Source organism: Acinetobacter pollinis (assembly GCF_015627175.1).
GTDB classification, from domain to species: Bacteria; Pseudomonadota; Gammaproteobacteria; order Pseudomonadales; family Moraxellaceae; genus Acinetobacter; species Acinetobacter pollinis.
In genome coordinates, this window is sequence record NZ_VTDQ01000022.1 from 1 (window position 1) to 40,704 (window position 40,704).

General features: G+C 36.9%; 52 protein-coding genes and 1 pseudogene. 10 read left to right on the plus strand and 43 right to left on the minus strand.

What is annotated here, in order from left to right; genetic code table 11:
- The 8 genes from I2F23_RS09045 to I2F23_RS09075 form a co-directional block, all read right to left on the minus strand.
- Positions 1-1,885 (minus strand): phage tail protein (locus tag I2F23_RS09045; RefSeq protein WP_195772277.1); only part of this gene is annotated, 1,885 nt, incomplete at its 3' end.
- 7 nt (positions 1,886-1,892) lie between these two features.
- On the minus strand, positions 1,893-2,423 hold the full coding sequence (locus tag I2F23_RS09050; protein ID WP_195772278.1) for a phage tail protein I: 531 nt from the start codon (positions 2,421-2,423) through the stop codon (positions 1,893-1,895).
- The gene (locus I2F23_RS09055; protein ID WP_195772279.1) at positions 2,420-3,313 is read right to left on the minus strand and encodes a baseplate J/gp47 family protein; all 894 of its coding nucleotides are present in this window, start codon (positions 3,311-3,313) and stop codon (positions 2,420-2,422) included. Before I2F23_RS09055 ends, I2F23_RS09050 begins: the two co-directional genes overlap by 4 nt.
- Positions 3,313-3,657 carry a GPW/gp25 family protein gene (locus tag I2F23_RS09060; RefSeq protein ID WP_195772325.1) on the minus strand — a complete coding sequence of 115 codons (345 nt, stop codon included), beginning with the start codon at positions 3,655-3,657 and terminating at the stop codon, positions 3,313-3,315. Before I2F23_RS09060 ends, I2F23_RS09055 begins: the two co-directional genes overlap by 1 nt.
- The gene (locus I2F23_RS09065) at positions 3,657-4,190 is read right to left on the minus strand and encodes a phage baseplate assembly protein V (protein WP_195772280.1); all 534 of its coding nucleotides are present in this window, start codon (positions 4,188-4,190) and stop codon (positions 3,657-3,659) included. The genes I2F23_RS09060 and I2F23_RS09065 overlap by 1 nt, the downstream gene beginning before the upstream one ends.
- Positions 4,191-4,316: 126 nt before the next feature.
- Positions 4,317-4,451 (minus strand): hypothetical protein, encoded by a 135-nt coding sequence (locus I2F23_RS14005; protein WP_266096419.1) that lies wholly within the window; start codon positions 4,449-4,451, stop codon positions 4,317-4,319.
- A 262-nt stretch (positions 4,452-4,713) separates the two neighbouring features.
- Positions 4,714-5,028, minus strand: a complete 315-nt coding sequence (locus I2F23_RS09070) for a helix-turn-helix domain-containing protein (RefSeq protein ID WP_195772281.1) — start codon at positions 5,026-5,028, stop codon at positions 4,714-4,716.
- The gene (locus I2F23_RS09075; RefSeq protein ID WP_195772282.1) at positions 5,021-5,368 is read right to left on the minus strand and encodes a type II toxin-antitoxin system RelE/ParE family toxin; all 348 of its coding nucleotides are present in this window, start codon (positions 5,366-5,368) and stop codon (positions 5,021-5,023) included. Before I2F23_RS09075 ends, I2F23_RS09070 begins: the two co-directional genes overlap by 8 nt.
- An 87-nt stretch (positions 5,369-5,455) precedes the next feature.
- Here I2F23_RS09075 and I2F23_RS09080 point away from each other — a divergent pair, with 87 nt between their 5' ends.
- Positions 5,456-5,662, plus strand: a complete 207-nt coding sequence (locus I2F23_RS09080; RefSeq protein ID WP_195772283.1) for a hypothetical protein — start codon at positions 5,456-5,458, stop codon at positions 5,660-5,662.
- Here the strand turns inward: I2F23_RS09080 and I2F23_RS09085 are convergent.
- From I2F23_RS09085 to I2F23_RS09140, 12 genes are all read right to left on the minus strand, one after another.
- Positions 5,646-6,284, minus strand: coding sequence for a phage virion morphogenesis protein (locus I2F23_RS09085; protein WP_195772284.1), 639 nt, complete (start codon positions 6,282-6,284; stop codon positions 5,646-5,648). The genes I2F23_RS09080 and I2F23_RS09085 overlap by 17 nt on opposite strands.
- Positions 6,277-6,801 carry a phage tail protein gene (locus tag I2F23_RS09090; protein WP_195772285.1) on the minus strand — a complete coding sequence of 175 codons (525 nt, stop codon included), beginning with the start codon at positions 6,799-6,801 and terminating at the stop codon, positions 6,277-6,279. The genes I2F23_RS09085 and I2F23_RS09090 overlap by 8 nt, the downstream gene beginning before the upstream one ends.
- The gene (gene lysC / locus I2F23_RS09095) at positions 6,801-7,025 is read right to left on the minus strand and encodes an Rz1-like lysis system protein LysC (RefSeq protein ID WP_195772286.1); all 225 of its coding nucleotides are present in this window, start codon (positions 7,023-7,025) and stop codon (positions 6,801-6,803) included. Before lysC ends, I2F23_RS09090 begins: the two co-directional genes overlap by 1 nt.
- Positions 6,937-7,323, minus strand: coding sequence for a hypothetical protein (locus I2F23_RS09100; protein ID WP_195772287.1), 387 nt, complete (start codon positions 7,321-7,323; stop codon positions 6,937-6,939). Before I2F23_RS09100 ends, lysC begins: the two co-directional genes overlap by 89 nt.
- On the minus strand, positions 7,320-8,156 hold the full coding sequence (locus I2F23_RS09105) for an N-acetylmuramidase domain-containing protein (RefSeq protein WP_195772288.1): 837 nt from the start codon (positions 8,154-8,156) through the stop codon (positions 7,320-7,322). The genes I2F23_RS09100 and I2F23_RS09105 overlap by 4 nt, the downstream gene beginning before the upstream one ends.
- On the minus strand, positions 8,153-8,425 hold the full coding sequence (locus tag I2F23_RS09110; protein ID WP_195772289.1) for a phage holin family protein: 273 nt from the start codon (positions 8,423-8,425) through the stop codon (positions 8,153-8,155). Before I2F23_RS09110 ends, I2F23_RS09105 begins: the two co-directional genes overlap by 4 nt.
- A gap of 1 nt (position 8,426) precedes the next feature.
- Positions 8,427-8,777, minus strand: a complete 351-nt coding sequence (locus I2F23_RS09115) for a putative holin (RefSeq protein WP_195772290.1) — start codon at positions 8,775-8,777, stop codon at positions 8,427-8,429.
- 2 nt (positions 8,778-8,779) lie between these two features.
- Complete coding sequence (locus tag I2F23_RS09120) at positions 8,780-8,992, minus strand: tail protein X (protein WP_195772291.1); 213 nt, start codon at positions 8,990-8,992, stop codon at positions 8,780-8,782.
- Entirely contained in the window at positions 8,989-9,438 is a 450-nt protein-coding gene (locus I2F23_RS09125) for a head completion/stabilization protein (protein WP_195772292.1), read from the minus strand. Before I2F23_RS09125 ends, I2F23_RS09120 begins: the two co-directional genes overlap by 4 nt.
- A gap of 98 nt (positions 9,439-9,536) precedes the next feature.
- Positions 9,537-10,280: a phage terminase small subunit gene (gene gpM / locus I2F23_RS09130; protein WP_195772293.1), complete on the minus strand. Its 744-nt coding sequence runs from the start codon at positions 10,278-10,280 to the stop codon at positions 9,537-9,539.
- Entirely contained in the window at positions 10,273-11,286 is a 1,014-nt protein-coding gene (locus I2F23_RS09135) for a phage major capsid protein, P2 family (protein ID WP_195772294.1), read from the minus strand. Before I2F23_RS09135 ends, gpM begins: the two co-directional genes overlap by 8 nt.
- A 28-nt stretch (positions 11,287-11,314) precedes the next feature.
- Positions 11,315-12,112 (minus strand): GPO family capsid scaffolding protein, encoded by a 798-nt coding sequence (locus tag I2F23_RS09140; protein WP_195772295.1) that lies wholly within the window; start codon positions 12,110-12,112, stop codon positions 11,315-11,317.
- A gap of 157 nt (positions 12,113-12,269) precedes the next feature.
- On the opposite strand from I2F23_RS09140, the gene I2F23_RS09145 reads away from it, so the two are divergent.
- Both I2F23_RS09145 and I2F23_RS09150 read left to right on the plus strand, forming a co-directional pair.
- Complete coding sequence (locus I2F23_RS09145) at positions 12,270-14,039, plus strand: terminase large subunit domain-containing protein (protein ID WP_195772296.1); 1,770 nt, start codon at positions 12,270-12,272, stop codon at positions 14,037-14,039.
- 11 nt (positions 14,040-14,050) lie between these two features.
- On the plus strand, positions 14,051-15,085 hold the full coding sequence (locus I2F23_RS09150; protein WP_228285392.1) for a phage portal protein: 1,035 nt from the start codon (positions 14,051-14,053) through the stop codon (positions 15,083-15,085).
- 228 nt (positions 15,086-15,313) lie between these two features.
- On the opposite strand, the gene I2F23_RS09155 is transcribed toward I2F23_RS09150, so the two are convergent.
- Both I2F23_RS09155 and I2F23_RS09160 read right to left on the minus strand, forming a co-directional pair.
- Entirely contained in the window at positions 15,314-15,628 is a 315-nt protein-coding gene (locus tag I2F23_RS09155; RefSeq protein ID WP_213014697.1) for a hypothetical protein, read from the minus strand.
- Positions 15,629-15,706: 78 nt separating this feature from the next.
- Positions 15,707-15,877 (minus strand): hypothetical protein, encoded by a 171-nt coding sequence (locus tag I2F23_RS09160; RefSeq protein WP_195772298.1) that lies wholly within the window; start codon positions 15,875-15,877, stop codon positions 15,707-15,709.
- Positions 15,878-16,066: 189 nt separating this feature from the next.
- Here I2F23_RS09160 and I2F23_RS09165 point away from each other — a divergent pair, with 189 nt between their 5' ends.
- Both I2F23_RS09165 and I2F23_RS09170 read left to right on the plus strand, forming a co-directional pair.
- Positions 16,067-16,246, plus strand: a complete 180-nt coding sequence (locus I2F23_RS09165; RefSeq protein WP_195772299.1) for a type II toxin-antitoxin system HicA family toxin — start codon at positions 16,067-16,069, stop codon at positions 16,244-16,246.
- 52 nt (positions 16,247-16,298) lie between these two features.
- Positions 16,299-16,718: a type II toxin-antitoxin system HicB family antitoxin gene (locus tag I2F23_RS09170; RefSeq protein WP_195772300.1), complete on the plus strand. Its 420-nt coding sequence runs from the start codon at positions 16,299-16,301 to the stop codon at positions 16,716-16,718.
- 242 nt (positions 16,719-16,960) lie between these two features.
- Here the strand turns inward: I2F23_RS09170 and I2F23_RS09175 are convergent, their stop codons facing one another.
- From I2F23_RS09175 to I2F23_RS09190, 4 genes are all read right to left on the minus strand, one after another.
- Positions 16,961-17,182, minus strand: coding sequence for an ogr/Delta-like zinc finger family protein (locus I2F23_RS09175; RefSeq protein ID WP_195772301.1), 222 nt, complete (start codon positions 17,180-17,182; stop codon positions 16,961-16,963).
- A gap of 10 nt (positions 17,183-17,192) precedes the next feature.
- Complete coding sequence (locus I2F23_RS09180) at positions 17,193-17,387, minus strand: TraR/DksA C4-type zinc finger protein (RefSeq protein ID WP_195772302.1); 195 nt, start codon at positions 17,385-17,387, stop codon at positions 17,193-17,195.
- Positions 17,388-17,464: 77 nt separating this feature from the next.
- Positions 17,465-18,340, minus strand: a complete 876-nt coding sequence (locus I2F23_RS09185) for a helix-turn-helix domain-containing protein (RefSeq protein WP_195772303.1) — start codon at positions 18,338-18,340, stop codon at positions 17,465-17,467.
- A 72-nt stretch (positions 18,341-18,412) separates the two neighbouring features.
- Positions 18,413-18,649 (minus strand): XRE family transcriptional regulator, encoded by a 237-nt coding sequence (locus I2F23_RS09190; RefSeq protein ID WP_195772304.1) that lies wholly within the window; start codon positions 18,647-18,649, stop codon positions 18,413-18,415.
- A gap of 155 nt (positions 18,650-18,804) precedes the next feature.
- On the opposite strand from I2F23_RS09190, the gene I2F23_RS09195 reads away from it, so the two are divergent.
- Positions 18,805-19,530: a S24 family peptidase gene (locus tag I2F23_RS09195; protein ID WP_195772305.1), complete on the plus strand. Its 726-nt coding sequence runs from the start codon at positions 18,805-18,807 to the stop codon at positions 19,528-19,530.
- A gap of 395 nt (positions 19,531-19,925) precedes the next feature.
- Here I2F23_RS09195 and I2F23_RS09200 read toward each other — a convergent pair whose 3' ends face one another.
- From I2F23_RS09200 to repM, 7 genes are all read right to left on the minus strand, one after another.
- On the minus strand, positions 19,926-20,990 hold the full coding sequence (locus tag I2F23_RS09200; RefSeq protein WP_195772306.1) for an RNA-guided endonuclease InsQ/TnpB family protein: 1,065 nt from the start codon (positions 20,988-20,990) through the stop codon (positions 19,926-19,928).
- A gap of 243 nt (positions 20,991-21,233) precedes the next feature.
- Positions 21,234-21,701: a hypothetical protein gene (locus tag I2F23_RS09205; protein ID WP_195772307.1), complete on the minus strand. Its 468-nt coding sequence runs from the start codon at positions 21,699-21,701 to the stop codon at positions 21,234-21,236.
- Positions 21,701-22,573, minus strand: a complete 873-nt coding sequence (locus I2F23_RS09210) for an endonuclease/exonuclease/phosphatase family protein (protein ID WP_195772308.1) — start codon at positions 22,571-22,573, stop codon at positions 21,701-21,703. Before I2F23_RS09210 ends, I2F23_RS09205 begins: the two co-directional genes overlap by 1 nt.
- Positions 22,570-23,184 carry a hypothetical protein gene (locus tag I2F23_RS09215; RefSeq protein WP_195772309.1) on the minus strand — a complete coding sequence of 205 codons (615 nt, stop codon included), beginning with the start codon at positions 23,182-23,184 and terminating at the stop codon, positions 22,570-22,572. The genes I2F23_RS09210 and I2F23_RS09215 overlap by 4 nt, the downstream gene beginning before the upstream one ends.
- A gap of 146 nt (positions 23,185-23,330) precedes the next feature.
- On the minus strand, positions 23,331-23,714 hold the full coding sequence (locus I2F23_RS09220) for a hypothetical protein (protein WP_195772310.1): 384 nt from the start codon (positions 23,712-23,714) through the stop codon (positions 23,331-23,333).
- Positions 23,711-24,367 (minus strand): nucleotide-binding protein, encoded by a 657-nt coding sequence (locus I2F23_RS09225; RefSeq protein ID WP_195772311.1) that lies wholly within the window; start codon positions 24,365-24,367, stop codon positions 23,711-23,713. Before I2F23_RS09225 ends, I2F23_RS09220 begins: the two co-directional genes overlap by 4 nt.
- Positions 24,368-24,534: 167 nt before the next feature.
- Entirely contained in the window at positions 24,535-25,473 is a 939-nt protein-coding gene (repM, locus tag I2F23_RS09230) for a replication initiation protein RepM (RefSeq protein ID WP_195772312.1), read from the minus strand.
- A gap of 516 nt (positions 25,474-25,989) precedes the next feature.
- On the opposite strand from repM, the gene I2F23_RS09235 reads away from it, so the two are divergent.
- From I2F23_RS09235 to I2F23_RS09250, 4 genes are read left to right on the plus strand one after another with little or no spacing between them, the layout of a single operon-like run.
- Positions 25,990-26,499 carry a PAAR domain-containing protein gene (locus I2F23_RS09235; RefSeq protein WP_195772313.1) on the plus strand — a complete coding sequence of 170 codons (510 nt, stop codon included), beginning with the start codon at positions 25,990-25,992 and terminating at the stop codon, positions 26,497-26,499.
- Positions 26,496-27,263 (plus strand): hypothetical protein, encoded by a 768-nt coding sequence (locus I2F23_RS09240; protein WP_195772314.1) that lies wholly within the window; start codon positions 26,496-26,498, stop codon positions 27,261-27,263. Before I2F23_RS09235 ends, I2F23_RS09240 begins: the two co-directional genes overlap by 4 nt.
- 7 nt (positions 27,264-27,270) lie before the next feature.
- Complete coding sequence (locus tag I2F23_RS09245) at positions 27,271-27,648, plus strand: hypothetical protein (protein WP_213014698.1); 378 nt, start codon at positions 27,271-27,273, stop codon at positions 27,646-27,648.
- Positions 27,649-27,666: 18 nt separating this feature from the next.
- The gene (locus I2F23_RS09250; protein ID WP_195772316.1) at positions 27,667-28,563 is read left to right on the plus strand and encodes a hypothetical protein; all 897 of its coding nucleotides are present in this window, start codon (positions 27,667-27,669) and stop codon (positions 28,561-28,563) included.
- A gap of 513 nt (positions 28,564-29,076) precedes the next feature.
- On the opposite strand, the gene I2F23_RS09255 is transcribed toward I2F23_RS09250, so the two are convergent.
- From I2F23_RS09255 to I2F23_RS09300, 10 genes and pseudogenes are all read right to left on the minus strand, one after another.
- Positions 29,077-30,381: a M20/M25/M40 family metallo-hydrolase gene (locus I2F23_RS09255; RefSeq protein ID WP_195772317.1), complete on the minus strand. Its 1,305-nt coding sequence runs from the start codon at positions 30,379-30,381 to the stop codon at positions 29,077-29,079.
- 145 nt (positions 30,382-30,526) lie between these two features.
- Complete coding sequence (locus tag I2F23_RS09260; protein ID WP_195772318.1) at positions 30,527-32,017, minus strand: contractile injection system protein, VgrG/Pvc8 family; 1,491 nt, start codon at positions 32,015-32,017, stop codon at positions 30,527-30,529.
- Complete coding sequence (locus I2F23_RS09265; RefSeq protein ID WP_195772319.1) at positions 32,014-32,436, minus strand: phage tail protein; 423 nt, start codon at positions 32,434-32,436, stop codon at positions 32,014-32,016. Before I2F23_RS09265 ends, I2F23_RS09260 begins: the two co-directional genes overlap by 4 nt.
- A 5-nt stretch (positions 32,437-32,441) precedes the next feature.
- The gene (locus I2F23_RS09270; RefSeq protein ID WP_195772320.1) at positions 32,442-36,017 is read right to left on the minus strand and encodes a phage tail protein; all 3,576 of its coding nucleotides are present in this window, start codon (positions 36,015-36,017) and stop codon (positions 32,442-32,444) included.
- On the minus strand, positions 36,014-36,178 hold the full coding sequence (locus I2F23_RS09275; protein ID WP_195772327.1) for a GpE family phage tail protein: 165 nt from the start codon (positions 36,176-36,178) through the stop codon (positions 36,014-36,016). The genes I2F23_RS09270 and I2F23_RS09275 overlap by 4 nt, the downstream gene beginning before the upstream one ends.
- Positions 36,145-36,480: a phage tail assembly protein gene (locus I2F23_RS09280; protein WP_195772321.1), complete on the minus strand. Its 336-nt coding sequence runs from the start codon at positions 36,478-36,480 to the stop codon at positions 36,145-36,147. The genes I2F23_RS09275 and I2F23_RS09280 overlap by 34 nt, the downstream gene beginning before the upstream one ends.
- Positions 36,481-36,508: 28 nt before the next feature.
- Positions 36,509-37,024: a phage major tail tube protein gene (locus I2F23_RS09285; RefSeq protein WP_195772322.1), complete on the minus strand. Its 516-nt coding sequence runs from the start codon at positions 37,022-37,024 to the stop codon at positions 36,509-36,511.
- A gap of 6 nt (positions 37,025-37,030) precedes the next feature.
- Positions 37,031-38,194 (minus strand): phage tail sheath protein, encoded by a 1,164-nt coding sequence (locus I2F23_RS09290; RefSeq protein WP_195772323.1) that lies wholly within the window; start codon positions 38,192-38,194, stop codon positions 37,031-37,033.
- A gap of 94 nt (positions 38,195-38,288) precedes the next feature.
- Positions 38,289-38,789 (minus strand): hypothetical protein, encoded by a 501-nt coding sequence (locus I2F23_RS09295; protein WP_195772324.1) that lies wholly within the window; start codon positions 38,787-38,789, stop codon positions 38,289-38,291.
- Positions 38,789-40,704 (minus strand): annotated as a pseudogene (locus I2F23_RS09300) (hypothetical protein); the annotation flags it as partial. The gene I2F23_RS09295 and the pseudogene I2F23_RS09300, both read right to left, overlap by 1 nt.

The window sequence follows — 40,704 nt, forward strand, 5'->3', positions numbered from 1 at the left end:
CATTGTCATTGAGAAAAGCAACGGTACTAAAATCTGTCCAGTCATTTGAAATGTCTCGTCTAGATCGATGGTAAATACGGTTATCACCTGACCAGCTATATACCAGTTGATTATGGCCACCAGCACCGATATGAATTAAATTACCGTAAACCGTTGGATAGCCACTGTTATAGACCTGATAAAGTCTAATTCCATCCTCACCGCCCCCAGAGGTAATGAGTGGCAGATTATTTGATGAATCAATCCTTTGAATACTGATATCTGATGAACCATCAAAGCTTACACCATTAATTTTGCGTGGGTTTTGTAAGCGTTGTGTCGTTTTTGCAATACCGCCATTTTCAGTGACGACACGTTCAAAAGGTTGTGTGAAACCTTTATCATCTACAGCAGCACGAAAAAATAAACCGCCATTACCATAAATTCCTGCAAGTTGCATTGCAGGGGTTGAGCCACCAGGTACAGAAAAGTGAGCGACTATACGACTGTCGACACCAGGTAAGTTTGCACGATAGATTCCTGATGGTGCTTTCCAATCGACACCAGTCATGTCGGTTACATCACCTAAAAAGCCAATCGGTAAAGTAACATCACTTGTCCCATCAAAGGCAACACTATTGATCTTACGTGCCGTTTGTAGCTTGGTTGCAGTCGATGCATTACCTAAGTAATTGCCGTTTTCGTCAATGATCGCAAGACTTCTAAAGTTATTATCTTTACCATTCCAGAACTCAAAACCGCCCTTGCCTAAACCTTGATGGTTTATAAGGTCGGTACGCCCAGCACCACCGACTTTGTTCCATGCCATATACACGCCTTGATTGGCTGGCATCGGGTTAATTTGTACTTTATTTTCTTGTAAATATTTGCCTTGCTCTGCTGATAAAGGTGTGGTTGTACCACCTGTCACCACATCGTTAATGACGGGTAAGTCTTTTTCTGAAATGCTGGTGATGAGTCCTTTGTTATTGACATTTATCACAGGGATTTTTAACCCAGCACCATAACTATTCGCCAATACACCACTATTGGCTAGTGTAAGCGTAATTTGAATATCGGATGTACCGTCAAAGTAGGCAGAGCCAGTACCAGCACCTGAGATATTAATATTGCGTTGGTTTTCGAGTTTAGTTGCTGAAGCTGCATTTTTAGAGTAGTTGCCGTTTTCATCAATGATTGCAAGACTTCTAAAATTATTATCTTTACCGTTCCAAAACTCAAAACCGCCTTTGCCTTCTCCTTGATGATTGACGAGATCCGAGCGTCCTAAGCCAACTACTTTGTTCCATGCCATGTATGCGCCTTGATTGGCTGGCATGGGTTCTAACTGAACTTTAGTCTTTTGTAGAGTTTTACCTTGTTCTGCTGATAGAGGTTTATCTGTTCCGCCTGAAGTTAAATCATTAATAATATCTGAACGTGGGATGTAATTATTTTTGACCCATTCTCTTGTCGCATAAATTAAAGAGTCATCTAAATAAACGGCTGTAACGTCTGCATTTTGAACGTTAACCACCAATTTAATATTTAGCTCACGTGCTGTCCCTTCATCGGCATTAGGCTTGTAAGTAGCTGGATAATTACTGTTGACCACTAAAACATTGTCAGCGTATAAGCCCAGCTCACGAATGGTGAAGCCCCCAATGTTTGAGGGGATGATCGCCTCACATATGACTTGATTGCCGTTATTTTTATTAATACTGACGACATTGAGTGCTACACGTGCTTTTTCGGCAACCAGTGCAGAGCGGTTTTCATCTGGGTCGGGAACTGAGCCATTTCCGTCCCCTAAAGCAATGTGTGAAAATTTAACTTTACTGTTAACGGAAGCATTTGCAAATAAGGCCTTGCCATTATTGGTAAGGATTCCTCTATAGTTGGCCATAATTTAATTATCCAGCATAAATGGTGACGGTTTCCGCACTATGTACGCCAACGGCATAACGTGGGACACAAAGGGGTAAGACATTAATAATGAGATTGGTCATGTGACGACTGGCTGGTTTTGCATCTTTTACCAGTCGATTGACCTCGATGTAGGTATCTTCGTTGAGTTCTGTGCCGTTAAGATCTAGCTCAAGCTTAAACGTACCCGGTTCCCCGATAGGGTTCATGTCGAACCACTCTGTAAACGTGCATGTATAGCCAAACTGTGCCAGTACATTGCGTACAGCTGCACGAGTGCCTTTGACTCGATGCTGACCAAACGATTTCTTAACACGCTCACGTTTTAAAGAGGGTTGCCAATTGTTATCCCATGAATCGACTGAATATTGCCAAGCCAAAAATGATAGGAACTGATCGGGAACATTATCGATACGACTAATTGATCGAATATTGATGGGCAAAGCCATATTTTTCGATGAAATATCGCTAAGGTTTCGTTCAAATAATGTGCTATTTGGTGGAAGTAAATTACTCATTCAACACCAGCCAATCGAAGTGTAATAGATTGACAAAAGCTGGCTTGTTCTGGGGTAAGAACGACATCATTTTTGGGGTTATTGAGTACCACGTGGCTCACCCCTGAAACGTGCAGTTGAGCATAGATTTCACTAAGATAGATTGAACGCCCTAACCGCTTTTGTTTGCTTGCGTAGGCTTGAGCATTGTTTTGTGCTTGCTGTAAAAGCGTTGCCCCTTCTGGGTCTTTGCCAATGTAAATATCTGCATCGATACCATATTCAACAATGGTAGCTGTTTGAACCGTGACTCGATCTCCGATTGGGCGTACATCTTCTGGATCAAGCGCCTTTGCAACAATTTGAACCAGTTCATTTGATGCGATGTTCTTCTCGGCATCCTTTTGTAAGATTGTGACTTTAACTGTGGCAGGGCTTGGAGAGGTTACTGAGACATCTGCAACACGGCCATCGGCTGAAAATGCATGATATTTGTATGAATTTTCTGGTCCTGCGGTACTAATGGAGTCAAACTTCATTTGTGTACGTGTGCGTAAATCTTCATCTGATTCATAAACGGCCACGCTGTTACGTGTGGCATCGGTCACAAGCAAACGTTTGACATCATAATTTGCAGCGACTGCATCTAAGTCTGTGCCTGTTGCATAGGCGAGTAAGGTTGCTAGTGATGCGTTGTTAATTCGATTTCTAAGCACTAATTCGCGATACGCATTTTCCTGAAGGTATTTAGTTAGGGGTTCACTTTCTCTATTGAGGATCTCACGAATATCATCTTGTTCAGTATTGTTATAACGTGCAATGAGCGCTTCTTTTCGCTCGGTTAAAATGGTTTCAAAGTCTAAGACTTCGATCATCTGGGGCGGTGTAAGTTGAGAGAAATCGACATTCATTAAGCAGCACCCATTTGAAGAGGGATATTGAGATTAATATGCTGATTTGTGAGCATATAAACGGCATCTAAATCCATGATGATTTGTCCCTGAGTAATCTGAGAAATATTTATTTTTTCTATACTGATGCGTGTTTCCCACTTTAAAATTGGGGTATAGATTGCGCTATAAAGCTGTAATATCAGGACATCATTCATAGGTTGATCGATAAGATCGGGAATTTTTGAGCCGTATTCACGCCTCATAATTCGTGTACCAATAGGCGTGGTCAAAATGTCAGTAATGGACTGGCGAATACTTTCAATTTCACTGGTGAGGCTTTTGCCTGTGGTACGAGATAGCATCATGCGCTTGGGACTCCAGCAGTATCGCTACCGCCTTTAACACCTTTTGTTTTATGGTTTCTTAGGCTAATGTCCTGTGCTTTTACATCTGCATCGGTTGTAATATCTTGTGTTGTATGAAGTTTCCCATCGATATATACGTCTGATTTAATTTTGGTTGTACCGCCTTCTGGCAAAATTGCTTCTAAGTGATGATTTTTTTTGTCGTATGAAATGACTGCACCATCTTCAAATAAACGAATAACAATATCGGGGTTCTGAGAAATCGTTGGAAACTCTGAATTATTTAAACCTACAATAACAACGCCTTGCGTCAATTCTCCGCTTGGACTAAGGACGATACACTCCTCACCAATATTGGGTAGGTCATGCGACTGGTCTTTGCCTGCTCTTAAACTAATGAGACGTAGTTTACCCGTTACGATGCCACCTAAATTGACAGTAACTGTATGGAATGGGGTTGAGAGTTCGATGCTATCGATTTGTCCTAAACGAACAATATTTTCTAAGCGTCTGAGGGTGTCTATATTCATACTGCAATCGTGTTGCAGTCTTTCATTTTTTGCATCTAGTTTTAGTTTTTAAAGTGATTTTAAAAACTAAAAGATTGGGGGTTCAAAAGAAGGTATGGTCAAAATGACCATACCTTATTCTGCCCATTAGTTACTAAGACGCTTTACCGCAGCATCAATAATATTAGGCAAAAGGTTTTTTTGAATTCTACTTTCATGAGCAATGATATTCGCTATTTCTTCTTCACGAATAGTTAAGGAGTCGTGTTCAACAAAGTTCATATCTATACCCTGCTGTAAGCTTTCTATACTGTGATTTCAAATCTAAAAATACCCTCAACAATTGGCAACTGTGGTGATTTCCGCAATAGTTGAGCTAAAACGATCTTTCAAAAAAGTTTTCTTACTGGCATACAAATATGGGAACGGACTGATTATTTCGCAATACCTGAATGGTGATTTCCACCATTCAGGTAGCAAGTCTCTCTTGAACGGTCGTTATCTGACATAAGTACCTCGTAGTAAGAATCTCAGTCTTAGAAAGCTAATCGTTTCTTAGGTCGTGAAGGATATCAACGCGAGAGCCATCTGGTAACGTGGCATAAATTTCAAGATCAGTTCCAAGTGCTTGTAGATACTGACGCAGAGTTGAGAGTTGAATATCTGCACGTTTTTCTAATTCAGCAACAGTTGGTTGCTTGATATGCATTGCACCTGCCACTTGCGCTTGTGTAAAACCGAGTTGTTTGCGCAATTTAGATAAACGTAATGCTGTGATCATCTCGACAGCTTTCGCTTCAACGGTAGCTTGGTCGCTTGTAGAAAGAGTATTCATTAATTCACTGATTGGTTTAGCCATTTTTCAACTCCTCAAGATATTGTTGATAGCTTTTTTCTGCGATTGGGATCATACGATCATAGAAACGCTTATCACTGGTTTTGTTGCCACCGCACAACAAGATCGCTTGTCGTAACGGGTCAAACACAAATAGAATACGGTAAGGGTCGCCTGCATGTTGTACACGCAACTCTTTCAAGTTCTTTAGCTTACTCCCCTTTAGCGTATCCACATGAGGGCGTGACAACTGCGGTCCATACTCCTCAAGCACTTTGATACTTGCAAGTATGTCGATTTTTTCCTCAGTTGATAGTTCTAAGAACCACGTTTCAAAAGGTTGTTCAAATAGAACCGTCCACATAATTCAATCCTTGCTATATAAGCTAAATATAGGTTAAAACCTATATTTAAGCAAGAGAAAAAAGACATTAGAAATTGGATTAATAGCATGAATGTAATGAACCAACCCGAAACAGTAGAGGATTATGAGGCACTTACTGAAGCTCTAGACAAACTAATAGATATTGTAGGGGATGACGAAAGTCATCCACTTGCGAGTGTAATGCACCAGTTAGGTACACTTGTATTGGAATATGAGAATGAACATATGCCAATGCCAGAAATTCATGATGTTTCTGCTATTCGAAGTGATTGAACTCTAAATAATCTAGGATCTCTTTTTCGATCATTTGTTTTTCTTCTGGACTAAATCCAAGTATTTCACGTTTTGCATATTTGACTTGTTTTCCTCCCTTTTCTACTTCGCCAATGAGACCGAACTGGTGAATGTTCAATATATTTGAGAGCTGAGGATTAAAGCCAATTTCTGCGCCTTGCATGGTTTTTTTAATTCTAAGATATTGAGCGTTTCGGATTTGTTTAAACATTTTATTGCGCGTGGTTGGGCGATCTGACGCTGTACTTTGATGGTTGGGCAAGTAACGCACGATACGAGTTTTGACAAATGTACGTGTACCATTAGCAACGGTATCATAACCAATTAAGCGCGTTGGGGTTGTGCGATAGCTCTTTAATTCAACTAAGCGTTTTTGGCCATTGGCTTTTTGGTAAATAAAACTGACGGGTTTCAGTGCCTTAACAGGCCGTTTTCTTTCTCTATAGCTTGAACCATCGGGGTTCTTTTGACTTGTAATCCGTTGCTTTTGGCTCTTGCGTAATTTTCTGGCAATTTCCATTGCCATTTTTTGTTTTTGTTGGCCACTAAGCTGTTGTAGTAGACCATTTAAATGCTCGGATAAAAAATCTAATTCAGCCATGTTCTGGCATTACCACATCAAGTGCATAGTAATCATCTGATTGAACAGAATTCCAACTTGCCAATGCTGTACCATTTTTGTCAAAGAGCGTCACTGGTTGTGAGGTACTGGCTTTTGTATATTGTGGCTCATCTGGATAGTTAATATCTAAACGACCATCTTGTCTTTTAACAATGACACGCTCTGTCAAAGGGAGTTCAATGACGAGATCCACTTTATTGTTATCGACCACCTCAACATTAAATTTAATCGCGTTTTCCATCTGCTGAAGGTTCACTAAAATTTCAGATTGGTTTATACGAAGCCATTCGAGCAGTGGAATACTAATCGCAGCTAGTTCACCAGCATAGTCTGTAAAGACTAAGGAAAGATTATATTTATATTCAAAAGAAAGCCCTTGTGCGAATGTAGAGCAAAGATTTCCACCTTCAACAAAGATAAGAAGCTGTTCAGGGTTTTGCGCTAATTCTGGAATTGCTTCGACTAAAAAGTTTCTAAGTTTTTGGGGTTTTTGCATTATTTGTTTCCAATGAATGCATCGACTTTAGCAGCACAAAGTGCAAAGTCGGCTTGCTGTTGTAAGTACGCCAAAATGAGATCTTGATTCGTTTCAAGTTTAATCGTTTGTAATGTACAAGGCGTAATCGCTAGATTATTGACTGGTTTGGGTGGAACTGTTGAGCAAGCGAATAAAGCTGTCAGGGATAGGCTGACTAGCCCATGTTTGAGCTGGATAATCATGGCTTACGATCTCTTTGACTGACTGTAATTTTTGCTGTGTATTTTTTTGGATCTGGGCTTGAGTGCTTTGAAGTTTTAAAACGATCGCTGTTTGCCGTTGCACCTGGTCTTCTGCTTCTGCAATTTTCTGTTGCTTTTCGCTAATCACGATATCTTTTTGCTGAATTGTTTGTTCTAGCTGTTTTACCTTTAGAACTTGTAATTTAAAGGCATACAATGAAAAGTAAATAATCACTAGACTCAAAGCAATTAAGATCGGCTTTAAATAGGTTTTGAGAATATAGAGGACTGCGATCATGCCACAGCCTCTTCACCATAAATGGGTTGTAAGTGATCCCATTGTTTTTGGAATTTCGCTTGATAGCCAAGTTTTTTATAGTTCGCTCCGTTATATAAGGTGAAAACTACATCCCAATTTTCAGCTTGAAGCGCATCTAATAGCTTGACTGGTTTTGCATTAATAATGCCTGTTTTGGTCTCGACAAAGCGTAAAAAGGCATCTAATTGTTTAGATTCACTGTCGTATTGCTGTTGCACAAAATCTTGAATAGATGAGTAACCCAATGCTTTGAAATTCTCGCCCATAATTTGGAATTGTCCCCAAGAGCAAGATTGAAGCGCACATTCTAGATCGATTTGTTTTGCTTGTTCTAAACGTGCATATTCGCCACTATTTCCCACATAGCCACCAGTAAGAGTATTAACAATATTGGGGGTTTTAACGGCTTGTTGTTTTGCATAGTCTTCACCATATTTTTGTTTTAGGTAGAAATACATGCGGTGACGTTCGTATAGTATTTTTGGTCGACCATCATCTAAGAAACCACAGCCTAAGCCTTCAACCGCACCAAAGGTTCGAATAATCAGTTCTGGTACATTTAAACGTTTTGCTGCATCTTTATAGTCTTGATCTTTTAAGTATTTGCTTGTATCTGCACCCGATAAAGCCAGTCTGGTTTTATCACCAACTTTACCATCGGCCACTAGACCAACTTTAAGTTGAAATGCAATCACTGCTTTTTCTGTTTCTGCTTTAAACTCGCCTACCATCGGGCAAGAAAAACCTAAACGATTAAGCGATTTTTGAAGTGACAACACTTCTAGTCCCAATGAACCATATTTTAAAATCATGCACTTTTCTTCCTAAATAACTGTGCCACGTTCCCTTCTGATTTCCAGATAACAACAAATAAGATAAGACCAAAAAACGCATCCCATACGGTAACTGGGTCTTTTAGAAAAATGATATTTACGGCTTGTCCCATAAATGATGCGATGAGCATTACGGCTAATATTTCATGTTTTCTTTTATGCGTGTTGCTATGGTTTTCATAGCTTAAAATTCGAATTGCAGACAGTAAGTAACTCATTACTGCGATACTAGAAAAGAGTAATTCCATGTTATTTCCCCTTGCCTCTTAACGCATTGAGAATGTCTGTAATGGATGCACTCTCAAGCCATGTAATTATTTTTTGTAATAAGACAATCGCAACAACCGCAACAATAAAAGAGGCAGTAGAGTGACTGTCAATGATGGTACGATTAACAACTTCAGGAGCAAGCAGATAACCGATTGCTGTTGAAAAAATGAATGCTGTAATACGTTTTTTATACGTGAGATCCTGTGTATAAAATGCGATGAATGCTGCACCGATGACAGCACCAAAAAGCGAGTCGCCATTTACAAATGGCAAAAGAGAAACAAGACTCGCACTGGTTGCAATCGCAATTGGAGCGGTGGGTTCTGGCATAATTAATCCCATAAATTTATTGTTTGTTGTATTTGCTCTGGTGTATTTATATCGGGCAAAGTGACTTGCGTTCCCATTGGTAAAAAAACATCGAGCTGGGCAAGTTGTGGATTGGCCTCTAAGACCTTTTCAACCACTCCAGCACTTCGTCCGTAATATCGCCAGCAGATTGCATCGATGGTGTCGTTTTGAATCGCAACGATGTTTTGACTCATATCAACTCAATTGTGGTCTGGTTCTGCTTTAAAAGCTGTTGAATTGCCCAGTGTTTATTTCGTCTATATTCATCAATCGTAAGTGTCAGATCGTCAGCGCGTTTGTTGCCTGTATTGGTACTGTCATAACCTCGATACTTTTCACAAACTTTCGCAGCGACACCATTGCTTACGGCTGAAAAGTAAAGAATTTCTGTATCCGTTTTTTCATTTACTTTGTTTTTAGACAATTGGATTAAGTTTGTATCGGGTTGAATCAGTGAAACAAGTAAGCGATTCACATCAATGATTTCTTCAAAGATGGCTTGTTTTAATCTCGCATCTGTTACTGATCCATCAATTTTTACGATATCCCGAATATCATTGATTGATACATCTGGGAAAAAAGCATTCGTGCTAATTTTTTCGTGTTGTGGGGTTGGATTACCATTGGCAACAAAGCCCATATCAAACTCCTAAATGCACGGGTGGGAATAAGGATTAAAGAAAAAACTTGATTGGGTTTTTCTTAATATTTATTCGCCCGTGCGGTGCAGGGCACTTGTTAGAATGTAGGTACATTCGTTGTTTGTTCTAAATCTGCGATCATTTTCGTCACAGCTTTATGATCATTTTTTCCTCGGCATCGGTCATCTAATTTAATGGCCGTTTCGAGGTGACTTTGTGCTTTTTTGGCAAGGGCAAGATCTTGTTCAGGAATACCAGACATGCTCTTCATTTCTGCTTTGCCCAGCGCGACATAAAGACGAGCTTTAACTTGCTCAGGCATATCAAATGCATGCTCTGGAAAATCGGCAGAAGTATGTAAAAGTTCTTCAAGTTTGATTAATACATTCAGATTGAAAGGCTCGTCTTCATCTTCGGCACTCAGTAATTTAAGCTGTGTTTCTGCGACTTGCTCATAAACAAAAGTGGCCACTGTTCGTTCAAACTGATCAGGCGTATTTAATTGTGCTTTTAACATATATTTCATGATGTTAATGGCATAGTCATAGTCGCCAGTATCTACCGTCCACACCAGCATATTACTGATGATTTCATCGGGTACATTTGGGCAACTTTCTAAGATGCCATCGACATATGATTTGTATTGATCAAAAAGCGCTTTCTTTTTTTCAATCTTTGAACTGGTGGCTTGAATCTGCTTGAGTAAACTCTGATCACGTTTAAGCTGTGAAAAAAGTTGCTCGTATACACTGGTTTGACGCATTTCGCCAAACATGGCTGCATCTGCTGCAGCCTGTTTTGCTTGATGCTTTAAAAAATGCTCTCGAGCAAAATTACGCATCTTTCACCTCAATATTTTCGGCCATAACTGCGAGGCCTAAATCTTCGATGAAATAGTCTTCATTTGAGGATTCGTAGTTTTCAATTTGGTCGCGTTTTGGGTTATCAATGACTGCACGTCTGCGCGAACCCTCTTGAACATAGATTGAAAGATTGTCAAAAGTTGTCACAAGGATTGTACCTTCAGGAAAGAAAGGCACTGAGTAAACAGGAAGGTTACCCATTCTTTTTTGGCTGATGATAATATCTGCAGCTAATTTTTCAGAGTTATTCTGATCTTTATTGACCAGTGGAAAGTATTTATCTGCTTGAAGTTTTCGGTTACATAGCACCACTAAATCGGGATTATCTTGATGAACTTCGTCAATCATTTCATCAACAATATTCATTACCAATGCATCGAGATTTTTGTAATCCCCTGTTGAGCCAATGATAATTTTTCCTTGAGTCGCTTTACCTGTACTTAATACACGTTGTGGATTTTCTTCACGTTGCTTTTGTAACCAGCCTTTATTTACATCTTGTAATTTTGGATTAGCAACAATATCCGTATTAGCAGCATAAGATGTACCATTAAAGCCGATCATAATACGATCTAATGCTTGGCGAATTTGAATCTGTGCGCTAAAGCGTTTATAGAAATCATTAAATTTTGCCCATTGATCTAACTTTTGGTATTTGATCGCTGTATCAAAATCTGTTTTTCGGCAAAAGTATGTACGCTCATCTAAACTTGATGGGTCACTCGCTTGGCGATCTGTTGAGTCTGTATTGGTACGAGAAGCGATTGGGCGACTGATCCCAAGTCCTATTGCAGAAGCAGATTGTTCATTGACTAGAAATACATTAATTCTACTTAAAAATGCAGATGATAGTTGAATTTTGCTTTCAAGTTTTTGTTGCACGGATGGTGTAACAGTAAATTTACTTTCAACTGAAGATGTTTGGTTTAATTCAGCCAATTGCACCATACATTTATTAAATTTTGTACGAGTATCTATACGCATTTTGTTCTCTTGTATTTATTAAATAAGATTAGCAGTCCACAACATCATCTTTGTCCGTAGCATTGAAGCCACTGGTCGTTTGAGGACGTGATGGGTTGGCTGGCTCTTTTGATAATTGATCTTTAAGCGAGTTGTATTCTGTTTCTAAACGATTGAACTTGGTCGATAGTTCTTCTAAATCGTTTCCAACTTTTTGAGTTTGCTGTGCAACTTCGATAATCGCTTCTTCATGTTGACTAAAGTCATGGGCTTGTTTTTTATTTTGCTTGCTAAACATCGACTTAATGGTGTCGATAACAGAAGTTTTTTCTTCTTCGACTTCAATATTTGCTTCTGTGGTTGCCGTAAATAAATTGTTTGGATCTGTCTTTTTGTGGGCAAATGGATTGACTTGCGCCCCTGCAGCAAATTGCAACATTTCAGTGCCTAAAGAGGCAGGATTGTCTGTGACAGCCAACCCAACTAAATAAGCTTGATCTGTATCTGAAAACTTAGGGCTGACTTCCATTGAAGTAAATAATTTTTGCCCAGCTTTCGTCAGCTTCACTAAATTGGCATTGGGTTTGATTTGAGCATATAGCGCGGGTTTTTCTTCACCGTTAATGGTTACATTTTCGACTTTTAGGGCTAAAACCGTACCATATGATCCGAAAGAACTTTCTGGGTGAGCGCCCTTGATATGTTCAACATTAACAACGGCTGTATATACTTTGGGGTCATAACTAGCAGCCATTTGCTTAATCCAACTTGCATCAATCGCACGGCCGTCTGTTGTTGCACCAGCTACTCCAATACAGAACCAGTTTGTTTTTGCTTTATCACTCATTGTGAAAACCTAAAGTTTAATTAGGTGCAGAATGAAGAATAAGGGGCACTCTGTGCAATGAGAAAAATTCTTTAAAGTCACTTTAAAAACTTTTTGTGGCTGATAAAAAGTTTTCAAACTGCCAACCTTGCACTGTCTTGTTAAAAACAGTGTCACTATGAACGATCTTTCTCCCATTGCTAACTTATCGCTTGTCTTAGACAATCGGCTTAAAGCCAAATTTTTATATTGGCTTGGCTGGAAAGTTGTCGACATTGCCGAAGCAACGGGGGAAAAAGAACGTACTGTAAGCGCATGGAAAGCGAGAGAAAAATGGGAAGAAGAAAAACCCGAAAATCGGATTGAAGAAGCGTTAGTTATTAAAATTACAACGCTAATTTTAAAAAATAAGAAAACCAGTGGTGATATTAAAGAACTTGATTTACTCATGCGCCAGTATGAACGCTTTGCACGTATTGAAAAATACCGTGAGGGAGGTTCTGAAAGTGATCTAAATCCAAACTTACAACAACGCCATATTAAGAAAAAGCAGAAATCTAATCACTTTGATGAAGAACAAACAGAGCAATTAATTAGTTTATTCGAAGCTGAGATGTTTGATTATCAAAGAACGTGGTATAGAGCTGGCGACCAAAGAACACGTGTCATTCTGAAAAGTCGTCAGATTGGTGCAACGTGGTACTTTGCACGAGAAGCTTTAATCGATGCCGTTCAAACAGGGCGTAATCAAATATTTTTATCTGCCTCTAAAGCACAAGCACATATTTTTAAAGGTTATATTCAAGCATTTGCAGGCGAAGCATGTGATGTTGAATTGACAGGCGACCCAATTATTTTATCAAACGGTGCGAGTCTGACATTTTTAGGAACGAATGCAAAAACAGCACAGGGGCATCATGGCAATTTTTACTTTGATGAGTTCTTTTGGACACATGGGTTCAACGATTTAAATAAAGTTGCCTCTGCGATGGCTTTGCATAAGAAATGGAGAAAAACCTATTTTTCAACGCCATCGACAATGGCGCATCAAGCCTATGAATTTTGGACGGGTGAACGCTATAACAAACGTAGACCTAAAGACCAACAAATTAAATTAGATATTAGTCATGATGCGCTGAAAAACGGTAAACACTGTTCGGATAAGATGTGGCGACAAATCGTTACCATTTTAGATGCAGAAAATGGGGGCTGTGATCTATTCGACATTGAAGAACTCAAATTTGAGTATTCAGCGGAAGAATTTGAAAACCTCTTAATGTGTGGGTTTATTGATGATGGTGCATCAGTTTTTCCTTTAGAAATGTTACAGCGCTGTATGGTTGATTCATGGGAAAAATGGAGTAACGATTTTAAACCTTTCCATCAACGACCATTTGGCAATAAACCTGTTTGGATCGGTTACGATCCTGCCTTAAGTGGTGACAGTGCTGGTATTGTAGTCGTTGCCCCACCTGACCAACCCAACGGAAAATTTAGAGTATTAGAACGTCATCAATTAAAAGGTGATAATTTTTCCGAACAAGCCGAATTCATTCAACAACTGACAAGAACCTATAATGTCACTTATATCGGTATTGATAACACTGGGATGGGTACAGGCGTTGCACAATTGGTTCGTCAATTTTTCCCATTACTTACTGAGTACAGCTATTCGCCAGAAGTGAAAGCCTTTCTTGTCATGAAAACAATGGATGTTATTCGTAAAGATCGCCTTGAGTTTGATGCTGGGGCAACGGATTTAGCACATTCAATGATGAGTATTAAGAAAACACTTACTGCCAGTCAAAAGAAAATCACCTATGTCGCAACTCGTTCAGAAGAAACAGGACATGCGGATTTAGCATGGGCACTCATGCATGCACTCGCGAATGAACCGCTTGAGGGTCAAAACACAAATAATAAATCTACTTTGGAAATTTATTCATGAACTTAAAAACGATGTTGCTAGGGAAAGCTCAAAATTTCCTTAAAGATAATTTAAATTTAACGTCCCATTCACAGCATGAAGCATTCACTTTTGGCGAACCTACCCCTGTGCTAGATGGGCATGATTTATCTAATTATTTAGAGTGTTATTGGAATGGTCGATATTATGAACCTCAAGTGAGTATTAATGGACTTTCAAAATCTTGTAAAGCCACGCCTTATCTAAGTTCTGGCATTATTTTTAAACGTAATTTCTTGGCTAATTTATTTAAACCACATCCCCAACTTTCTCGCAAATCCTTTGAACAAATTGCTTTAGATTTTATTTGGTGTGGAAATGCGTATGTCGAAAATATTCAGTCACGTTTAGGCAATACCATTGAATATAAACCAGCCTTAGCCAAGTCTATGCGTGTCGGAAAAGATGATACATTTATCATGCTTTATAATGGGGATGAGGGATTTGAAGAATGGCAATTTGCACAAAATACAATCTGTCATATTCGTGAAACAGATATAGACCAAGAAATTTATGGAGTTCCTGAATATGTAGCAACATTACAAAGTGCATGGCTAAATGAGTCAGCAACTTTATTCCGTAGAAAATATTATAATAACGGTTCACATGCAGGATATTTAATGTATGTGAATGATCCAAGCCTAGATGCAAACGATGTATCTTCTTTGCGCTCTGCTTTGCGTAATAGCAAAGGACCAGGTAACTTCCGCAATGTCTTTTTACATTCGCCCAATGGTAAAAAAGATGGTGTGCAAATTATTCCAATTTCTGAAATCGCTGCGAAAGATGATTTCGCAAGCATCAAGAATATTTCACGAGATGATATTTTAGCAGCACTTCGGATTCCCCCTCAATTGTTAGGGATCGTGCCACAAAATACGGGAGGGTTTGGATCAATTAAAGATGCATCGGAAGTCTTTTATCAAAACGAGATCCAACCATTACAATCTAGAATTATGCAGATTAATGATTGGGCTGGAGATGATATTATTCAGTTTAATAAATATAAACTAGATACATTAAAATAATTTTTCTTTTTAATTTCAAAAAAATTCTTTAAATTTTGACATTTATATATTTAAGGACTCTGAAATGTCTGATAAAGAAAATATTAAATTCTCAATTAAAGAAGCGACTATTCGCTTCTTTTTGTATTTTATATAAAGATTTTTTCAGAAAATCATCTTATCTAAAATCAAAAAAAACCTCATCAAATTGATGAGGGCTTTTTGCATTATTGTGTATTCCACACATCATTACGGTAATACAGTTTGAACTATTTCAACATGTTCTAAGGGATGTCCAATAACAATCGCCTGTCCTTTATCACCTATCTGCAAGCAGAGTCTAGATAGAGAATTGTCAGAATACCTAACACGCCACTGGTTAGATTCTTCATTTTCCGATTCTAGAAATACAACTAAACCCGTTTCACCAGATGGATGTTGAATTAAGTCACTTTCAAAAATTGGATATCCAGAATAATCAGTCCACGGAGCTAATCTATTTGTTTTTAAAAGCTCATCTCTCTGTAGTAAAAAACTTTTATATTGATCAAAGTTATTTTTCATAAAATCCCTCAACTGAGAATAGCATTACCTATAAAAAATCTTACCCGATGTCCATTTTAAAAAATATAAAAATTTCTTTTATCTCATCCAGACTAAGCCCTGCCGCTCTGCTTCTAATGCTTTTTTTAAATCTAATAATTCATTAATTTTTTTAGGCTCAACTTCTTCTAAAATATTCTTTTCTGTAATAGCAATCATACTTAAAAGATCTTGATATTCTAATTGGGTTGATTCAGGGTTCTTTAACATTTTACGTTTCCTATGTAATTTTGGTATTTTTGGTTTTAAAATAATAACTTACGTTATTTTCTATAAAGCCATTATCGCTCCGAATCATCTTTTAATCAAGCAATTTATTTGACATTTTTGTCAAAAAAAACCTTTACAAATTGACATTAATGTCATATAATAGTTTTATTGTTTAAACAGGAGTACAACATGAGTTGTAACGAATTTAAACGATGGCTTCTCGCGAAAGGCGTAGTTTTCATACGAAGAGGAAAAGGATCACACTGGATTATTGGCTTAGACAATAAAAGAAGTGTATTTCCTGATCATCAAAGTAAAGAAATAAAAGAAGGTACTCGTTTAAAAATCAAAAAGGATCTGGGGCTTTAGCCTCAGATTCTTACAACTCAAATACTCTATTATTAGTATTTAGGATGAACTTATGGAATATCCCTTTATCATCAAAGATGATTCTGATTATTTTGAAATTACGTGTCGGGATCTACCAGCTTTAACAGCTATCGCTTATTGCAAAGAAGATATTGAGAAAGAAGCGATTGAAGCGTTACAAACAACTTTCATGATCTATATGTCAGATCGTGAAAAGATTCCTTTACCATCCAAAAAACAGGATGGTGAAGTCGTTTTCAGTTTAGACTTTAGATCAAGTTTAAAAGTTGCTTTATACAATGAAGCTTTAAGCCAAAAAGTTACTAAATCGGAAATGGCTAAGCGCATGGGATTAACGCCTAAACAAGTGGATAGAATTTGGGATGTAAATCATCCGACTAAATTTGAAACAATTGAACAAGCGTTTTTTGTTTTAAACAAAAAGATCGTTCATAAAATCATATCGATCTAACTCAGAAATCAGAAAAAATCCTCATCAATTCGATGGGGATTTTTTTCGTCTACAAAAAACCTGTCTGGACTGTCCAATAGCTGCCGAGCGCAGTTGCCCCGCCCACCTGCCCCGTGCAAATGTGTCAATTTCCCGACACTGGCAGACTACTACAGTATATTGCTGTATATCCCAATGTATAAGGCTTTCAGAGGGTAATATTCCCTATTTCGTAATACTACATTTTACTACACGACAAACATTCACCCAGTTTTCCTAAAAGTTTCCAGATTAACGCTTGGATCTGGGGTGCTGCTTGGGGATACCTGATGCGTAATTGCATACTCGCCTCGTGCTGTGAAACCACAAAATACGTTCGTACATTGAAAATACGATACACGGAAAAGTTCAGCCTCTAAGTGGCTCGATGTTAAACGCATTTTTGTTTTACAATGTGGACAAAGGAATAGCTGTCTTGATGACATTTGTTTTCACCTATCTGTTATTTTGTTTTTCTGCATGTGTTGCACAGTCTATGCAAAGTTTTACAGCACCCAGCTTCTGACGTTGTATAGGGATGTCTTCACCACATATTTCGCATTCTTTAAGTGATGGGATATCGTAATTTTTGAAGGCAACTTTAACTTGGTTCAGTTGATTTCGTTGTGCAATGTCGATGTTGTCTGCCATTTTTCTCTATTTCTCGTATTTCTTTCTATTTGCTCGCACAAGCGATCTTTATTAATAGTCTGTAGGGTTGGTTATCTTTATGCGTTTATCGCGCCTGTAAAGCCAATTTCACGCAAATAAGGCTCTAGTTTTTTGCATTCAGTCGGATTACTTAGCTTTTTTGCGATTTTTGCTGCTAATTGTTCATAGCTTTCGTTACCTTCCGCATATTTGCTTGCGATTTCTGGTAAGTGAGATAGTTTTTGAGCGAACACATGAATTTGTTTCTCAGTCATTGTTTTTTGATGACTTGCTTTTGATTTTGTATTCGTAGATGAGATTGGCTTTTCGTACTTACTCATGTTTTTAAGTAACCAGTCGACGAAGTAGTACATTTTCATACTGTCATTTAAATTTTTGTCTGCATTGAATTGCTCGAACGCATTTTTCTCTCTTTCAAACCAAGATGCCTTCCCGATCTTTTCCGCAGTGTCTGAATCTGTGACAAACGAAAGCTCTGTTTTTAATTTTTTAAACGAAAACCAGTTTTTTATATTTATAGGTTCTATTGGTAGATTACTTGATAGATTCTGCGTCCCAATATTGGGACTGTTCAGAGTACCGTTTTTGGGACTGTTCAAAGTACCAATATTGGAACTGTTCCGTTTTTGGGACTGTTCCGTTTTTGGGACTGTTTCCTCACGTCCTATTACTCCAGTTAAACGATAAACTTTGACCTGTCTTGTTACTCCTTTACGCTCACCAGTATCTTGTATTAATTGAAGACCAATTAACTCAGAAATAACTTTTACAATTGTCTTTCTGTTTAGCAGAGTATCTTTAGTCAAACGTTCATAACTTGGGAAACATGTGTGGTCTTCCCCTGCACGATCTGCAAGAGAAATTAAAACAAGTCTTTGGGTTGATGTTTGAACTGGTGCTTTCCATGCCCAAAGTGTTGCATCTAAACTCATATTGAATCCTGATATATGTATCCAGAACGTTCTGTCTACATATGAAATAAATAAAAAAGAAAAAGGGAGATTTTAATTACTTGAATTTGAATATTCTTTTTCTTCAAAAGATGAAGAAAAGAAATCAACTAAAGATTTGTGTGTTAAAACACCATTTGAAGCATGAACCATTGCATTTAACATTTTGATGCTTGGCTGTCTTTTCTTATAAACCAACTGCTTATTGATATAACCGTAACTTGTTCCGACCTTTTGAGAAAATTGAATTCTCGCGTCTTTAGATAGTGAAGACCAAAACTCAGAAAACATTGTGTACTTTCTTTAATCTTAAAATTTAACCCAAATGTACTTCAAAGAGATTCTTTATTCAATTTATTTTTAAGGTTAAGGTACTATTTTTATTCACCTCTAAGGTATAAATTTATAAAAATACAAATGAATTCAGGTTTTAAACAATGAATATAATGAGTGATTTAGCTAAGACCAGGCGAAAAAATACTTTAGCTTTACTTGCTGATAAGCATATGACTAAAAAAATGTTAGCAGAGGGCATAGATGTTAGTCCTCCTCTTATTAGTGCGTACTTAGGTAAAAATCCTCACAAAGCAATGGGTGACAACCTTGCTGCAAAAATATGTAAATTTCTAGGTGTAACACTTCGCGAACTTGATACAGATCAAGACTTTATTGATAGTATAATTAGAGATAGCGCCCCAATATTTGGTGACTCAGCTATCAAAACAGAGGATAAGTATGTATTAGTTCCTTTATTTAAGAATGTAAAAGCCTCATGTGGAAATGGTTATTTAAATGATGATAATCAAGAGGTTGAAATGATTCCATTTGATGGAAAGAAGTTGTCATCTAGAAATATTAGTAAAAAAAATGTGCAAGTAATTTTTACTGACGGTGACTCCATGTTACCGATTATTCCACATGGTGCTCAGGTATTCTTAGATAGAACTAGGAATACAGTTCAACGAGATGGGTTAATTTATGTTATCTGTTTAGGGGAATTGGTTTTAGTTAAATATTTATTTAGGCTGCCTAATCATGGACTCAGAGTGGTGAGCGCAAATTCTAATAAGGACTTGTATCCAGACATTATTTTATCCAAAGAAGAAATAGAGTCGGATACCTTTCACATTACTGGTCAAGTATTTCATGTAGATTATGAACTTCCATTTTAAAACTTAATTTATAAATAATTGTGCTAAATGCTTAACTTTGATGTTAAGCATTTTTTTATGTATAGAGAATTAACCTAAAAATTAAATTAATTTAACAATTAACAACAATAAATTTTTATATAGAAAATTATTATTAACTCCTTTAGAATTAAAATTAGTTAATTTAATTAAACTATTTTTAACCAAAGTAAAAAGCCCGTATCAAACCTTCAAATCTAATACGGGCTAATGCCTTTCAGCGAGAGTAATTATGAGCCATCTTCATACTCATGGTCAAACAAGTATTGTTTCTCCATCATCAAAACAGAAATTTTTTAGCGCGATTGCACAGGTGTTATGCCACAAAATCAAAAAAATAACTAAAGGATTGACATCCTCCCCGACCTGAGAAGCGATTAGCTTCGCAAGACAGAGATTCCTCCTGCGAGACGCTCATGTCCGAGCGCAAGAATATTCAGTGCTGAGTTTATATCTCGATCATGGAGTGTACCGCACTCCATGCACTGCCATTCTCTTATTCCAAGACCTGTTCTACCTTTCGGACTACTGAGCCGTGAGCTACAGCACGAACACGTTTGGGTCGTATACATTTCATTGACTTCCTCAAACCATACGCCTGCGTTCTCGCATTTGTACTTGAGCATGGCTCGAAAGGTCGTCCAACTTGCATCAAGTACAGACTTAGCTAATTTTGTCTGTGCCAATGCTTTGGCATTTACATTGCCAACAATGATCATTGCATGGTTATTCACAAGTTTGTATGTGAATTGATGCAACATATTCTGTCTAATATTCTTAATCTTGGCATGGATCGCTTTAACACGTTTTTTATTCTTAGCTCTTTGAGCAATACCTAATTTTTGTTCATACTGACGATATATTTTAGGGGCTTTGAGTTTTACACCATCTGAGCATGTAGCAAGGTCTTTTAACCCTAGATCAATGCCTATTGCTGTGGTTGATACTGTTTTCTCAATCTTTGGTGTATCTACGACCAAACACACATACCAACGCCCACGACTATCTTCAACGAATGAGCCTGTCTTAACTTTGTATTTTGAAAGTCCGTAGCTATCCCATAGTTTGAATTGATGTTTACCGTATTGAACATAGCCATCAGCGTACTTCACAGCAACTTTTTTGAATGGAATCCAACCGAGTGAACGTCTTGCAGATTTCTTATTGCTTACTCGCCAATTCAGCTTGGCTTTCTTAAACTGTTTACGTCTTATAATGAGTTCTTCTGTCACGGCTTGAACAGTTTGGCTATGCAAGCCACACTCTTTTGATGTGCCTTTGGTGTATTTCGCAACATCATAGGCTGAGAAGAATTGCCCTGTTTTTTTGAGATGCTTAAAACACAAATCATTGACATAATTCCAAACAAAGTTCACCTCAGATGCGAGTTGGTCTAGCACCTTGCAATGTTTGTCTTTTATGCGTAATTTAAGTGTTTTCATAGACTTATTATAGCAAATTATTGTTTTTACTTCACTGTTTTTAGTGCTCCTAATAACCCAAAATTAAAATGTATCTTGAGCTATGCTGAAGAACTAGGAAAACTAGAGTCAAGCGTAAAAGAAAAAGTCCAATACTGGAAGGTAAAAAAGCAGAGTTAATACTCTGCTTTTTCTAACTAATTGCTAACAAATTCTAAATTTTGTGCCTGTGTGGGTATTAGTACGCCAGCATGTTTGTTTTTCTTAATCTTCGTTTGCAAGCTCTGCTTTCTTAATTGCTTCTATGGCTCTGTAAGTAGATAAAAGTTCTGAAAAATATCCCTCTAAGGTTTCAATATCTCTAGCAATGCGATCATTCCCCCCTATAACCATAGTACAAGGAAATCCATTTTCACTTAGATCCAAAGAGGTAAGATCAGTATAAACTTTTGGGTGATTTATAGAACGTATTCTTAATATCTTTCTATCTATTCGCCCAGACTGATCTTCCACGGTTGTTTGAACTGCACTATTAGCTGCATATTTTACCAAATCAATAAATGTAGCATCTCTTGTAAAAGCAACTAATTCAACTTTGTTCGCAGATACATCTTGTATAACAAGATTGACCTGTTCAATTAGTTTATTTATTTCTTTAATATTTCTTTCTCTTAAGTTTAAATTAGCTTCCCCATTTTTTAGAGCTTCTCGCAATATATCTGCTATCATCATTATTTCTCCAAAATTGCATGAATAGGTCTATGATCAGATGGGTTTTCAAACTCTAAACTAAAATGGTCATTTATTAGCTTTTCAACATCTAATATATCAATATTAGCATCTTTTATTTGCCAACCATCACTTAAAAAATTTCCTGAAAACAAAATTTGATCTATAACCTGCCAGTAATTGTATTCACCACGCGCATAATAAAATGTTCCTATGGGGTTATTATCATTGCAAGGCAAAAATTTCCAACAAGGATTATATAATAGATGAGGATCGTCCCTCACTATTTGTTGATGTCTAGAGCTTCTTAAACCATTTATCATCTCAGGTGAAAATGGTTCAGTATTAAAATCACCTAGAACTATAAACTTTCTATCATTATCTTCATCCTTTCGAATGCTTAAATTTTGGCGGATATATGAGGTAATAGAACGTCTTTTTTCTGAATTTTCAGCCAATTTAGATGGTAAGTGGGTTAAGTAAAAGCTAAATTTTTCACCACTTTCATACTCAATAAAATCATAATACTGATAGGCTTTAATGACGTGTCTTCTCTCGCCATCAATCCCCCATCTCATGTCTATACATAAAAATTTATTTTTAAAGAAAATAGCAGTGTCATAATATATCGATTTTTCATGTTGCTCTTTATATTTAAACGAGTAACCAAAGCTTTCTATTTGCAAAGCTTTATACATAAACTCTATATCTTCAGGAGACACCTCTGAAAGACAAATAAAGTCATATTCTAGGCTTATAAAAAGCTGTATGACTTTTGCTACCTGAATTTTTTGACTATCTTCGGATTTATTCCACTTACTAGACATAGGTGGAGAGAGCTTCGTATTCCACAAAACAATGGATAACTTATTCATCGGATTATTTCATAGCGACATAAATTATTAAAACAACGAGCCTTTTGAATAACCATACCATTATTTAATTGAACTTGTTGAATCTCTTCTTTTGTCTGAATCAAATCTAAATAAAACTGAGGACCATCAGCATCTCCAAGCAAAGAGCGAGTAACTTTTTGTCCTAGCAAGAACATCTCATTTACTTTCTTAGGGTCTTTTTCATCAAACTTCCACCAAACCTGAATAAAATTCGGACTTAAATCAATTTCCAAATTATTCGATAAGCTTTTGTGAAACCAATACTGTATCATTGGGCTATTTTTAGCATCAAGTCCTTTCTCTTTATCTACTACAGGCAGACCTACCATTTTAAGAATCGCTTTGTCTTCATTAATATTAACCTGATGTATTTTCATATTCGGGTCTATATCTGGAGTAGTCGCATGCAAACGCATATCTTCTTGCACTTCATCGCTAAGTTTTTGTTGCTGATCTAAATTAGCTTGAGCTTCTTTGTCTACTTGAGCCTGTTGCTTATCTTCTTCAGAAGAAGAGCATCCTATAAGTAACGATGTACTTAACATGACTGTAAATAATAATTTATAAAATATTTTTTGTTGATTTCTCATACTAGGGCTTTATTTACTTTAATAGCTGATAATTATAGCATTATTATTTTTTCTGCGAGTATGCACAATTATTAATAATTGATTGTTGAAATTAAAACACCTGATCCACTAGATGGTTGATCAGGTGTTTTTAATCTATAAAAAAATTAATCTTTTACATCAAATCCCATTTTCTTGAGTTTTGTTTCTGTATATTTATCAATAGCTTCAATATACATAGTTGTTTTATTTAATTTTTTACCTAGGATTCTGTTCTTCTTATCATGCTGTAAAATATAGTCTAGTCTCAACAGTAGCTCTAAAGGCATATTCATTGAAACCTTCTCAGTGATTGTTTTTAATTCATCACCTGTTAAGTTAATTCCATCTCTCCAAGGTTTCTGTGGTATATCCTCTTTAGGATTAGTCTGTTCTTCTAAAGAAGTGTGTAATGGAGCATCGTTAATTATCTTTTTTTGTGCTTCCTCTGGAGATGTACTTTCAAGACCACTTTGAATGGGCTTATTTCTGCTTGGTAAAGTACCTCTCATTTGATCACCTCATTAAATAGTTGCATAAATTCATTTTTAGCTATATCTATATATTTTTTCTCACGATGATTTTCAGGCTCAAACTCGGTTAAACCTAATCCAGCATCAAATGCTCGTCCATACCATGCCCTATCTCCGATTGTAACGCTTACAGGTTCAATATTTGGCTCGTCAACTATACTCTGTATTGCACGTTCAATTTCAGGCTTAGAACCAACATGAGGTGTACATGTAATAACTCCAAGGACTTTTGCTTTTTTCTTTCTTGTTTGATTAATTAAGCTAATTAAGTCTACTGTTTTCCAAAAACCTGACACATTACTATTCGCACCAACTCTTAGTGGAACGAGAATAACATCAGCCACAGCCATAGCAGCTCGGAGTTCTGAGTTATCGTAACCTCCTGCATCTATAACCATGTGATCATATTCTTGCCCTGACTTTTCAAGCTCAGCTTGTATATCGCCAGATATATAATAGAACCTTCCTTGAATTTCTGTCCTATTTTCACTCCATACCTCTGAAGCTGATTTATTTGCACTATCTAAATCCACACCTATAACAGCATGTTGTTTTGCTAATTCGGCTAAAAATGACGTGGCTAGAGACGTTTTTCCAACTCCACCCTTTGCATTTGCTATTAATATAATCATCGTTATTAGGATTCTAGAAATCAATCATACCCACATCATAACCAATCATTGATAATTACACAACATTATGACCATATATTTACAGATGAATACATATAGATATATGGTCATATATATTACTATAATAATATAAAAATAATATTTAAGTATGTTTATATTATTGTTTATTAAGTATTTTTGAATCCAATATTTTTTAGAAATGAAATATTTTTTTCTACAAATTCAGGGTTATTCATTTCATCAATTAATCTATTTTCAAGTTCAGAGTATTCTTCCCCAATTTTTGCATTTTTACTTGAGAACTCTGGATCATATGCAAGTTTTTTTGCAAAAAAACTAATCTGTTTATCCGTCAGTTTAGTAAACAAGTCCAATGTATCTGGGTCTCTGTTTGTAGAAACAGTTTTTATTTTCTGGACATTCTTCTCTTTAAAAAAGAAATTTATCCCAGAGATACGCCTTCCATCTTTAAGCTGTTCATATTTTACAATCAGGTTTGTAGAATCATTAATCTGCTTAATGGCAGGCTCTAAAACACGCTTTTTAAAATCATTCATTTTTAAGTATTCATTTTCACTTAAACCGATTTTTTCCCTAAACTCAGATAAACTAAAAGAGGCCTTCCCAACAACTCTCCAAGAAATAAGAAGTTCATAGAGGCGAATAGAATATTTACTACTTAGGTTTGATATCTCATTTAGATAGTAACTTGTAAATTGTTTCTCTAATCTTGTTATTAGTGGTACAACATCTGGGGAAAAAGTTATTTGTAAAAAACCAGAACTATCTTTATATGAAATACGGCTTACCCATCTTGATTTGGTGACAATTTCCTTGTTGTCTGTATCTAACTCTCTATATGTGAACTGTCTTTCAAATAAATTATTCACTGCATTTTTAAGTACTTCATATGCTGTTTCTTTTGTTGTATTAAATTGCTTTGCATAATCTTGGGCATAAATTTTTAAAGGTGTTACAGCATCAATACCTGTTTCGGTATTTCGTGCTTGAACAATAGACATTAGAATTAATCTTTGCTCACTGACTTCTAGATTATAACTTGCATTGATTAGAGTATTTGCTTTGACAATTAAATCATTTTTCAATTTTCAATGTCTCATTTATGTTTAAAAGAGACATTAAACTATAATGTCACATAATACAAGGAAATTGTCACCTTATAACAAGGAAATTGTCACCTTATAACAAGGAAATTGTCACCTTATAACAAGGAAATTGTCACCTTATAAGAGCTGAAATCACCTAGTAACAAGAGTTACAGGCTACCTAAAAGCATTAAAAGTAATTAAAAGTAATTAAAAGTAATATTTTTTTATTTTATTCTTTTTTTTAAACTGTTTTCCCCTTTGAATCTTAATTACATTTATAACAAGGAAATTGTCACTTTATCTTTAGATTATACCCAAGTTAGAAATTCTTAATTTTTTAGTTAATATATCATTAGACTATCATTTAAATAAAAAAGCATACCGATTTGTGATTTTATCTTTTATCTTATAAATTTAACTCTAAATGATAAAAATCGCTAATAATGTCAACTATGTCACATTAAATTACATTTATAATTTATAATTATCTTAATTGATATTTTAGGTAATTTTATGAAGTCTGCAATTGTTGTGGGAAGTACCACTACTCATGGTGGTGTAGTAAAAGATGGTGAGCCTAGATGGCTAGTAGATGGTAAAGCTGCGCATCTTGGTGGAATGACTCACTATTGTCCTCAGTGTAAAACAGTATCAACAGCTATACCTGATCCTAGTAGTTTGAATGTTTATGGAAAGCTTCTAATTCTTTCTGGAGATAAGGCTTCTTGTGGTGCTGAATTTGTACCTACACAAAACCTTTTAGTTGTTGATAGAACCAGTGCTCAATATTCATCAATTGTTGATTCAAAGAACTCCAATTTCTTATCTAGTGTTCCATACTTTGATGAACAGTTTGTATTAAAAACTAGCGAAGGAGATATCTTAGCTAATACACCCTATACCATAAAAATGAATGATGGAAGTTTTAAGAAAGGTGTATCGGATGGAAATGGTAAAACAGAAAGAATTCAAACTCAAAAAAGTGAGAAATTAGAGATTTATATAGGTGACATTCACGAATGACAACAAATGTAGGAATAACAAATAGACGGGAAAATAGTGCTCAACAAGCTTCTTTTAGTGTTCGGTATACTCGATCTATAGATACAAATGGTTGGTTAAAGGTTAGATTAGAGCCGAATGGTGAGTTTATATATCTTTGTGAATATACAAAGGTCTTAATCCAAAGAAGCTATGAAGGAAGAACTTTTTTTCTTATTAATGAAGGAATATATGCAAATAAAACAGCAAGTCTAAGTAACTCTAACTCATCAAAATGTTTGATTTCATATAAACGTGGTATAGGAGCCACATTAAATGTAAAAGTAGTTGGTAGAAAGAATGAAAGGTCTTTGATTCGTAATGAGAATTTAGACCAACTCTTTGCAGAACTTAGTTTTAATGGAGTTAAAGCTAGAATAACACTCGATTCAGGTGTTCATTATCGGGAAACGAACAGAAATAGCCCTTCCTTTGGCCAAGTAAAACAATCACAGCCACTGCCTAAGGGTATATATAATATTATGGCTCCAGATTATGCAAAAGATGCAGCCATGACAGCATTTTATCGTACATCTCCTAATGGCTTCTCTGGATTACAGTATGATACTGCTTGGTTTCCTATTGAGTATGCACCAACACACAACAGTAATTTTGTACATGTAGGGCATCTATCTGAAGGTTGTATTACATGTTATGAGGTTCAGAAATGGAACGATTTGTATCAATATTTGATTACTAACCGTACACCAGATGGTAAATATGTTGGTAAATTAATAATTTCTTAGGTGAAAAATGTCATTTTCAAAATCTATATGTTTGTCGATAATCATGAGTATATTCTTTATAAATACCGCATGTTCACAACATGAATTGGTGGAAGAATCTAGTGCTCATAATCAAGTGCATGACTTGAATGATATTAATACTAAATCTAAAAGAATTCTTGAAGAATTTAATTCTAAAAATAATACACAGTGGAAGTCTTTAGAGGCTGATCCCAGAACATTAGTTTCTAAGTGTACTAATCCGTTAAAAGCTATATGGTCTTCGGCACCTGAATACTATTCAAAAGAAGATAAAAGTTATTTTTACATTAAAGTGCATTGTGAAAAAAACTCATATAATCGTAAAAGTTGGGACGTATTTGTTTCAACAAATAGACCTATTTAATGGAGTAAGCAATTTATTATGACAACCATTTTTGAAGCATTTTCTAAAGATTTGGGTTGTTCTGTAACAGTTCCAGAAGCAGAAAAATTTTTTGACAAAAAACAAATTAAATCAAAATATGAGTTTCAATGTATTGGCGAAAATTGTTCTGCTAATATTACCTGTGCTAATTTAGATAAACCTAAAGATAAAAGAATAGTTCCTCCATATTTTAAGTACGTTTCTGAACATGCGGAAAATTGCTCAGAAGGAAAGCGTATTAAGATACTAGAAATAGAATTTGAAAAAAGAAAGAAAAAACGCGATTTATCTCATCTAAAAGAAGGTGATGTAATGTTAGATTTGACACCCTATAGTGATACTAAAAAAACTACCAGTCATACTTCTTCAACAGGTGGTTTGGACTCAAAAGAAACTGGAGAAACTAATGAAAATGATTCCACTTCAAATTCAAACAGACGCCCGATGCGTCTTAGGCTATCAGGTTTAGTCGACAAATTTGAAGAAAGAATTAATCTTACATTCGTAGATGATTCAAATAACAGAAGTTCATTAAATGACTTATTTATAAATTTTGAGACTGAACAAAATATTGAAGATTTACCTGATGAGCCAAAGATTTACTATGGCAAGGCCTGGATAAACCCAGCGAGAGGTGGTTATAGTATTAAGTTTATTCAAAAGATGAGATATAAAGAAGAACTTTTATTTGTCTCTTTTTATATTAGCGAATATAAGCTAAAAGATCTTTCGAAAAATTCACGGTTCTCATCGACAAAATTCGATGCATTTATTGAGCGAAAAAAACCCCTAAAAGTATATATTTATAGTGAACTTCCACCAGATCTAAAGAACGAAAAATACCTAAATTTTTATCTAAAGGATTTAAGTTATTTAGTCTATACTGATAATTGATGGTTAATTTTTTTAACCATATCTTGTTTAGCATTAAGGCGTGACTATCCACGCCTTAAGCGCTTTTCTGCTGCTTTCTTATTGTGATATACGTGATCTATGATTTTAAAGTTTGACTGGTTGCCAAAAGCACAACCAACTTATGAAGCTTGTATTAATGCTACAGCTCTAAATTATAGAACTGAATTAGATTTAGGTTCATTAGGAATATAAATATATGTCTACATTTCTATGGATATTAATATATATAGTATTTAGTATTATATATAAATGGATTATCTCATGGGGTGGTGCTAAGCATATTCAAGGTTGGAAAAGTATATTTTTTACAGATACAGAATCTACTTATTGGAATGTTGAACAGATTAGGTTAATGACAATATTTATATGGGTATGTTTTACAGTATTATTTTTAATTGGTCTATTTTATCCTGAGTATAGGTTTCTTAGACTTGCTAGTAAGCTTAATTAATCCACTCCCTATCTTAAACGATGGGGAGTAGATTGATTCAATTAATTCTTAACTTTATAACTTTTTAGAAATATAGCTGTGCGATTAGTTACGGTTTCAAGAGAATCTAAATCTATACTTTCTTTCTCTGTATGTGCTCCAGTACCCCATGGACCTAATCCATCAATAGATGCTTGCATATATTTACTGATATAGGAGATATCAGCACCCCCTCTATCATTAGAAGGAACAGCCTCTAAGTTTTTATTTACCAAATTTTTATTTATTTGATTAAATTCTTGCAATAGGCTTTTGTTTGCAGAGGTTTCTGCCATAGTAGGAATGATATCTTTAAATGATATTGTAGTCTGAGTAAGAGGTAAATTGTTCGATACAATTTTAGTCATTGTATTTTTAGCATAGTCTCTCTGTTTTTCATCTATATATCTAATGTCACCATGTGCTAGAGCACTATTTGCGACAATTGTTTTCTTTCCTTCGACTTTACCATTACCTTGCTCGATATCTTCAGTCGGATTTGATCCTCCTAAAAGAATTCCTGGGTTTATAGTTAAACCATCTGTATGAGATAATTTTTTCTGAACCTGATTAAGAACATTTGCGATCTCGAAGATAGCACCATAGCCTATATCTTTTTCAAATATACGTGATGAGTGAGATTGTTTACCTGAACTGTTGATGTACCACTCTGACAGTCCTCTGCGATTTGTAACGAGTTGATTATCATTGAGTGCAAATTCAAAACCTAGAGCTATATTATGGTTTTTAGCAAGATCTATTAAAGCCTTTCTAGAAATATCAGTTGGTTTCGCTGCAAATTCTTCATCCCCTACAAGCACGACTGTAATATTTTTATTTTTTAGTTCATTAATATGATCTAACGCTTTTAAAGCATAGATTATAGTGACGATACCCCCTTTATCATCTATAACACCGGGGCCTTTTGCGAATTTTTTATTTTCATCAATATATTCGAATTTTTGGAATTTGCTATTTGATGGAAATACTGTGTCCATATGGGCAATAATTAGAAATTTTTCTTTAGATGAAGGATCGCCAGTTTTAGTTGCAACTAAGCTACCAGCATGTTTCATATTTTCTGGTAATTCTTTCCATTCAACATTAAATCCAAGTGACTCAAAAAGTGGTTTTACTTTTTCTCCAACAGCGATAACTCCTGCTTTATTTTCAGTGCCACTATTTATATCTACAAGTTCTTTAAGTAGCGAAATTTGTTCATCTTTCTTTTCTTTGGTGTAAAACAAAATGTTTGGGTCATTCGCTTCTATAGCTAGCGTATGCTGAGAAATTGCGAATAGAGCTGTTAATAACAGAGATTTATGCATTGAACCGTCCAAAATAAATATATTTAAAGGGACTTAGAGTATACTTTTAGATGAAAAAAACATTATATGTATTGTTAATAAATATATTGATTATAAATATATTAATGCTTCCAAGTTACCTCAAAGCTATATTGTTTGTAGAGCACTAATTGTGGTGAATATTCAATTTTTTAACCATATCTTGTTTAGCATTAAGGCGTGGATAGTCACGTCTTAAGCGCTTTTCTGCTGCTTTCTTATTGTGATATACATGATCTATGACCTTAGGGTTTGACTGGTCGCCATACGTCACAACATGCCGAGTTTTACCTTGATCGGTTGAATAGAACGTTTTTAAGCCTGTGTAGGGCTTCATATCGATTTGATTATGTGATTTAAACTTTCCTGTTTCTAAGTCTAACAGTGAATATTCACGATCTAAGCGTTGCTGGGCTGCAAGTTTTGAATAATATAAATATGTGAACTCTTTGACATGTGCCTGGTCGCCTTTGGTGAGTCTTATGGCATTATTTCCATCTTGATAATAAACGGCTACACCTGTCCATTTTTGGTTCTTTTCTTTCTCGAACTGGTCTTCGAATAATTCTGTGACATCGTCTGCATCTGGAAAAAATACTTCAAGTGTTAAGTCTGTTGTATAGCCACTTGAGTTGTCCAGAGTATCTGTAACGCTTGTCCCAAGCCAATAGATATCGTCTATATCTGCTTTAAATCCATAAAATAGAAATGTCATTTCTGGAATGATGTTCGGATCACCTTTAGCGAGATGGTAGCTCATTGTTGCCGAGTTGCGTTTTAAGGAATTAAGTTTTGATCTAGCTGCGAAAGTTGCTGATTTTTTATCTCGATGAATGTGCCTTAGTTCTTTAATGTTTGTATTGCTTTCATCTCCGACAATAACTTCGAGTTTTTTAGCGAGTTCTGTATCGTAGTAAAAGGCTTTGACCCCTGAAACTTCTTCCCCACCTGAACTAAAGCTATAGCGATGTTGATCGCCATTTTTTCGCTGTATCCACATGGTAGGGAGCTGTTTTCCTGAAGCTGATTTACTTTGTCCAGTGGGCATAAAAAGGAGTGTATTGTTCTTTACGGTAGCGAGGGCATCGTATTCGTCTGCAAGCCGAATAATTAAATTTGCATCTGACTCATTTTGATCTAAATGGACAATGGTTTCACTGCCAAGTTTTGGGTCGATGGCAAGATCTAGACTTTGTTCTAATGAAATGAGGGTGAGTAGTGTTTCTAAAGTAATATTGTTAAAACTGCGCTCTTTTTTCTGTTTAAAAGCGGTTTTCATATCTGCACTGGTCGCGCGAATATGAAGAACGTCTGGCGGTCCAGAATGTTCAATTTCTTTAACGATGTAATTGCCTTTGTAGACTAAGCCTGAATTTGACCATCCAAGCCATACCGCAATAAGTGCATCTTTTGGAGGGATGTCTAACATTCCATCATGATCCGAAAGCTCTAGATCCAATGTGTCCGTTTCTAACCCTCGTTTGTTCTCAATTTTCAAATTGATTAATCGATTATTAATTTTAGATGTAATATCTACCCCATCGACTTCCAGTTTAAAAATCGGGGTAGGGGAGCGATGAAGTGCATCATCAACAATAGAATGAAGGGGAGCGCTCATAGTAAGCCCACCAATTGACCCAATTTGTTGCCGACTAAAGTACCCGATTTCATGGTCTGAGTAATTGTGATTGAAAAATCAATTTTATTAGGTGTTCCATCTTTAAAAAAATAGGTCTGTGTTTCTTGTAAGTCATCGATACGGTAAAGGCCATATACTTTCCCATTTCCGTTAATTAAGGGGAATGATGTTCCTGTATCACCCATAATGCGGAGTGCTGAAATACTTAACTGAGAGCCGAATTCTGGAACAATTGAGCCGTTTAATGTGATGGTATCATCGCCACGACCTAAGAACTGAGAGACTGGCATATCTCCAACACGTGCATTGCTGGCATATCTCCACGCGGTTTTTCGTTGTAACTGTTCATAACTGGCCGTTTTGAGTGAAAATATAAATACTCCAAAGATCATCATCATTTTTTTTATTCCGTATCGTAATAAGCTGTACGTTGCTGAGCATTTTGTGCGCGTTTTAGTTTGGCCACTTCATTTCTGACTAGATTAGCAATATCGTGTACGGAATGGTTTGGCTGAGCATGAATCTGAATATTGATATCTCCCTCTGTGATTTGTTGAGGAACACGTGGTGAAGTATTCGGTTTACTGAGGTTGATTGGACGTATCTTGGCGATAATTGGCTCTATAGCCACTTCTTTAATGGCCTGTACGCTACTATGAACCTTATTTGAAAGATCAATTTGTGAGGCTTGATTAAATAGATTAAGCGGTGTATTCGGCTTTTCTTTTGCTAAAGAAGTTCCTAGATTGCCAATATTGAAACCATTGGAAATAAATCGTTTTGAACCTGTCATGAGGGGGGAGGCAGAACTGATATCTATTGTTTTACGTGACCAGTCAGGCATCCAACTATTAATTTTTTCCCACAAAGGTTTTAGTCGATTAAAGCCTTTTTCTATACCAGACGCTAGTCCGTCTATAATCATTGTTCCAAAGCCTGTAAACGTATTCGGAAGTTCAATGCCAAACCAGTCCATGACTTTTTGAAAGGCTTTATAAAATAGACCAATGGGTGACCAGTTTAAGATCACTGCACCTATGGCAGTGATTCCACCATTAAATACATTTTTGATTTCTTCCCAACGTTTTGAAAACCATTCTTCTAGGGGGGAAAAGGTTTCTGTGATTTTATCCCATACACTGCCAGCGCCTGTCTTTGTCGTTTCCCATGCATCGCTTGCACCATCTCTAACAATTGCCCATTTTTCAGAGAACCAGTCGCCCATCGGATTAAAGAAATTATAAATACCAGTCCATGTATCGCTAGCGCCACTCTTTACGCTTTGCCATAAATCGCTTGCACCTGTTTTGACAATATTCCACTGGTTTGAGAACCACGTACCTATAGGGCTAAAAAAGCTATAGATGCTATTCCATGCGTCACTGGTTGATTGAGCAACACTATTCCAAACATCTGCAAAGAACCCTTTAATTGATGACCAGTTTGCGATAATCATAGACCAGGCATTACTTGCACTTTGTGTGATGGATTGCCATGCACTATTCGCCCACTTACTTATTCCACTCCATAATTCAAGAAAAAATGCTTTGATGGGTTCCCAATTTTTATAAATGGCGTAGGCTGCAACGGCAATGAGAGTAATGGCAAGCAATATAGGATTAGCCAACATTGTTCTACCCAACCAAAGTAAAGCTTGTCCAAACCCAATGACTAAATTTTTAATTAAAGTGAATGGGCTAAGCAAGCGTTTTGCCATAAGGCCTAAATCTTTCCCCCCTATATTAGTGGATAGCATAAGTAGTTTTAACGTCATCATGCCAGCAATCAGAGGGGAGAATATAACCAGCAACCCACCAATTGCGAGTAGGCTTGTTGCGATAACCAATAGGCCAACCCCTAGCGCTTTTGCAAGCATTGGATTTTTACCCATCCAGTCGGTAAATATCTGTAATTTATCTGTGGCGAATTCTAGTGCTTTAGTGTAAATAGGAAGTATAGTTTTACCTAATTCAAGATATACATTTTGTAGCTTAGCATGTCCGTCTATTTCCTTACCTTTCGTGGTCTCTTTTGCTCTTTCATATGCTTGGTCAATATTTTCAGCTTTAGTGTGTTGTTTGTAGTTTTTTTCAATTTGCCCCTGTTTGAGATACATCTCTGCAATGACATTTGCTCCGACACTATTTGTCACAATGGAATTTATTTCATTAATGATATCCTGTTGTTTCGTAATTCCTTTTTTGTGTAGAGCTGGAATAAGAACTGTTTTTACCCACTCATAAGGATCTGTTTGATATAAAGCAGCACCTTTTAGTGCACCAGGTTGAATATGTGTAACATCTCCCATTTTATTGTATATAACTTTGCTTTTATCTCCGATGAGGCCATCTGCATACAGTCGACGTACAGCAGCAGTTGTTGTTTTTCCTGCAATTAAGTTTTGGTTTGCTGATCTAATGCCTGTACCAAAAGTAGAACCACCCATGAGTTGAATTAGAGGCTCACTTTTAAAATAAAGTGCATCGTCAGACATTCCTTTAATTGCAACTCCACCATGTTTAGTAACATCATTATAATCTGACGCTGTAACCATATTCCCAGATGATACTTTGACTTGTTGCATCATGTTAGCTTGATGGTTGAAGGCTTTCTCACTGGTTAAACCATTGCGTTCTTCAACTACTCTGAGAATGTTTCTAAATTCACGGTCATTTGCTTCTGCACTTTCTTGCCCGTAAAGGGTGTTGTTTGCAAAGTGTGCTTTATAAAATGTGGGTAAAACCATTTCTGCATGATGGGGATCACTTAGAACTGAAATCGCATCTCTTCCCAAAGCCAGTTTTTCTACTTGGCTTACCCCATAGGCTTCTGATCTTTTAATATGATCGATATAAGATTTAGTAATTTTATCTCCAAAGTTTAAAGCCCCAATTTTGTTTTCTTCTAGTTCATAACTCTTACTTTCATTGATGGGCTTTGTTAATGCATAGGCGCTTGCTGTTCCTGTTGCGACCATTCCTGTGCCATATGCAGCTGCCATCTGAGCATTTTGTTTAATATGATTACTGCTTTCACGTACTCGATTTAAATTGGCCAATTTGGTTTTTTGACTATCTAAAGACTGGTTTGTTTCAGTAATCTGATTTTTTAATCGGCTTTGCTGGCTTGCAAGGCCACTTGAGGATAACCCTGTTTCTTTTAATCCTTCTTCGAGTTGTTTGAGTTTTGACTTTTGTGTATCTAAGGTATTTGTGAGTTTTGAAGCACTTGCTTCTGTACTTTTAAGCTGTTTACTTAAATCATCAAGTGCTCTTTTTTCTTTTTGCTGTTGTTGTTCAAGTTCTGCCACACTTTTTTTATAGCGTGTACTGGCACTGTTTGCCTGGTCAATCTGCTGGCGTAAATTAATCTGTGTTTGTGCAAGGTTTTTGGTCTGAATACCAGCACTGCTTAATTCCGTCCGTGTGAGCTGTAATGCTTGTTTTTGCTCAAGAAGGGTCGTTTTAAGCTGATCTGCTTGTGTTGTTGCTTTTTTAAATTCTTGTGTGAGCTTAACACTGCCATTTTGACGCATTTCTTGCTGAAGCTTTTGAATATGGTTTTGCAAAGTCTCATAGCTTTTAGTGGTCTCTAAAATGGCACGTTTTTGGGTAAAAAAACCATCGACTTTATGCTGATTGTTTTGAAGCTGTTTTAGTTTCTGATCTGTTGTCTCTAAGGCTTTCTGTGCTGTTTTAAGCTGTTCGCTGTACTGCTTAAACTTATTATTCGCCATCTCATTTTTAAGTTGTGCCATGCGTTGTTCTAGTTCAAGCAAAGCGGTGCTATTTTGTGCGATAGCTGTTTTTTGTTTCTCATATCCTTCAAGCTGTTTTTGTTGGGCTTGTAGGCTTTTAAGTTGGTCTTGCGTTTTCTTTAAGGCTTGATTGGTGGCAGTACTGCCACCAATCATCGCTTTTAATGCAGGGGAAAGGCGATCTCTTGCCCCGAATAGGACTTCAAGTTTTAAGGCTTTCATTCTTCGTCATTTGTTCCATTACGTTCGAGGGCTTTTTGATGCCACTGCATTAATTCGATAAGTGACATGTCTTTATAAACTTGCGGTGGCCAATGAAAGACCACCGCAATATTTGCGATGGCATCGTCTACTGTTGGCGTAAAAGTTCCGCACGTTGTGATTTCGGTTGCAAAAAAATCATCAACACACCGCCCACCTGAGCAATGTCAGAAGGCTCTAGTTGGTTTACTTGTTGCGTGGTCAGTGTTGGGTTGCTGACACGTGGCAGTACTTTTAAAATTGCATTGACATCTGCTTGTAAAAGATCAGATATTTTTACGCCTGAGAGAGCTTGGATATTGGGTTTACGAATATCTAATTTTTCCAAGCGTTGCCCAGCAATTTGAATATCTGAATCGAGTTCAATGGTTTGTAAATCTAAGTTGATTGCTTCAAGGTTTTCTTGCTGTTGTTCAGTTGTCATTTATTTTGTCCAAGTATGAGCGTTAAATTTAAAGACCAATGTTTTTGCGGTGTTCTGCATATTTGTCGACACCATCGACTTTGAAGATGCAGTTCGGGATATCAATTTCGATAACTTCTTTGCCATCGATAGAAAGTTTGTAGTACGTCCAGATTGTTTTGATGCTGTGTTCTGTGGCATCGCCAGCTTTTGCATTGCCCATGTCGATCTCTTCATGACGACCACGCACTACAATTTCGACACTGCTAGTTTCGCCTGTATCGTCACGCTGATATGAACCAGCGAAGCGTAGGCCATAGCTGTCGACTTTTACTGCACCGAATTGTTTTAAGACATTGAGATCTAAGCCTCCCAATTTCCATGACAATTCGTTCATGTCATCGTTATGACCCATATCAATTTTGACGTTGCCCATCATGCCACCGCCACGCCAGTTCTCCATTTTTTGCGAGAGCTTAGGCAGAGTCACTTCTGAGACTTGACCACAATATGAGTTACCCTCATTGAAGACATTCATCAACTTGAGTTTTTTAGGTAAGGCCATTTACGTTTATCCTGTAATTTTTGATGAGAAGTCAGCAAGGTATCGATCTGTAATGCGCTGACGAAGTTGTAAGTTTTCTAATGGAGGTACAGGGGTATAGTCATAGTCGATGTAAAACTTGCCTGACTTTAGTAGGGTTGCAGTGTTGATTACAGGATCAAGCCAACATGTACCACCCAATAGATAACCGCTTGCGACCATTTCGCGAAGTTTGGCGTTAATCCCTTCAATGATGTCACGTGCAAGGCTTGGGGTTAGTGGTTTATCGACTGCCCACATATGGCCTTCAGCCATTGTGTCGGAGATAATTTGGGCGGTACGTGTATAGTTTTCAAAGGCAAAGAGTGGATCGGCTGAGCACGTGCGAGAACCCCAAAAACGATACCCGTCTCGTTGGATGAGTGTTGCGACCTCATGTTCGTTTAGATAGTTCGCATCTGTGCTTGGTTCTTGTAAATCAAAGTAAACATCTTTGCTAATGCCAGTCACACCTGAGACGACCACGTTTGAAATTGACTTATGCCACCCTGTATCGTTGTCAATTTTGGCACGTAAACCAAGCGCACGAGCGACTGAACTTAATGTGGTGGTGGTATTGGTACTGGTATCCCAACCTAAGAATTCAGGCCAGATCACCATAATTTCACGCTGTCCAAAGTTTTGGCGATAAGCCACTGCTTCTTCTTTGGTCTGACAGCCATATGCTGAAACATACGCGAACGCACGTAATTGCTGTGCAATGCTTGCCAGTGCTGTTGAAACGGCTAGGGTATCTAATTGGGGAATGCCTAAAATACGCGGTTTAACGCCTAGTTTTGCTTCGGCAGTAAGCAAGGCTTTCATGCCTGTGTACTTACCGTTTTCAGAACCGCCAATAATGGCGGACGTTTGTGCAGCTTGGTCATCGATTTGTTCAACACGCACCACCACAACGGCAGCATTGGCCTGATCACTAATCGCTTGCAATGATCGTGAAAGCGTACCTTTTACCCCTGCCGAGTTGATTGCAGATTGTGGATTGGTAATTAATACGGGTGTGTTGAGGGGAAATGCTTGTGCATCGGCATCGGATGCAGTGGCAACCATACCAATAATTGACGAGCTTACTGTTTGAATGGGGCGTGTGCCATCGTTAAGTTCGAGGGTTTGTACACCATGATGATATGCCATAAACAAAATAACCTGTGGAATTTTCCACAGGTTTACAGGATTTTAAATATTCTGCACTTGGTTTTAGTTTTTAAAACCACTTTAAAAACTAAAACTAAATCTTCATTGCTTCTTGCCACATTTGGTCGACTTGATCGTCTGTTAGTTTTAACAATGTGGCCATATAAATAATACTGTCGCTGTCTCTTTCAAAGGAAGTCGCATAGTTATATTCAATTTGAATCTCTGATTTTTTTTGCTCATCTGTAATATTTTCAATTGCTGTTTCAATCGGTTTAAGCAGATTGTTTTTTAATAAGATTAATTTAAATTGACGCTGAGTTAAGGCAGTGAGTGATTCTAAAAATGAAGCACGTTTTTCGGCATCTGTACGATTATCAACCCATTGTCCATCGATCCATTCGCAATAAGGCGTTGGGCGAGGTGGTGAGACACTAAAGTCGGCAAAGAACATTGATTGTGCATTGAGCGCCTGATAAATCTTAGCGTGTGTTTCTTCATCAATTTGTATATAGCCATCGTTTAAATCTTCATCGCTTTGACGGATGTCTAAAGCTTGTTTTTCAACATTGGCAAAGTAAATATTTAACGTCATTAGAAAATTCCTACAATTGTTGCATGGGCAGAGACAGCTTCATCGCTACTGCCTGTCCAGCGTGTCAATCTGACACAAAGTTTTGTTTGAGTATCATTGTTTCTATAGCCATCAAACATAGGGTTAATTAGCCACTCTCGACTCTCGTTATAATATGGCGTTGTTGTACCTGTCTCGTGCAAAATGACATTCGCGTTTAAACGTTTTTTGAGTGTAATTGGGAGTGAGTACATTAAGATCCGATCATTGGCATAACGATCAATAGTTCCCTGATTACTGACGCTTTCATTTGTCCAAAGTACCATCTCAATAACGGCAATTCTGCGGTAATCATCATAAGTAATAGTGTAGTTATTGCCTGTGACTATGCGAAGATTACTTTCAACGGCAGTGGTATTGATTGTGATATCGGATGTACCATCAAAGTAGGCAGAGCCAGAAACTACACCAGAAACACTAATATTACGTTGGTTTTCTAGTTTAGTTGCTGAAGCTGCATTTTTAGAGTAATTGCCATTTTCATCAATTGAAGCAATTTTAGAGAAGTTACCATCTTTACCATTCCAAAAATCAAAACCACCTTTGCCGAGTCCTTGATGATTTACAAAGTCGGTACGCCCAGCACCACCGACTTTATTCCATGCCATGTACGCGCCTTGATTGGCTGGCATTGGATCTAATGCGACTTTGGTGTCATCTTTAATCGTGATATCGGCTGTACCATCAAAAGACTCACCGTTAATTTTGCGTGGGTTTTGTAAACGTTGGGTCGTTTTTGCAATACCGCCATTTTCAGTGACGACACGCTCAAAAGGTTTTGTAAAGCCTTTATCATCTACAGCAGAACGGAAAAATAAACCGCCATTGCCGTAAATTCCTGCAAGTTGCATTGCAGGGGTTGAGCCACCAGGTACAGAAAAGTGAGCGACTACACGACTATCGACACCAGGTATGATTGCACGATAGATTCCTGATGGTGCTTTCCAATCCACACCAGTCATGTCGTTTACATCACCTAAAAAGCCAATCGGTAAAGTGATATCACTTGTCCCGTCAAAGGCAACACTATTGAGCTTACGAGCTGTTTGTAGCTTGGTGGCACTAGCGACATTGTCTGTAGTGAATGCAATGGTACTAAAATCTGTCCAGTCGTTTCTTACATCTGTTTTAGAGCGATGATATAAGCGATTATCGCCTCCCCAGCTACATAGGATTTGATTTCGACCACTGCCACCGATATGTATTACATTTCCATAAGGAGTGGGATAGCCATTGTTATAGACTTGATAAAGTCTAATCCCACCATCGCCACCACCTGATTTAATCAGAGGTAAATCACCTGATGAAACAATCTTTTGAATATTGATATCGGCTGAACCATCAAAAACTTCACCATTAATTTTGCGTGGGTTTTGTAGCTTGGTTGCAGTCGATGAGTTGCCTAAATAATTACCGTTTTCGTCAATAATCGCAATGCTTTTAAAATCATTATCTTTACCGTTCCAGAACTCAAAGCCACCCTTACCAAACCCTTTATGGTTCACAATATCGGTACGTCCTTGACCAAGAGATTTATTCCATGCCATGTATGCGCCTTGATTGGCTGGCATTGGATCTAACGGGACTTTGGTGTCATCTTTAATCGTGATATCGGTTGTACCATCAAAAGCCACATTGTTAATTTTGCGTGGGTTCTTGAGTTGAGTGGCACTGGCGACATTGTCATTGAGAAAAGCAACGGTACTAAAATCTGTCCAGTCATTTGAAATGTCTCGTCTAGATCGATGGTAAATACGGTTATCACCTGACCAGCTATATACCAGTTGATTATGGCCACCAGCACCGATATGAATTAAATTACCGTAAACCGTTGGATAGCCACTGTTATAGACCTGATAAAGTCTAATTCCATCCT

Bases quoted from the DNA above. Each gene is read 5' to 3' on its own strand.
- I2F23_RS09075 (WP_195772282.1), bottom strand. From the start codon at position 5,368: ATGTGGACGGTTCTATTTGAACAACCTTTTGAAACGTGGTTCTTAGAA.
- I2F23_RS09160 (WP_195772298.1), bottom strand. From the start codon at position 15,877: ATGTTAAAGAACCCTGAATCAACCCAATTAGAATATCAAGATCTTTTA.
- I2F23_RS09200 (WP_195772306.1), bottom strand. From the start codon at position 20,990: ATGAAAACACTTAAATTACGCATAAAAGACAAACATTGCAAGGTGCTA.
- I2F23_RS09145 (WP_195772296.1), top strand. From the start codon at position 12,270: ATGAACGATCTTTCTCCCATTGCTAACTTATCGCTTGTCTTAGACAAT.
- I2F23_RS09295 (WP_195772324.1), bottom strand. From the start codon at position 38,789: ATGACGTTAAATATTTACTTTGCCAATGTTGAAAAACAAGCTTTAGAC.
- I2F23_RS09285 (WP_195772322.1), bottom strand. From the start codon at position 37,024: ATGGCCTTACCTAAAAAACTCAAGTTGATGAATGTCTTCAATGAGGGT.
- I2F23_RS09265 (WP_195772319.1), bottom strand. From the start codon at position 32,436: ATGATGATGATCTTTGGAGTATTTATATTTTCACTCAAAACGGCCAGT.
- I2F23_RS09245 (WP_213014698.1), top strand. From the start codon at position 27,271: ATGTCATTTTCAAAATCTATATGTTTGTCGATAATCATGAGTATATTC.
- I2F23_RS09080 (WP_195772283.1), top strand. From the start codon at position 5,456: ATGAATGTAATGAACCAACCCGAAACAGTAGAGGATTATGAGGCACTT.
- I2F23_RS09085 (WP_195772284.1), bottom strand. From the start codon at position 6,284: ATGGCTGAATTAGATTTTTTATCCGAGCATTTAAATGGTCTACTACAA.
- I2F23_RS09210 (WP_195772308.1), bottom strand. From the start codon at position 22,573: ATGAATAAGTTATCCATTGTTTTGTGGAATACGAAGCTCTCTCCACCT.
- I2F23_RS09100 (WP_195772287.1), bottom strand. From the start codon at position 7,323: ATGATCGCAGTCCTCTATATTCTCAAAACCTATTTAAAGCCGATCTTA.
- I2F23_RS09250 (WP_195772316.1), top strand. From the start codon at position 27,667: ATGACAACCATTTTTGAAGCATTTTCTAAAGATTTGGGTTGTTCTGTA.
- I2F23_RS09135 (WP_195772294.1), bottom strand. From the start codon at position 11,286: ATGCGTATAGATACTCGTACAAAATTTAATAAATGTATGGTGCAATTG.
- I2F23_RS09175 (WP_195772301.1), bottom strand. From the start codon at position 17,182: ATGTCATCAAGACAGCTATTCCTTTGTCCACATTGTAAAACAAAAATG.
- I2F23_RS14005 (WP_266096419.1), bottom strand. From the start codon at position 4,451: ATGAACTTTGTTGAACACGACTCCTTAACTATTCGTGAAGAAGAAATA.
- I2F23_RS09185 (WP_195772303.1), bottom strand. From the start codon at position 18,340: ATGAGTTTAGATGCAACACTTTGGGCATGGAAAGCACCAGTTCAAACA.
- I2F23_RS09090 (WP_195772285.1), bottom strand. From the start codon at position 6,801: ATGCAAAAACCCCAAAAACTTAGAAACTTTTTAGTCGAAGCAATTCCA.
- I2F23_RS09150 (WP_228285392.1), top strand. From the start codon at position 14,051: ATGTTGCTAGGGAAAGCTCAAAATTTCCTTAAAGATAATTTAAATTTA.
- I2F23_RS09195 (WP_195772305.1), top strand. From the start codon at position 18,805: ATGAGTGATTTAGCTAAGACCAGGCGAAAAAATACTTTAGCTTTACTT.
- I2F23_RS09255 (WP_195772317.1), bottom strand. From the start codon at position 30,381: ATGCATAAATCTCTGTTATTAACAGCTCTATTCGCAATTTCTCAGCAT.
- I2F23_RS09240 (WP_195772314.1), top strand. From the start codon at position 26,496: ATGACAACAAATGTAGGAATAACAAATAGACGGGAAAATAGTGCTCAA.
- I2F23_RS09280 (WP_195772321.1), bottom strand. From the start codon at position 36,480: ATGACAACTGAACAACAGCAAGAAAACCTTGAAGCAATCAACTTAGAT.
- I2F23_RS09225 (WP_195772311.1), bottom strand. From the start codon at position 24,367: ATGATTATATTAATAGCAAATGCAAAGGGTGGAGTTGGAAAAACGTCT.
- I2F23_RS09115 (WP_195772290.1), bottom strand. From the start codon at position 8,777: ATGCCAGAACCCACCGCTCCAATTGCGATTGCAACCAGTGCGAGTCTT.
- I2F23_RS09125 (WP_195772292.1), bottom strand. From the start codon at position 9,438: ATGGGCTTTGTTGCCAATGGTAATCCAACCCCACAACACGAAAAAATT.
- I2F23_RS09270 (WP_195772320.1), bottom strand. From the start codon at position 36,017: ATGAAAGCCTTAAAACTTGAAGTCCTATTCGGGGCAAGAGATCGCCTT.
- I2F23_RS09205 (WP_195772307.1), bottom strand. From the start codon at position 21,701: ATGATGATAGCAGATATATTGCGAGAAGCTCTAAAAAATGGGGAAGCT.
- I2F23_RS09110 (WP_195772289.1), bottom strand. From the start codon at position 8,425: ATGGAATTACTCTTTTCTAGTATCGCAGTAATGAGTTACTTACTGTCT.
- I2F23_RS09070 (WP_195772281.1), bottom strand. From the start codon at position 5,028: ATGGCTAAACCAATCAGTGAATTAATGAATACTCTTTCTACAAGCGAC.
- lysC (WP_195772286.1), bottom strand. From the start codon at position 7,025: ATGATTATCCAGCTCAAACATGGGCTAGTCAGCCTATCCCTGACAGCT.
- I2F23_RS09190 (WP_195772304.1), bottom strand. From the start codon at position 18,649: ATGTTTTCTGAGTTTTGGTCTTCACTATCTAAAGACGCGAGAATTCAA.
- gpM (WP_195772293.1), bottom strand. From the start codon at position 10,280: ATGCGTAATTTTGCTCGAGAGCATTTTTTAAAGCATCAAGCAAAACAG.
- I2F23_RS09050 (WP_195772278.1), bottom strand. From the start codon at position 2,423: ATGAGTAATTTACTTCCACCAAATAGCACATTATTTGAACGAAACCTT.
- I2F23_RS09120 (WP_195772291.1), bottom strand. From the start codon at position 8,992: ATGAGTCAAAACATCGTTGCGATTCAAAACGACACCATCGATGCAATC.
- I2F23_RS09060 (WP_195772325.1), bottom strand. From the start codon at position 3,657: ATGCTATCTCGTACCACAGGCAAAAGCCTCACCAGTGAAATTGAAAGT.
- I2F23_RS09065 (WP_195772280.1), bottom strand. From the start codon at position 4,190: ATGAATATAGACACCCTCAGACGCTTAGAAAATATTGTTCGTTTAGGA.
- I2F23_RS09235 (WP_195772313.1), top strand. From the start codon at position 25,990: ATGAAGTCTGCAATTGTTGTGGGAAGTACCACTACTCATGGTGGTGTA.
- I2F23_RS09165 (WP_195772299.1), top strand. From the start codon at position 16,067: ATGAGTTGTAACGAATTTAAACGATGGCTTCTCGCGAAAGGCGTAGTT.
- I2F23_RS09140 (WP_195772295.1), bottom strand. From the start codon at position 12,112: ATGAGTGATAAAGCAAAAACAAACTGGTTCTGTATTGGAGTAGCTGGT.
- I2F23_RS09215 (WP_195772309.1), bottom strand. From the start codon at position 23,184: ATGAGAAATCAACAAAAAATATTTTATAAATTATTATTTACAGTCATG.
- I2F23_RS09180 (WP_195772302.1), bottom strand. From the start codon at position 17,387: ATGGCAGACAACATCGACATTGCACAACGAAATCAACTGAACCAAGTT.
- I2F23_RS09055 (WP_195772279.1), bottom strand. From the start codon at position 3,313: ATGAATGTCGATTTCTCTCAACTTACACCGCCCCAGATGATCGAAGTC.
- I2F23_RS09260 (WP_195772318.1), bottom strand. From the start codon at position 32,017: ATGAGCGCTCCCCTTCATTCTATTGTTGATGATGCACTTCATCGCTCC.
- I2F23_RS09290 (WP_195772323.1), bottom strand. From the start codon at position 38,194: ATGGCATATCATCATGGTGTACAAACCCTCGAACTTAACGATGGCACA.
- I2F23_RS09220 (WP_195772310.1), bottom strand. From the start codon at position 23,714: ATGAGAGGTACTTTACCAAGCAGAAATAAGCCCATTCAAAGTGGTCTT.
- I2F23_RS09155 (WP_213014697.1), bottom strand. From the start codon at position 15,628: ATGAAAAATAACTTTGATCAATATAAAAGTTTTTTACTACAGAGAGAT.
- I2F23_RS09170 (WP_195772300.1), top strand. From the start codon at position 16,299: ATGGAATATCCCTTTATCATCAAAGATGATTCTGATTATTTTGAAATT.
- I2F23_RS09105 (WP_195772288.1), bottom strand. From the start codon at position 8,156: ATGATTTTAAAATATGGTTCATTGGGACTAGAAGTGTTGTCACTTCAA.